Here is a 57,671-nt window from a genome sequence, read left to right as displayed (position 1 = left end):
ATTAGTCGAAGGTGTGAAGGAAGCTTATGGCAAAAAGATATAAAGTTGCCACGATTGCAGGCGATGGCATTGGTTTAGAAGTTCTACCAGAAGGCATTAAGGTTGTAAAGGCAGCAGCAGAAAAGCATGGCATTGAGCTTCAGTTAGATGCTTTCGATTGGGCAAGCTGCGATTACTATCTTGAGCACGGCAAAATGATGCCAGATGACTGGTTTGAAACTTTGCAGGGCTACGATGCAATTTATTTTGGGGCTGTAGGCTGGCCAGATAAAGTGCCTGACCATATTTCGCTTTGGGGTTCGCTGCTCCAGTTCCGTCGTGGTTTTGACCAATATGTGAATTTACGTCCAGTGCGCTTAATGCCAGGTGTGAAATGTCCATTAGTAGGGAAAAAACCGGGCGATATTGATTTCTACGTGGTTCGTGAAAACAGTGAAGGTGAGTACTCAGCCATTGGCGGTAAAGCTTTTGAAGGAACAGACCGAGAGTTTGTTTTACAAGAGGCTGTATTTACACGTCATGGTGTAGATCGCATTTTGCGTTATGCATTTGAGTTTGCAAATCAGCGTGATGCGAAAAAAATTACCGCAGCGACCAAGTCAAATGGTATTGCAGTGAGCATGCCGTATTGGGATGAGCGCGTTGATGCGATGGCAAAACAATATCCAAAAATTCAGGCCGATAAGCAGCACGTTGATATTTTAGCGGCGCGTTTTGTTTTACAACCTGAACGTTTTGATGTGGTCGTAGCATCAAATTTATTTGGCGATATTCTTTCAGATTTAGGCCCGGCATGTACAGGAACTATTGGTTTAGCTGCTTCGGCAAATTTAAACCCAGAAAGAAAATTCCCATCACTGTTTGAACCTGTACATGGTTCAGCACCAGATATTTACGGTAAACAAATTGCCAATCCAATCGCTGCGATTTGGTCGGGTGCCATGATGTTCGAATTCTTTGGTGAAGAAGACGAGCGTTGCATTCAAGCAGGTCAGGACATTATGCAGGCGATTGAGAATGTATTAATTAATGGGCCCAAAACAGCCGATATCGGCGGTCAGGCAAAAACTTATGAGGTAGGAGATGCAATTGCATCGTGTGTAGCCCAAATTAAAATGGACGTGTTCGCTATGGAATAACGCCATCCAAAAATGGATGTATGGATATGGATAATCAAAACACAAAAATTTATACGGATAAAGTTCTTGCCGTAACCAGCTTACTGTTTGTATTTATTTCAGTTGCTGGTTTGGCGATTTATTCGCAAGAGTCGATCAAGATTGCTGCAACATGGATGCAGTGGACAACATCGATGTTTACAACACCGGTATTACTGTTTGCTTTTTTAGCTATCATTTTTACTTTTGGTCTGGCCTTTAGTAAATACGGAAAAATCAAACTCGGTGAAGGAAAGCCTCAATACACCACGATGTCATGGATTTTTATGTTCATCTTGTCTGGTATTGGATCTTCTACACTGTACTGGGGCTTTTTGGACTGGGCTTACTATTATCAAACTCCGGGTTTGAGCTTACCGCCTGAGTCAGCAGAAGCATTGAAATATAGCGTGGCTTACTCATTTTTTCACTCTGGCTTAAGTGCTTGGGCAATTTATGCTTTGGCATCAATTTCTTTGTGCTACAGCTATCATGTGAGAAAAAACAAAGGATTAAGTTTGGCTTCCGTGATTGAAGCGGTAACAGGCTTTAAATCAACTGGCGTGGTTGGGCGTTTAGTCGACCTTATGTTCTTGCTTTGCATGTTTGGTGCATTGACGATTTCATTAGTACTTACCGCAGTGACATTTACCAATATTTTGTCGCAGCTCACAGGTATCCCAAATACCTTTATGACTAAGGTCATCATTATTTTAGGTGTTTCGATTCTGTTCGCACTCAGTTCTTATGTGGGTATGGATAAAGGCATGCAACGTTTAAGCCACATGGTGTGCTTGGGCGTGGTGTTATTTGCGATTTATGTACTTTGCTTTGGTCCAACGCAATTCATTTTGAATAATTCACTAATGAGTTTTGGATTAATGGCAACCAACTTTGTTGATATGAGTTTGTTTACTGACCCAATGGGTGATGGCAAGTTTACTCGTGAATGGACTGTTTTCTACTGGTTATGGTGGATTTCATATGCACCGGGTGTGGCACTGTTTGTAACGCGTGTTTCTAAAGGCCGTACCATTAAAGAAGTGATCTTTGCCATGGTAATTGGTGGCAGTGTCGGTCTTTGGTTCATCTTTGGTGTGTTTGAAAACTACAGTGTTTATAGCTTTATTCATGGGGCTATAAATGTACCGCAAATCTTAAGCCAACAAGGTGGTGAGGTTGCGATTGGTCAATTACTCAGTCTGTTACCTGCTGGGAAGCTAATGATGTGGATTTTCCTCGGCATTATGGTGGTGTTCTTGGCAGCACACATGGATGCAGTAGGCTATGCGGTTTCAGCAACATGTACACGTGGTTTAAGTGAAGGACAAGATCCATCGCCAAATGCCCGTTTGTTCTGGTGTGTCATGCTGACTTTAGTTCCAATTGCCATGATCTTTAGTAAAGCACCCTTAGACACCATGAAAACGGCAACTATTGTGACTGCTTTACCATTCATTGTGATTATTCTGATTCAAACCTACGGCTTAGTGAAATGGCTGATTCAGGATTATGCCAAAGTCCCATCGCATTTAATTGAGCAACAAGGTTATGATGAAGCGGAAATTGGTTTAAACCAGTCTCAAGATGAACATGCAAAACGGATGCAGCTTGAGCTTGCAAGCTCAATCAAACTGGACAGAAAAACCAGCTAGAGGGAACGGTAATGACGACACATGAACAGACCACTTATGCCTTAAGTGAAGAAATGCAAAGCCTAGTGTACTGGAGCAGCATTTATTCACCAGCAGATGCAGATATTGACTCAGTCCGTGCGGCCTATGACGCGATGTGTCGACACTACACTTTGCCACGTGATGGCAAGATTGAAGTAGAAGATCGCATTGTTGCAAGTGATGAGTATCAAGTTCCTGTTCGTGTGTATTTACCAAAAACCGATCGACCTGAGTCAGGTTGGCCGTGTGTATTGTATTTACATGGCGGCGGTTGGATGGTCGGTGGGCTCGATTCACATGAGTTTATTACCAGCTATTTGTGTCAGGACTTAAATGCAGTTGTCATTAGCGTAGATTACCGTATGGCACCAGAGCATCGCTTTCCAGCAGCTTATGAAGATTGTTTAGCAGTTTATCAATGGCTTAAAAAGCATGGTTCAACTTGGCAGATCGATAGCGAAAATATCGTTCTAGCAGGGGATAGTGCTGGGGGTAATTTAGCAGCAGCCCTTGCAGTGCATCTACAGCATAGTGGTATGCAAGCTCAAGGACTGGCTTTGGTTTATCCATGTTTAAACACAGCATTTGACACATCCTCTGCACAAAAGCATGCCTATGCACCGTTATTAACAACCGAAGATATGCATTTTTATTTAAAGGAATATGCACCTAACTCACAAGATTGGCAGGATTTACGTCTAGCGCCTTTATTGGCAACTGATTTTTCAGATATGCCTATGAGTTTCGTAGCGGTTGCAGAGTATGACCCTTTAAGTGATGACGGCTATTTCTTTATCCAAAAATTGGAACAAACAGGCATTCCGAGCGAGTTTCATTTAGGCAAAGGTTTATTACATGGCAGTTTACGTCTGATGCGTGACTGCCCAGAAGTTCAACAGTTATATCAAAACATGCTGAGTGCGATACGCCGCATGTCGAGCAGTGTCGAAAAAACATCAATTTAATATCGAGTCATTTGGACGAAAAGAATTTAATGGAGTAATAACATGAATGCAGTTGAAAAATTACCTGAAGATTTTTGTGCAAACCCAGATGTCGCATGGACTTTTCCTAAAGTTTTCTATACTTCATCTCAAGTTTTTGAGCATGAGAAAGAATCAATCTTTGCTAAAAGCTGGATTTGTGTTGCACATGGCAGTGAATTAGCACAACCGAATGACTATATTACCCGTAAAGTAATTGGTGAAAATATTGTCATCATTCGCGGTAAAGATAGCATTTTACGTGCGTTTTATAATGTGTGTCCGCATCGTGGTCACGAGCTTTTAAGTGGCAGTGGTAAAGCAAAAAATGTAATTACCTGCCCATACCATGCTTGGACTTTTAAGCTAGACGGTAGCTTAGCTTTGGCACGTAACTGTGATCATGTTGAATCTTTCGATAAAGAAAACTCAAGTATGGTGCCTTTAAAAGTTGAGGAATATGCCGGCTTTGTTTTCATTAATATGGATGAAAATGCGACTTGTGTGGAAGATCAGCTTCCGGGCTTTGCAGAGCGTTTAAATCAAGCATGTAGTGTGATTAAAGATTTGAAACTGGCGGCACGTTTTGTGACAGAAACGCCAGCAAACTGGAAAGTGATTGTTGATAACTATCTAGAGTGCTATCACTGTGGGCCTGCACATCCTGGTTTTGCCGATTCGGTACAAGTTGATAAGTATTGGCATACCACACATCAAAACTGGACTTTACAGTATGGTTTTGCGCGTTCATCAGAAAAGTCGTTCAAGCTTGATCCATCAATAACAGATCCTGAGTTTCATGGTTTCTGGACTTGGCCTTGTACTATGTTCAATGTACCACCGGGCAGCAACTTCATGACTGTGATCTATGAGTTCCCAGTAGATGCAGAAACGACTTTGCAGCACTACGATATTTACTTTACGAACGAAGAACTCACTCAAGATCAGAAAGACTTAATTGAGTGGTATCGCAATGTATTCCGTCCTGAAGATTTGAACTTGGTCGAAAGCGTACAACGTGGTTTGAAATCACGTGGTTATCGTGGTCAAGGCCGTATTATGACTGACAAGCAACGTTCAGGAATTAGTGAACATGGTATTGCCTACTTCCAACATCTTGTAGCGCAGCATCACAAATAAAAAAATGGATTTATTCAGGTGTAAAGATAACTTACACCTGATTCTTCAGTTAGGAAGATGATATGTCGAGTTTACAAAGCACTGAATTATTTCAGCAACAAGCCTATATTAACGGGCAATGGCTAGCTGCACAGTCAAATGCAACAGTTCCAGTGACTAACCCAGCTACAGGCGAAGAAATTGGCACAATTCCAAATATGGGAGCGGCTGAGGCGACTCAAGCAGTGGAGGCTGCTTATACTGCATTACAGAGTTGGAAAGCTTTAACTGCTCAAAACCGTGCAGATATTTTATTAGCTTGGTACAAACTGGTTCTAGATCATACTGATGAACTTGCTCTCATTATGACTATTGAGCAGGGAAAACCGTTGGCAGAAGCGAAAGGTGAAGTGCGTTATGCTGCCTCATTTATTCAATGGTTTGCCGAAGAAGGTAAGCGCATTTATGGTGATGTGATTCCAACCGTAAATAACCAGCAGCGTTTTATTATTAGTAAAGAACCTGTGGGTGTGGTGGCTGCGATTACGCCGTGGAATTTCCCAATTGCGATGATTACCCGTAAAGCAGCACCAGCTTTAGCAGCTGGATGTACGGTCGTGATTAAGCCAGCGAATGAAACGCCTTATTGTGCTTTAGCGATTGCGAAGCTTGCAGAAAAAGCAGGTATTCCGGCTGGTGTGATTAACGTCGTTACAGGTAAATCACAAGAAATTGGTTCGGTATTTACTTCACATGAAAAAGTGAAAAAATTGACCTTCACTGGCTCAACTCCAGTGGGACGCCTACTGATGCAGCAGTGTTCAAGCACTATTAAAAAATTAGCGCTTGAGTTAGGCGGTAATGCACCTCTGATTGTGTTTGATGACGCTGATTTGGATAAGGCGGTACAAGGAGCGATTTTTGCCAAGTTCCGTAATGCAGGCCAGACCTGTGTTTGTGCTAACCGCATTTATGTACACGATAATATTTATCAAGCTTTTGCCGAGAAATTTGTTCAAGAAGTACAAAAGTTTAAAGTCGGTAATGGACTTGAAGATGGCGTGCAAATTGGCCCATTAATTAATGAAAAGGCAGTGTTAAAAGCACAACAGTTGATTGATGATGCAGTCAGTAAAGGTGCTAAGGTGGCTTGTGGCGGTAAACAGCATGCTTTAGGACAAACTTTTTATGAACCATCAGTTCTAACGAACGTTGACCGTACGATGGAAATTGTCCAAGAAGAAATTTTTGGTCCAGTTGCGCCGCTCATTCGCTTTACAGATGAAGCAGATGTTGTTGCTCAAGCAAATGACACTATCTTTGGTTTGGCTGCGTATGTTTATAGCGAAAATATTTCACGTTTATGGCGAGTGTCAGAACAGCTTGAATATGGAATGGTCGGTATGAATGCCACAGCAATTTCAAATGAGGTTGTACCATTTGGTGGCGTGAAGCAATCAGGCGTTGGACGTGAAGGTTCAAAGTATGGTCTTGAAGAGTTCATGACCATTAAATACATGTGTTTAGGGCTTTAAGGATAAGCCCTAGCAATAAGAAAATGCGGTAAAAGAAGGATTCTAATATGGCTAGTCATTATGAAATGTTCCCGGCAGTTGTTACTCATGTGGAGCAGTTAACCCCTTTAATCAAACGGTTTACGTTCAAACGTCAAGATGGGCAGAACTTTCCTCGATTTAGTGGGGGAAGCCATATTATTGTCAAAATGAATGAACAACTTTCAAATGCTTACTCATTGATGAGCTGTACGCAAGATCTATCTACTTACCAAGTCTGCGTTCGTAAAGATGCGGAAGGTAAGGGGGGATCGGTTTTCATGCATGATCAATGTAATGAAGGTTGTGAAATTCAGATTTCAGAACCAAAAAATTTATTTCCATTAGCTGAAACAGGCAATAAACATATTTTAATTGCAGGTGGTATTGGCATTACACCATTCTTGCCACAAATGGATGAGCTAGCCGCACGCGGTGCTGAGTTTGAGCTACATTATGCTTATCGCTCACCTGAACATGCGGCTTTGTTAGATGAGTTAAAGCAGAAACATGCTGAGCATGTGTTTAGTTATGTTGATTCAGAAGGTTGCGCATTAAATTTAGATCAACTCATTTCATCGCAGCCAAAAGGCACACATGTCTATGTATGTGGTCCTAAACCCATGATTGATGCAGTGATTGATTGCTGTAATAAACACCGTTACCGCGATGAGTACATTCACTGGGAACAATTTGCCTCAACAGTTCCTGAAGATGGTGAAGCTTTTACGGTAGTACTTGCTAAGTCTAATCAAGAAATTGAAGTACAAAGTAACCAGACTATTTTACAAGCTATTGAGACATTAAATATTGATGTGGAATGTCTATGCCGAGAAGGGGTTTGTGGTACATGTGAAACGGCTATTTTAGAAGGTGAAGCAGAGCATTTCGATCAATACTTAAGTGATGCCGAAAAGGCTTCACAAAAGAGCATGATGATTTGTGTATCAAGAGCAAAAGGTAAAAAACTGGTATTAGATCTTTAATATATTTCTGTGGCCGATCAATTGCTTAAAGTATGAATTTGCTAAAAAATGAACAAATAATGATGATCTGAATCATATTTGTTCATTTGGTGGGCATTAAGAGTTTTGAAGTATTGACCTGCTATACAGAACTATAGATAATGCGCACACAGTTTACGGCTATGTAGCTCAGTTGGTTAGAGCACCGCACTCATAATGCGGGGGTCACAAGTTCAAGTCTCGTCATAGCCACCATTTTAAAAACCACGCTCCTGCGTGGTTTCTTTTTATCTATTTTTTACTCATTAAAATGTTTTTCAATCATATCGAGTGTTTTTGAGCTTTGATAAAAAGGAGCTAAGAGCGCTTGAAGTAACGGTTCCAAAATACCATGCTCATTAAAGGCATCCATAACCTTCGGATAAAAACGTAAAGCTTCAGTTTGTAAATCGGTTTCGGTTAAACCAATCTCACTTAACACTTCAAATAGACTTTGGTCTTTATAAAAATCATAAAAAACTTCGACGCCATATAAAATAAGATCTTGCATAAATTGCGATTGACGTAATTCTTTCCAGTATTCATAAATTAAAACAAAGAACTCTTCCACATCGAGAGGAGTGAGCTGTTTCATAAACTCATACATTTTTTTATGCCTAATATCTTCCCAGATATGACGCACTAAGCTTTCTAAATCTTCAGCCGACAAAAGACTTAATTCTGTAAGTTGTTCATGAATAAAACTAGCAATCCAAGTTTCAAGTTTGTGCTCGAGGCGTTGTTGCTGCAAAAACGAGAATTTTTTAAGTTTATGTTGCCATTCAAAATGGTAGTCATTCACTTTAGTGGCAGTTAAAAATTTTGGTAATTTTTGTTCTAAGGTTGAAGTAGCAATATATTGGCAAAGTTGTTGAACAGAAGGGCTGGTTCTTAAAAACTCATTCAGATATTGAGGAATATGCTCCATTTCCAAAAACTTGGAAAGCCACATTTCAAACTGGTGATCGGATACCAAGTCTTGTAGCTGAATTGGAGATTTCATGGCAGATAAATAAATACGCTGTGCAATTTCCCCAATAAACTCAAGTAAGCCTGCACCCAGCTGCATTTCAAAAGCATAGCGTTTCACAACGGCTTGTAATTGTTCTAAATCTACAACTTCATAAAGTTTAATTTCGTCAGCATGTTGCATAAACAGTTGAATGAACTGCTGGAAATAAATAGGTGAGTTTTCTATCGATAATTGTTTTTTGAAAAATTCCACTTGCTCAAGCAAAAGTGCTTGAGCAAGTGCTGTGGTTTTTGATGAGTTTTTCTGCTCAGTCATTCGCTGTCCAACCGTTGACAATCGGATAACGTCGTTCGCGACTAAATGCACGAGAAGTAATTCTCGGGCCAATCGCACCTTGACGACGTTTGTATTCATTACGATCAACTAAACGGATGACTTTTTCAACAACTTCTTTATCAAAACCTTTGGCAATAATGTCTGCCTGACCTAAATCTTCTTCAATGTATGCATATAGGATAGCATCCAATACATCATACGCTGGTAAAGAATCTTGGTCTTTTTGATCTGGACGAAGTTCTGCTGAAGGTGGGCGAGTAATCACACGCTCAGGAATAACCGGAGTTTCACTTAAGCTATTACGGTATTTTGCTAATTCAAACACGATTGTTTTATAAACATCTTTGAGAACAGCAAAGCCGCCTACCATGTCACCATAAAGTGTGCAATAGCCAACTGAAAGTTCAGATTTATTACCTGTAGAAAGCACCAAATTACCAAACTTGTTAGATAAGCCCATAAGCAATGTACCACGAGCGCGCGCTTGTAAATTTTCTTCAGTCGCATCGGCTGGTGAATTACCAAAGAATGGATATAGCGTTTGCATGAAGCTATTTACGATTGAGTGGATTTCAGCAATACCGAAAGTCACGCCCATACGGCGAGCTTGTTCAGCTGCATCTTCCACACTAATTTGAGAGGTGTAGGTATAAGGCATCATCACAGCTTGAACTCTTTCAGCACCGATTGCATCAACTGCAATAGCGAGCGTAAGGGCAGAGTCAATACCGCCAGAAAGACCTAAAATGACTCCAGGAAAACCTGAGCGCTCTACATAGTCATGTGTTGCTATGACTAAGCCTTGATAGATCTCTGCAAAAGTTTCCAATGCAGGAGCAGACTCGGTGACCTTATATAATTTTGTATCGCGGTCAAATTCAGCTATATACAGGTCTTCTTTAAAGCTTGGCGCTTGTAAAGCAATTTCACCATTTTGGTTGCTGACAAAACTTGTACCATCAAAAATTAAATCATCTTGTCCACCGACTTGGTTGACATAAACAATGTTTAAATGAAGCTGCTTTGCAAGCTCACTTAATGTCTGTTTACGATGCTGTGGTTTACCCACTTCATATGGAGATGCATTAAGTACAAGTACAGTATCAACATTTAATTGGCTTAATTGTTTTACTGTATTGATTGACCAGATATCTTCACAAATGAGTACACCAAACTTATGACCTAAGTATTCAAACACCAAGTGCTGATGACCTTTTTCGAAATAGCGCTTTTCATCAAAAACGCTATAGTTTGGCAAGTTGTGTTTATTGAAAACACCTAAAACCTGACCATCTTTCATGACAGCAGCTGAATTATAACGTTGGCCATCTTCAGTCTGGTTCACGAAGCCGAAAACCATCACAATATCTTTAACTTCGCTAAGTTGAGCAAAAGCCTTTTGCATACGTTTGTTTAAATTTGGACGTAGCAATAAGTCTTCAGCTGGATAACCAATCACAGAAAGCTCAGGAAAAATAATCAGGTCAGCGTCTTGTTTTTTCGCCTGATTTGCTTGCTCAATCATCTTTTGGGTGTTTGAGTCAATATTGCCAATATGCGGAGAAAACTGAGCAAGGGCAACTTTAAAACTTTTCATTCAAACCTAATCCTAGATCATAACGAATATAAATACACATAGTGTTGATTTTTATGAATATAATTTTTCAACGATGTGTATGATACGATAATAAACAAGTAAAATAGTAAACAAAAATGTCAAGATCAATAATATATACCAATCACATATTTTCTGCGTAAAAATAACGAGATTTTCTGTATAGAATAGAAACAAGCTTCATTATTTTTATTGTTTGTATACTGCCTTAACACTCCAAAATTTGGAATAAGTTTTTATACTTATTTTCAATAATTTGACAGTAATAAACTCAAATCTCAACTTTATTTTCATATTTTTTTGTTTATAAAATTTGCGTTGAGTAAGTTGGTAAAAATGTTACGTTGCAGTCAAACTCAATTATTTGCTTACAAATCCAGTTGAGGTAAACAAATAATATTGGGTAGCTTCCCTGAACAGATATCTCTCGCAATCTCTCCTTGCTGTTCAATATTGTAAGAACTAAATGCTTTTTGCGGATGATATGTGTATTTGTAAGGATTGTAATATTTAAAGGTGAGGTAATAGGCAGATTGTAAAAATGCGCCTTTTAGTAATACATGAATACCTCGCTGATATTGCATAACATGGGTGAGTTCATGAATAAAAATACCTTGTATGAACTTAGACTCTAAAGCGTAATTGTTACTATAGTCAGAAAAATTTACATAGATATTTCCATTTGGAGCCATCAAAATTCCATGAGCTTGCCAAGGTAAGTAATGAGTAGCAATAATTTTAGGGCGTTCACAATCTAGCAGATCTCCAAAAACCCTTTGCGCTAAAGCTTTTTCTTCAGGCGTAAGAAATCGAATTGGATAGCTTTTTAAGTGACGAAGAATAAAAAGAGTAAAAATAATAAATTGTCGATCTAGGGTGAATTTAAAAGCGCTGAGAGTGAACATAGTTTTGCTATTAAATAAGTTCATCTATTTGTTTAGCAGCATAACATACATCAACTATGTTGAAAGATAGACACAATGAACGATATTTATTTCTTACTTGATGATTTGAGTACCTTATTTGACAAAATATCCGCTTTGAATCTGATCAGAGGCTTGTAGAATCTCATTCTAATTATTGATTATAAAGGCGTCGTGACCATTAATAAGTTTAATTGAAAACAGGTTAACTGACTGAAATGAATTAAAAATTTAAATGAGAAGTCTTAGACAATAAAAAACCCCAGTTAAAACTGAGGTTTTACGACAACTAAAATCACAACCGCAAATAAAATTAAGGTTGGCATTTCATTGAAGAAACGCCAGAACTTATGTGATTTATAGTGAGCATTTCCGATAAGCTTTTTGCGATAGTAACCACACACTAAATGGTAAACCACTAATAAAGCCACTAGTCCAACTTTTAAGTAAAACCATGTGGCTTCATGGTAGTGTCGAGTTGCATCACCCCACTCAACGAGAAAGTGTGCAGTAATTAATGTGGCAATCATAGAAGGCCACATAATTCCTCGATACAACTTACGTTCCATTACCTCAAAGCGTTGATGACTTGCAGCATCTTCACTCATAGCATGATAAACATATAAACGTGGTAAGTAGAACAAAGCAGCGAACCAACAAACCACGGCAATAATATGTAATGCTTTTACCCACAAAAAAGCATCAGAAGGTGCATCCATCGTTAATCCTAGGTGGGATTATGCATCCCACTTCTTGAAAATTAGGCAAGCGTTTACACCGCCAAAGCCAAAACTGTTACTCATTACAGTATTCAATTTTGCATCACGTTTTTCAAGTACGATATCAAAAGGTTTTGCGCCTTCATCAAGTTCAGTTACGTTGATGTTTGGTGCAATAAAGTCATTTTGCATCATAAGAACAGAGTAGATAGCTTCTTGAACGCCAGCTGCTCCTAAGCTATGACCAGTCATAGATTTAGTTGAGCTTAACGGTGGTACTTTACCTTCACCAAAAGCACGCTCCATTGCTTTAAGTTCAGTAACATCACCCGCTGGAGTAGAAGTACCATGTGTATTTACATAGTCAATTGTTTCTACGCCATGCTGTTTAGCTTCTTCAAGTGCCATTAAAATACAGCGTGTAGCGCCTTCACCACTTGGAGCAACCATATCTGCACCGTCACTGTTTGCTGCATAACCGACAACTTCAGCTAAAATGTTCGCACCACGTGCTTGTGCATGCTCAAGCGATTCAAGCACTACGAAACCACCACCGCCAGCAATTACGAAACCGTCACGGTCTGCTGAATAAGGGCGAGATGCTGTTTCAGGAGTATCGTTATATTTTGAGCAAAGTGCGCCCATTGCATCAAACAATAAACTTTGAGACCAATGATCTTCTTCACCACCACCAGCAAGCATAAGATCTTGTTTGCCAAGTTGAATAAGGTTATATGCATAACCAATTGCATCTGCAGAAGTTGCGCAAGCACTTGTAATAGTATGAGCAATACCTTGTAGTTTAAATGCAACACCTACGTTTGCCGTAATGGTATTTGACATATTACGTGGTACAAAGAAAGGACCTACTTTACGTGCACCTTTAGTTTCTAATAACTCAGTCATTTCAACAACAGATGCAGTTGAACCACCACCTGAACCACCTGCAATACCATAACGTGGGTTGCCGCCAATTTGTTCAGGTGTGAGTCCTGCATGTTCAACTGCAGCTACAGCAGCGTTGTAAGCATACATCGCACAAACGCCCATAAAGCGTTTTAATTTACGGTCGATATGATCAAAATCTTGTTCTGCAGCAGCGCTGACATGGCTTTTAAAATTAAGTTCAGCGTAAGTTGGGTTAAAACGTGTCCCCGAGATTCCATTTTGAAGTGAGTGAGTAACTGCTTCTAAAGAGTTACCGATACATGAGTTAATACCCATACCAGTGATTACGACACGTTTCATCTACAGGTCCCTTTATGGTGATATTTAAAGTCTATGAACATCAGCAGCTATTAAATGATAGGAGAAGATAGCTGGAAGAACATTAGACATATGTTTTCGTTGCTACCATGATAGCAGAAAGGTTTTTTATTTCTTATGGCAAATCTTTATGTCAATTTTGCATTTAAAAAAATAACCAAATACATAGTATGTTTCATTTAGGGTTAACTAAAATACACACATTCAAGTTGAGATAAATCTACATTCCACCTAGTATTTATCTCTAATTAGATAAATTAAAAAATCGAGGTACTGGATGACAAAATTTAATAATAATCAATCTGACAATTTGTTTTCTCAGGTCTTCGGAGTGGCTAAAAAGCTCAGTTCTACTGGGTTAAACATCTTGCAGCAAAGCCAAATAGGTGAGGTCAGTAAGTTGGTCGAGCCACTTGCGAGTGGTAAAACAGTAGAGGGTAATGCTAGAAACAAAAGCCCATTTGAAGTGGAACAATATGAAAGTCCACAACAAATGTTACGTGAACATTTACCTAAAGTTACTCGACAAGTTTTTGGTCGTCATTTCAGAAAGGTCAATGGTATTGCCACATTTATTTCACCTGACTGGAATGAGAAAATATCAAGCTATTTATTTGATGCGCTGAATGACTTTAGTTCAAAAAGTACCCTTACTGAAAAAATATTAGAAGAGGCGGGCGCAAAAGACCTATTTGAGTTAACTAAGGATACCTCACGCTCTCAACGTTTAAGTCAGGCGCTGATTGAACAAAATAAATTGATTGCAACAATACAAGGGGCGATTACAGGTGTATCTGGTATGGCCGGAGCGGCTGTAGATATTCCTGTATCTTTAGTTCTGGTTTTAAGAACAATTTATCAAACTGGAAGATCACATGGTTTCGATTTAAATGATGGAAGTGATCAAGATGTTGTTGAGTTTATTTTTAAAGAAGTCGATATCAGTCTGATTGCTGAAAAGCAGACGGTACTTTTGGCATTAAAAGCGTTACGTAATATGTTAGAGACACAAGATGTTCAACAGTTTCAGCAATTACTGGGGTCTTCAAATGATATTGAAACCTTGAAAAAATGGTTAGTTGATGAAAATGGCGAGTTTAAATGGAACTGGTTAAATAAAGTTCCGCAACTTGCTTCTGTTGGTAAATTTACTCCAGCAGTAGGTGCAGTACTCAGTGCTGTTTACAGTTGGAAGTTACAAGAAGATGTAGGCCACAAGGCACAAGCCATTTTTGGTGCTGCACGACACTATTTAAATGAACATCCGAATGAGCATTTATCACCACTTCAAGCTTATTATGCTGCCGTGACTCTTATTCAAAAGGCAAGTCCTCGTCTTTTGAACGTTGGAGAAAATGGCAGTATTCACGCGGCACAACATCATAAAATAGAAAATCATGATGTAATTTCAAAAGTGGCAGTTGTGGTTAAATCGAATACTTCTGAAAAAAGTGAAGAAAAAGTGCAAGAAAATGTTCATCAAGGTATTGAGCAGCTTGCAGAAAAACATGTGGTCGAGCACGAGCATAGTGAACAAAAACCAGCATTAGAAATTGAAAATGATGATGTTATAGAAGATCAAAAGTACTCTTAACAATACAATTACAAAGATAGGGTTTCAAAACGAAATTTCACCCCTATTTAGTTTTGTAAGTCATCCTGTCAAACATTGATATGGTCAACATTTGGTAATTATTGCCGTGTTGACCATTTTTGCATCTTAGCTTACAATTATGTGCCCTTAAAAAGAGGTATTTTCTTTTTAAGGTTTTTTAATAACGGGAGAATTGCCATATGGCAACAACGAATCAGTTGATCCGTAAGGGTCGTACGACTTTGGTTGAAAAATCCAAAGTTCCTGCGTTGAAGGCTTGTCCACAACGTCGTGGTGTTTGTACACGTGTTTATACAACTACACCTAAAAAACCTAACTCAGCTATGCGTAAGGTTTGCCGTGTTCGCTTAACTTCAGGTTTTGAAGTATCTAGCTACATCGGTGGTGAAGGTCATAACTTACAAGAGCACAGTGTTGTTCTTATCCGTGGTGGTCGTGTTAAAGACTTACCAGGTGTACGTTACCATACCGTTCGTGGTTCTTTAGACTGTGCCGGCGTTAAAGATCGTAATCAATCACGTTCTAAATACGGTACTAAGCGTCCTAAGAAGTAATTCTAGGAAACTAGTCCAGAAGCCCTTTAGCGTTTCGCTTGTTTGAATTCTTCATAGATTTGTAATTCAAGCGACGTATAGTAAGGCCAGCGTCGTGTACATGACACTTGTACAAACTGCTGGATTATCCTGAAGTGTCATATTATTAGGTGTATTAAAATGCCAAGACGTCGCGTAGTCGCTGCTCGTGAGATCCTTCCAGATCCAAAATTTAGCAGCCAAACAATCGCTAAATTCATGAACCACGTAATGCAAGATGGTAAAAAATCTATTGCTGAAAGTATCGTTTACGGTGCTTTAGAACGCGTTCAAGAAAAAAACAAAGTAGACCCAGTTGAATTTTTCGAGACTACTCTTGAGAAAGTTCGTCCTATGGTCGAAGTAAAAGCACGCCGTGTTGGTGGTGCTACTTATCAAGTACCTATGGAAGTACGCCCATCCCGTCGTACTGCCTTAGCTATGCGTTGGTTAGTAGATGCTGCTGCTAAGCGTTCTGAAAAAACGATGGCTTTACGTCTTGCTGGTGAGTTGCTTGATGCAGCTGAAGGTAAAGGTGCAGCAATCAAAAAACGTGAAGATGTGCACCGTATGGCTGAAGCTAACAAAGCCTTCTCTCACTACCGTTTCTAAGCGGATAAAACAGGCCTTATTCAGGAGAATATTCATGCGTACAGCAGCTCGATTCAACATTGCTCTCTATCAAAGTGGGGGCTTTGCAGGTATTTAAGTTGCCTGTTTGGATATTCGCGCGCATCAATTTAATTGGTGCGTCCTGTTTTAAATATAACATTTAGGAATGTAGACATCATGGCTCGCCAAACCCCAATTACTCGTTACCGTAACATCGGTATTTCTGCGCACATTGACGCAGGTAAAACAACTACAACTGAACGTATTTTGTTCTACACAGGTGTATCTCACAAAATTGGTGAAGTACACGACGGTGCAGCAACAATGGACTGGATGGAACAAGAACAAGAGCGTGGTATTACAATTACCTCTGCTGCTACGACTTGTTTCTGGTCTGGTATGGGTAACCAATTTGAACAACACCGTATCAACGTAATTGACACCCCGGGACACGTAGACTTCACAATCGAAGTTGAACGTTCTATGCGTGTTCTTGACGGTGCGTGTATGGTTTACTGTGCTGTAGGTGGTGTACAACCTCAGTCTGAAACTGTATGGCGTCAAGCGAACAAATATAAAGTGCCTCGTTTAGCATTCGTGAACAAGATGGACCGTACTGGTGCAAACTTCTTCCGTGCTGTTGAGCAAGTTAAAACTCGTTTAGGTGGTAATCCTGTTCCTATCGTTGTGCCAATTGGTGCTGAAGATACATTCCAGGGTGTTGTTGACCTTATCGAAATGAAAGCGATTATCTGGGATGAAGCATCTCAAGGTATGAAGTTTGAATATGCTGATATCCCAGCTGACCTAGTTGATACGTCTAACGAATGGCGTACAAAAATGGTTGAAGCTGCGGCTGAAGCTTCTGAAGAATTAATGGACAAGTACCTTGAAGAAGGTGATCTTTCTAAAGAAGAGATCATTGCAGGTTTACGTGCTCGTACATTAGCTTCTGAAATTCAAGTAATGCTTTGTGGTTCTGCGTTCAAAAACAAAGGTGTTCAACGTATGTTGGACGCTGTAATTGAATTCTTACCATCACCTACAGAAGTTAAAGCGATCGAAGGTATCCTTGACGACAAAGACGAAACTAAAGCGTCTCGTGAAGCATCTGACGAAGCTCCGTTCTCTGCGCTTGCGTTCAAAATCATGAACGACAAATTCGTAGGTAACTTAACATTCGTACGTGTTTACTCTGGTGTTCTTAAACAAGGTGATCCGGTTTATAACCCAGTTAAAGCTAAGCGTGAACGTATCGGTCGTATCGTGCAAATGCATGCGAACGAACGTCAAGATCTTGATGAAATCCGTGCAGGTGATATCGCAGCGTGTGTAGGTCTTAAAGACGTTACAACTGGTGATACATTATGTGATGAGAAAAACATCATTACTCTTGAGCGTATGGAATTCCCAGAGCCAGTAATTTCATTGGCTGTGGAACCAAAAACTAAAGCAGACCAAGAAAAAATGTCTATCGCTTTAGGTCGTTTGGCTAAAGAAGATCCATCGTTCCGTGTTCGTACAGATGAAGAATCTGGTCAAACAATTATTGCTGGTATGGGTGAACTTCACCTTGACATCATTGTTGACCGTATGAAGCGTGAATTCGGTGTTGAAGCTAACATTGGTAAACCAATGGTTGCTTACCGTGAAACGATCAAAAAGTCTGTTGAACAAGAAGGTAAGTTCGTACGTCAAACTGGTGGTAAAGGTAAGTTTGGTCACGTATATGTACGTCTTGAACCGCTTGATGTTGAAGAAGCTGGTAAAGAATACCAATTCGTTGAAGAAGTTGTTGGTGGTGTAGTACCTAAAGAATTCTTTGGCGCGGTTGACAAAGGTATTCAAGAACGTATGAAGAATGGTGTATTGGCTGGTTACCCTGTTGTTGGTATTAAAGCGACATTATTCGACGGTTCTTACCATGACGTCGACTCTGACGAATTATCGTTCAAAATGGCAGGTTCTTATGCCTTCCGTGATGGTTTCATGAAAGCGGATCCTATCCTTCTTGAACCTATCATGAAAGTTGAAGTAGAAACTCCAGAAGACTACATGGGCGATATCATGGGTGACTTAAACCGTCGTCGTGGTATGGTTCAAGGTATGGACGATCTTCCTGGTGGAACAAAAGCAATTCGTGCAGAAGTTCCTCTTGCTGAGATGTTTGGTTACGCGACTCAAATGCGTTCTATGTCTCAAGGTCGTGCGACTTACTCTATGGAATTTGCTAAATATGCTGAAACTCCACGTAACGTGGCTGAAGGCATCATCGCTAAATTCCAAGCTGGCGGTAAAAAAGGTGACGACGAGTAATCTTTCGATTACTATAAGCCCTAACTAATTCTTAGTTGAAAACCAAGTGCTCATGGGGTGACCCTCCATGAGTAGTTAATAAAGGAAGATCATCATGGCTAAAGCCAAGTTTGAACGTAATAAGCCACACGTAAACGTGGGCACAATCGGTCACGTTGACCATGGTAAAACAACTTTAACTGCTGCGATTGCAACTATTTGTGCAAAAACTTACGGCGGTGAAGCGAAAGATTACTCACAAATCGACTCAGCACCTGAAGAAAAAGCACGTGGTATTACAATTAATACTTCACACGTAGAATACGATTCTCCAATTCGTCACTACGCACACGTTGACTGCCCGGGCCACGCCGATTACGTTAAAAACATGATCACTGGTGCTGCTCAGATGGACGGCGCGATCCTTGTATGTGCTGCGACTGATGGTCCAATGCCACAAACTCGTGAACACATCCTTCTTTCTCGTCAGGTTGGTGTACCTTACATCATCGTATTCTTAAACAAATGCGACCTTGTTGATGACGAAGAATTACTTGAATTAGTAGAAATGGAAGTTCGTGAACTTCTTTCTACTTATGACTTCCCAGGTGATGACACTCCAGTAATCCGTGGTTCAGCTCTTGCTGCTCTTAACGGTGAAGCAGGTCCTTACGGTGAAGAATCAGTTCTTGCTCTTGTAGCAGCTCTTGACTCTTACATCCCAGAACCAGAACGTGCTATCGACAAAGCATTCTTAATGCCAATCGAAGACGTATTCTCAATTTCTGGTCGTGGTACTGTAGTAACAGGCCGTGTAGAATCAGGTATTGTTAAAGTTGGTGAAGAAGTAGAGATCGTTGGTATTAAAGATACAGTTAAAACAACTGTAACTGGCGTAGAAATGTTCCGTAAACTTCTTGACGAAGGCCGTGCAGGCGAGAACTGTGGTGTATTACTTCGTGGTACTAAGCGTGAAGACGTACAACGTGGTCAAGTACTTGCTAAACCAGGTACAATCAAGCCGCACACTAAATTCGACGCAGAAGTATACGTACTTTCTAAAGAAGAAGGTGGTCGTCACACTCCATTCTTAAATGGTTACCGTCCACAGTTCTACTTCCGTACAACTGACGTAACTGGTGCGATCCAGTTGAAAGAAGGCGTTGAAATGGTTATGCCAGGTGACAACGTTGAAATGTCAGTAGAATTAATCCACCCAATCGCAATGGACCCAGGTCTACGTTTTGCGATCCGTGAAGGTGGTCGTACTGTAGGTGCTGGTGTTGTTGCGAAAGTAACTGCATAATCACTTTTCAGTGAAAAAAAGCGCTCCTTTGGGAGCGTTTTTTTATGCTTATTGTTTGACAATTCAATTTAAAGCTGGCCTTAACTGATACTTCAATGTCCTTATTTGCACTTAAGCCTTTTTATTAAATTTGTATGATAAGAATCAAGAAAATGAACAATAAAGTTTATGTAACTTAGGTTACTAGTAAGGAGCTTTCGATATGAACGCTAAAGTGAATATTACGAATCGTGCAGGAGCGAGCTTTCCAGTACGTCGTATGAATTTTGACTTTAATGATGTACCAGAATATTGGATGAATGGTTCTGCTGGACTCACACATTTTATGACTGCATTATCAGCATTGTTTCCTGCTGGTGAGAAATTCTTCATCGATAGTGTACGTGCTGTACGTTATCATCCAGCTATTAAAGATGATGAACTGCTACAAAAAGAGATTAGTGCTTTCATTGGCCAAGAAGCAATGCACACTCAAGAGCATGTAAATTTTAATGCTTCTGCTCAAAAGTTTGGTCATGATGTAGAAACGTTAGAGAAATTCACTGATACAGCGATTCAAACAGCTATTAAAACTTTTGTAAAAATTGTTAAACCTTTTGGCATGACAAAAGAAATGGTGGATCTGACTGCTACTACTGCACTTGAGCATTTTACAGCTACTATCGCCTCACAATTATTAGTAAATAAGAACATTCAAGAGCTGATGACTGATGAGACCATGTCAACTATGTGGTATTGGCATGCAGTTGAAGAAAATGAGCATAAAGCTGTAGCTTTTGATGTATACGAGGGTGTATTTGGTAAAGGTGTAAAGGCTTATGCTTTACGTACGAGCTCTTTAGTATTTGCTATGACTTTAATCTTTTTGATTCAATCATCGTTTGTACTTCGTCTTTTAAAACAAGATAATAAATTAAACTTAGCTGAGCTGTCTGTAATTTATAAATATGGTTATAGCCCATCGAAAGGTATTATTACAGGTATGGCGAAAGAAATGCTTGCTTATTTTAAACCAGGTTTTCATCCTAACGATTTAGATACAGTTAGCTTGTTAAAAACATGGAAAGCTAAACTTGGACTTTAACCAAAAAATAAAGTGAAAAGGGCTGTGAATAGCCCTTTTTTGTTGCCTTAAAAGTGCTACTCATTTTTAAAATTATAGAGTTTTATTTTGATTCAGAAAGGGGCTTTTAATGACCTCATCTGATAATTCGCTGTCCTCATCTGCACTTAAATAGCATTTTTAAAAGCGTATTATTATAAATATTAAGAAAATAAATAAGGATATAAGTGAATTTTTGGTTCACTTAAAGGAGTCTAACATGAATGCTAAAGTAAATATTTCTAATCGTGCTGGAGCAAGCTTCCCTGTGCGTCGTATGGACTTTGAATTTGATCAAGTTCCACGCTATTGGGCAAATTACGATGCAGGATTAACTCACTTTATGACAGCATTATCGGCTCTTTTTCCTGAAGGTGAACAATTCTTTGTAAATAGTACGCGTGCTGTACGAAATGATCCAAAACTTGCTGACCCAGCTCTTCAAAAGGAAATTAGCGCTTTTATTGGTCAGGAAGCCATGCATTCGAAAGAGCACTTAGCATTTAATGCTTCAGCGCAGGCTTATGGTTATGATGTTCGTCATATGGAAAAGCAAACAGGAACAGTCATTAAGATAGGTACGGCTGTTGTAACCAAATTAATGAAACCTTTTGGCTACACCAAAGAAATGATTGATTTGACGGGAACATGTGCTCTAGAACATTTTACTTCGACTATTGCCGCTGAACTTCTACAAAATCCTGAAATTCAGGCGATGTTCCAAGATAACACCATGTATCATTTGTGGATGTGGCATGCGGTTGAAGAAAATGAACATAAAGCCGTAGCTTTTGATGTTTATACAAGTATGTATGGGCAAGGTCCGAAAGCTTATTTTATGCGTTCAACTGCTTTAATTATTGCCATGGCTTTAATCTTCGCAACTCAATCATACTTTACGGCTAAGTTACTCAAGACTGATGAAAAGTTAACTTGGAAAGATACCAAATACATGCTTAAGTTTATGTATGGTCGTAAAGGATTTATGACACGTCAAATTCCAGAATTGCTGGACTTTTTAAGACCAAAATTTCATCCAAATGATTCGGATACCACGGCTTTATTAGCAACTTGGCGTGAAAAGTTAGGCTTCTAATAAATCACATAGAAAAAGAGCAATTTAATTGCTCTTTTTTTTGCTCGTTTTTTCTATTTAAGTTTCTATAATACGTTTAACTAGAAATCTGTAAATGTGTTGAAATTCATGATTCGTACTATGCAAGCCTCCGATGTGGATAGTGTTGCTCAAATTGAAAAGCTTGTTCAGACACACCCATGGTCAAGACAGCAATTTATTGAATCTTTGAATTCTTATCAATGCACAGTGATTGAGTTAAATAGCAAAGTAGTTGGATTTTGTATTTTACAACCCGTTTTAGATGAAGCAAATTTATTACTCATGGCAGTTGATCCTAAAATGCAAGGGCAGGGTTTAGGATATGAATTATTAAGTGCTTCAATTGATCAATTAAAAAATGAGCCAGTACAAATCTTTTTAGAAGTCCGTGAAAGTAATAAAGCAGCTATTGGTTTATATGAAAAAACAGGCTTTCACCAAATTGATCTGCGTCGCAATTATTATCCTACTCAAGAAGGTGGGCGTGAAAATGCGGTGATTATGGTAAAAACCTGTACTGATGATTTCGCATCATTATTTTAATCACTTATCTCTTTGCATTTGATAAGAATAGATTAAAACTATTTAATAATTAAGTTGTTCCATTCGGAAGGTAAGGTTGTCATAAGAGACGTACCTAACTGTTGGATCTCTTCTGGTGACAATGATCTATTTAAACGGCGCCATTGCCCATCTAGTAAAAGTTCTAAAGGTGTATATTGCGATTTGTAGTTCATTTTGGCAGAGTGAGGTACCCAATAGCCTAAATAAAGATATTCTAAGCCAAGTGATTTTACATATTCGATTTGATTCAAAATCGAATAAACACCTAAAGATCTACGGTGCTCATCTGGATCAAAGAATGTATAGACCGCTGATAAACCATCATCCATAAGATCACATGTAGAAACACTGATCAGACGGTTATCTTTCCATAATTCCAAGAAGAAACTATCTGTGCAGCTATGAACTAGAAATTTTTCAAACTGATCTAAACTCGGCGGAAACATATCGCCATCGGCATGGCGCTCATTAATGTAACGTTCATATAAATCATAATGAATTTGTGCAGCTTGCCGTGTTGGTAGAACAGTCATAGTAAGATCTTGATTTCGTTTCCACGCTTTTTTTTGCATGCTGTTCATTTGGAAATCGGCTACAGGAACACGACAAGACAAACATTGTCTACATAAATGGCATTCAGGACGGTATACAAAGTCGCCACTACGACGAAACCCTAAACGAGAAAGTTCAGAAAGAGTCACTACATCAATTCGATGAATCGGGTCTAAAAAGACCATACGTGCTGATTTATTTTCTAAATAGCTGCAATCGTGAGGTGGAGTAATATAATACTGCAGATCATTTAAAAGGGACTTCGGGTGATATGATTTCATGATTGGTCCCTCCTGTTATCATTCCATTAATTTTGCATTTAATGCTATTGTTTTACTTGAAAATACACGTTCTTGATACTTTTTCCAATTGATAGAGGGGTGAATAATTACATCTTGTAACGATTTAAGATATTCCTGCCGAGAAAGTGTACAAGCCCCAAGGCTAATTAAGTGACTATTTACCAGTTGGCAGTCGACCCAAGGAAGCTGATTTTCTTGACCGATTAACATTAAAGTATAAAAAGCCATTTTAGAAACATCGGTTTGGGTACTAAACATCGACTCGCCAAAACAACCTTTCCCGATCGTTACCCCATATAAACCACCTACCAACTGTTCATCTTGCCAGACTTCTATGCTATAGCCATAACCTGCATTAAACATTGCGAAATAGCCCTGAATAATATCTTCACTAATCCAAGTTTCATTGGCATAACTTCGAGGTAGTGAACATGAACGTATGACCTGTTCAAAAGCACGGTTTACCGTAATGGTGTAATCATACTTTTTCATATTCCGAATGAGCGATTTACTTGGTTTATAGTTTTGAGGATAAATCACACAGCGTGGTTCAGGACTCCACCAACAAATAGGCTCATCTTCATTAAACCATGGAAACAAACCATGGGTGTAAGCTTCATATAAAGTAGAAGGGGAGAGGTCCGCTCCGATACAAATTAAACCATGACCATCTGGATCAGCTTCCTCTGGATCTGGAAAAATATATTGAGATAGAGGTAGTTTATTCATAAGTCTAAAATAATGTGCGTTTAAAGGTTATGCTATAAAAATTAATATGAGGCAGCCAGTAATTATTATAAATGATAAAAAAACAGCCGTTATAAAACGGCTGTTTGTAATATCTAAACTTAAAGGTTGTCTAGATATTTCTCTGCGTCTAGTGCTGCCATACAGCCTGAACCAGCTGATGTAATCGCTTGACGGTAGATACTGTCAGCTACATCACCTGCAGCGAAAACACCCGCTACAGAAGTTGCTGTTGCATTACCTGAAGTACCACTTTGTACTTGGATGTAGCCATCACGTAAGTTTAATTGACCATCAAACATTCCTGTATTTGGTTTATGGCCAATTGCTACGAATAAACCATGAACTTCTACATCTTGCTTAGTGTCATCTTTGGTTGATTTAAGGCGAACACTTGTTACGCCAGTATTATCACCCAAGACTTCTTCAACTTCATGATTCCAAACGATGCTGATTTTGCCTTCTTTTTCTTTAGCAAATAAATGATCTTGTAAAATCTTCTCAGAGCGTAAAGAATCACGACGGTGTACTAGGGTTACATGTGAAGCAATATTTGATAGATAAAGCGCTTCTTCAACAGCAGTATTACCACCACCAACAACCATTACTTTTTGGTTTTTATAGAAGAAACCGTCACATGTTGCACAAGCACTCACGCCTTGGCCCATAAATTTTTGTTCAGACTCTAAACCAAGGTATTGAGCTGTTGCACCTGTCGCAATAATTAATGCATCACAAGTGTACTCTTCCATATCACCTTTAAGAACGAAAGGACGTACATTTAAGTCCACTTCGTTAATATGGTCATAGACAAGTTCGGTACCGAAGCGTTCAGCATGCGCTTGCATACGTTCCATTAAAGCAGGACCAGTCAAACCTTCAGGATCGCCCGGCCAGTTATCAACTTCGGTTGTTGTTGTAAGTTGGCCACCAAGCTGTAAACCAGCAATAAGTGTTGGTTTGAGGTTTGCACGTGCTGCATAGACAGCCGCACTATAACCTGCAGGGCCTGAACCGAGAATAATTAACCGAGAATGACGAGCACTCATTGAGGGTATCCTTATTTATTTCGAGAATTTTGAAAATTATACGTGAAATTGCGGACCAATAGCGTGAAATCGATGTGGATAATATTGATCAGGTCAATCGAATTAAGTTATATAACAATATAGAAGAGCCTTATGTTAACAACAACTGTAAAGAATCATGCACCTTTTTTGTAAGAACAGGTGCATAATATAAAGTTCATTCGTTGAAGATCTGAAATGTTGGTCTTCACATCTCTAAACCAATAATTAAATGGGTTACAGGACAGTATATGACTGCGGTGTCAAGTGTTTATGCACAGCGCTTATTGATGACATTATTCTTGGTCTCTTTTGGTATTTATATGTTTCTGGCGACAGTAACGTATACGCCATTTGATCCGGGCTGGATGCATATTTCAAGTGATACTCAGCAAGTATCTAATGCAAGTGGTATTGCTGGTGCATGGATTGCAGATTTGCTGTTTGGCTTTTTAGGCTGGGCAAGTTTGCTTATTCCAATTTTCTTGTTTGTTGAAGCCATTCAAGTCTGGTGGCCGCATAGTTTTCTAAACCGCCCATTTCGTTATGCTGCTCAATTCTTCTTAATTCTTGTTGTATCGAGCTTACTCTATTTACACTGGAATGTACCGGCAGATACTTTGGATAATGCCGCAGGTGGAATTATTGGTTATGAATTGGGACAGAGCTTATCTCAACTATTAACAATTTATGGTGCGACACTCTTTTTATTGGTTTTTGGGGTGGTTTTGTTCACTTTGGCATTTGGGGTGCAGTGGAGCAAAACTTGGGTTACGCTCAAAGCGATGCCAAGTTATTTACAAGACTTATTCTATAAGAACGTATCGCCAAATGAATCTGCTTATGATTTAACTACACAGCCTGCAAATAAAACAGCAAAGGTAAAAGTTGCAGAGATGCCTAAGGCCGAAGTTGCTTATGAGGCAGAGTTAAATATTCAACCAGAAAAAACACAAACAAAAGTTAGCTCTACACGACACGATGAAATGGCAGAGCGTTTATTTGCCGATGTTTTAGCAAAAGAGCAAAGTCAGCCTGAAGCTGTGGAAGAAAAGCAAACTCCTCAACCAGAAAACTTTGAACATACACTTGAACAAGCGCATCAGCTTAAAAAAGATAGTGAGCGTCTGGTTGCTACCGGTGAAGTTTGGCGCGCTTTGCAACGTGATGATGCAAGTCATAAGCAAGAAATTGACGCCTTATTAAGAGCAGCTGATGATTCAAATGAACATCCAAGTCATGAGCAGTTCCAAGAGGTAGCTTATCAGGCTAAACAAACTCAGCCTCAAGTCTCGAATACTCATCAAGGTTTAGATTGGAACGACGATGAGATTTTTGATGAGTTACTTGCCGCAGTTCCAAATAGTAAAACTGCCACTGATGTGCATACACCATTCATTCAAGATCATCATGTTGAACCAGTTGTAACGCCACAAACATCTCATGCATCAGTTGAAACATCTGTAGCTCCATCGAATTTAAATCAGTCACCTAAAAATTTATCAAATGAACAGGTGTTTGATGATTTTGATGACTTGTTAATCGATGAAGATATTGCTCCAGCAACTCAACCGGTCAAAGCAAGTAGTTATGCTCAATCTTCAGCATTTGTACAAGCACCAATTCAAACTGTGATTGGTGCAGAGAAGCTTTCAAAAGAAGAATTTATTGAAGCTTGGCAAGAAACTGCTGGAAAACCTGAGGACGATTTTGAAGATGAGTTCGATTTTGATGCACCATTAACTGATGCATCTGGTCGACCAATGTCTCGTGCAATGCAGGTAGCTAAGAAGCGCTTAGATTTACCAACATTACCGGGCTTTGAACTGCTTGATAAGGTTGATCCAAATAAGAAAGTTAACTTTACCGAAGAGCAGCTTTCTCGTTTGTCTGAATTGCTTGAGATTAAATTACAAGAGTTTAATGTTAAGGCTCAGGTGGTTGAAGCTCAGCCAGGTCCAGTTGTTACGCGTTTTGAATTAGATTTAGCACCGGGTGTTAAAGCATCTAAAGTGACTAATATTTCCCGTGACTTGGCGCGTTCAATGTCTATGGCTTCGGTACGTGTTGTAGAGGTTATTCCGGGTAAACCGTATATTGGTATTGAAGTACCTAATAGTGCCCGTGAGATGGTACGTTTGATCGAGTTATTGGAAACGCCAACATATCGAGATCCAAGCGCACTGATTAGCATGGCGATGGGTAAAGACATTTCTGGTAATCCGGTATTAACCGATTTAGCAAAAGCACCGCATATGTTAGTTGCGGGTACCACCGGTTCTGGTAAATCTGTTGCGGTTAACTCGATGATTTTATCGATGTTACTTAAATATACGCCAGATCAGCTACGTTTAATTTTAATCGATCCAAAACAGCTTGAACTTGCAAACTATAATGATATTCCGCATTTATTAACGCCTGTAGTGACTGACATGAAAGATGCAGTTAGTGCATTAAACTGGTGTGTAAATGAAATGGAGCGTCGTTATAAGCTTATGTCATTCCTTAAAATTCGTAAGTTAAGTGACTACAACCGAAAAGTTGAAGAAGCAATTGCAAATGGGGAAGACTTGATTGATCCAACATGGAAGCCAAGTGACTCAGCGACACAAGAACGTGCACCTCGTTTAACGCCGTTACCATCAATTGTAATTGTGGCAGATGAGTTTGCCGACATGATCATGCAAGTAGGTAAGAAAGCTGAAGAAATGATTACGCGTTTGGCGCAAAAATCTCGTGCTGCTGGTATTCACCTTTTACTTGCAACTCAGCGTCCATCAGTAGATGTTATTACGGGTTTGATTAAAGCCAATATTCCAACGCGTGTAGCTTTACGTGTAAACAGTAAAATCGACTCACGTACTATTTTGGATGCAGGTGGTGCAGAAGACTTGTTAGGTCATGGTGATATGCTGTTCTTAGGGCCAGGTAAGATTGAGCCAGAACGTGTACATGGCGCATTTATTAGTGATGATGAAGTGAACCGTATCTGTGATGCATGGCGTGAACGCGGTGAACCTGACTATGTAGATGAGATCTTGACGCCATTTGATGAAGAGCCTACTTCTCGTGGCTTTGAAGAGGGTGATGGTGCTTCAGACCGTGATGCACTTTATGACCAATGCGTATCGTTTGTTCTAGAAACTCGAAAGGCATCTACATCATCATTACAGCGTAAGTTTAGCTTAGGTTATAACCGTGCTGCCCGTATTATCGACCAAATGGAAGAGAACGGTATTGTGAGTGCTATGGGTGCCAATGGTAAGCGAGATATTTTAGTTTAATATCTTCACTTGAAATTAAGCCTCTTCGGAGGCTTTTTTTATGGTTAAAAATAATAGCCCTGAACTGAAAGGTTAAGATTTTATCAAATAGTAAAAAATGCTAATGTGTGCTTCTAAATAAAAAACAATGAAACAAATCAGGAGGACAACATGCTAGTCGCGTTAATTACGTTAGCTTTTATTCATTTTTGTGCGCTTATTACTCCAGGGCCTGATTTCTTTCTAGTATCGCAGACCGCGGTAAGCCGATCTCGGAAAGAAGCAATGCTGGTTGTGGCAGGAATAACAGCAGGCGTTATGTTTTGGGCATCTTTAGCACTGATGGGCTTAAATATTATTTTCGAGAAAATGGCCTGGTTAAAGCAAGGTTTGCTTATAGCTGGTGGTTTGTACCTGTGCTGGTTAGGCTATCAAATGTTGCGTTCGGCATTTTCAAAAAATCAGCAGGAAGAGGTTACAGAAGTTGAGTTACCTAAAGCACCTTACTTATTTTTTATGAAGGGATTACTCACCAATTTATCGAATCCGAAAGCTGTGATTTATTTTGGTAGTGTGTTCTCTTTATTTTTAGCTAACCCTCAGCTTGATCAAGTTCATTGGTTGCTTTTTATTATTGTGTCGGTTGAAACGATTTTATGGTTCTGCTTTGTGACATTTATTTTCTCGTTACCGAGTTTCAGAGTGGCTTACCGTAATTTTTCAAAATGGATTGATGGGATTTCAGGTGGTATTTTCACTGTATTTGGTATTTTCCTCATTGGAAACCGGTAAATCCAGACAATAAAAAAGCCTCTTAAAGAGGCTTTTTTATGTTTAAGCTTAAGCAAATTTTGCTAAAACTTCTAAAAATGGCGCCGATTGACGTGGAAACTTAGCAATCACGTCATGGATGCGTTCACCTTCAGGATCTGTTGCATTGATATCTCGTCCATCTGCAACAAATTTAGTCAAAAGACGTTCATAGTCATTTGGACGCATATGTTTGAAAGCATGGTAGAGCACATGAAAATCTGCGTTCACACCATTTGGAGGAAGTTGGTTGAGGTAGGCAAAAACACGCTCATCGGACCATTCTTCATTGAAAGTTGCTGGCTGTGATAATGCCATGACAATCTCCTCATTTTAAAAAAGGCAAAATAACTTGCGTTATTTTGCCTTGATTCTGATGTGTTGAATAGTCAGAAATAGAATTATCGTTCTTCAGGTAAATTGATATTCATTTCTAACATTTCGATATTTGCTTCAGAACGAACTTGCATTTGGATATGCTGTTCGCCTACACCGCTGACATAACGACTCACCACCTGCATGATTTCTTTCTTCATTTGGTCAATCTTGTCTTGGCTTAAGCGACGTCCTAAACCTTGTTCTGATGCAACAATAACTTTTAAACGATCTTTAGCAGTTTGAGCACTTGATGGCTTTTCGTCACTGCTAAATAATTTACTCCAGAATCCTGCCATATCTACGCTCCAAATAGTCGTGCTAACCAGCCTTTAGGTTGAGCTGTGATGTGTCGATAAGGGCGTTCTTCGCCAAGAAAGCGAGCAACCAAGTCATCATACGCTTGGCCAGCTTTAGTTTCTGAATACAGAATAACTGGCTTACCTTCGTTTGATGCTTGTAATACGCTTGGACATTCAGGAATAACACCTAATGTCGGTACGCGTAAAATATCTTTAGAAATATCATCAATCGTCAGCATTTCCTGACGGTCAGCACGTTCAGGGTTAAAACGTGTAATACATAAATGCTTACGTATACGTCCTTCGTTGTGTTCAACTTTTTTAGTTTTACTGTCTAACATTCCGATGATGCGGTCAGAGTCACGTACTGAAGAAATTTCAGGGTTTGTCACAATGATTGCTTCATCTGCATGGTACATTGCTAAAATTGCACCACGCTCAATTCCAGCAGGTGAGTCACAAATAATGTAATCAAATTCTTGAGCAAGTTCATCAATCACACGAGCAACACCTTCGTCGCTCAAAGCATCTTTATCACGGGTTTGTGAAGCCGGTAAAATGTAAAGGTTTTCGATATCTTTATCGCGAATAAGGGCTTGTTGCAGACGTGCTTCATTGTTAATTACATTGACAAAATCATAAACAACACGACGCTCACACCCCATAATTAAATCAAGGTTACGTAAGCCTACATCAAAGTCAATCACAACAGTTTTATGACCACGAAGGGCTAAACCTGTTGCAAAAGATGCACTCGTTGTAGTTTTACCTACACCACCTTTGCCTGATGTTACGACAACAATTTTGGCCACCGAATCCACTCCTATTATGGTCATACATACACCCTTAAAAGGGCTGTTTTTTGGTGATTTGCTTAATAAACTAAAGTTCTAGAGCTTCAAATTCAAGCTCTTGCTTTTCATTTAAATAAATATGTACTGGCTTTTTTACCACATGTTTAGGGATATCATCTGCGACACAATATGTTCCGGCAATGGAAACGAGTTCAGCCTCTAAAGATTGGCAAAAAATACGTGCAGCAGCGTGCCCACCCGCACCAGCAATGACTCTACCACGAACTGTGCCATAAATATGTATATTTCCTGAAGCAATCACTTCAGATCCACTATTCATGCCAGCTTTTAAAATAATATCGCCTTGGTCTTGTACAAGAGATTGGCCTGTACGCAAAATTTCATCATGATAAGAGGTAATATGGGCAACTGCATTATTATTTAGTGGTTTTTTTGTTTCTGCTGAAGCTTGTGCAGGTGCTGGTTTCTCTACAATTGCGACTTGTTCGGCAGTTGCTTTAATGCGTTGTAATGGCTGATCTGCTGGTAATACAGGGAACTGAATAGCGCGTGCTTCATCACCCAAAATACCATCAATAACTGCCATTGGTTGCAAACCTAAGCTGACTAACAGCTGAATTAAAGCAATCAACTCTTGTTCAACAGTACTATCTATAATAACGAGAGTTCCCTGATAGGACCCTTCATTTAACATGTTTGATAATTGCTGGCGGATCACATCATGATCATTCGTATCGAAGGTTATCCTGCTAAAGTTAACCATTCTGCCGGTAATCCGGATATCAGCCATAAGTCTTCCTTCAAGGCGTTAAAACGAGCTGTAATATCGTTAAGTTTATTGTAAATAGAGCAAATGCTAGAACAAATCGTGCCAATTCTCTAGCGTGTTTCATAAAAAATTAAGTAAATGCTTATTCTTTGATTCGATCACGCTCCGCAAGGGTTTGTTGCCACTGTTTGACCTTAACTTGTTTGCGAATTGCTTCTAGGCTTTCAAACACCACAGACTCTACAAGTTGCTCAAGCTCACGGTTATTAATATTCACGTTACTTATTTTTTCTGAAATTAATTGATAAGTTGCATTTGGGTGCTCTTTTGATCCTTCAACTAATGGTTCAATTAAACCTGCACTGATATTTTCACCGAGCCGTTGTCCAATACTTTGGATTTGCTGTTCGATACGACCACCCACTAAAGGAATTAAGCGTAATAATTGAGTTAACTCAGGCGTATCCTCTATTGCCTGATCAACAATCTGCCCAACGCCTTTTGTGATTGCTGGCTTTTGTTCTTTTAAAGCAGTCGCTAATGATTCTTGCAATATAGAGGTCAGGGTAATTGTAAATTGTTCACGATGATGATTAACCAAGTCGTGAATAATTTGTTTATGTGTTGAGCTGGTCTGTAGCTCATTTCGAATGCCATCAATAACCGTAATAACAACACGGTCAGACAGTTCTTCCATAACGACGCGATAATAAAATAGCCCGTTTTTTCTCCAACCTTCAGGAATAATAGGATAGCCTAATTCATATAAACGATAGGCAATAATGCCAGCACGAAACAAACGTAAAAAACGCAATTGAGGAATGATGGCTAAAATTTCATACCAGTGAATAAATGGGAAGAAGAACCAACGTTTATGGTGTTTATAAACAATAGAAATGCCCCAACGGACAAGAAATTCAGTAATTAAAAAGCCAATAAACCAAGCTTCTGTTGTAATTACCCATGGGTGTAAATAGGTTTTATAAAAGCTGAGTACTTGGGGCAAGTGAATATGTTCAAAAAACCATGCCCCAATACTGCTCATTAAAAAGAAATTTGCTGCAAGACAGAACAGATTGAAAATAATAATAAACACCATAAAGATGTCATAAACCAAAAACAGCTTAAATGAAATGCTGTTTGGGTCCATATGGTAATATTTTGCTTGTTTTCTGGAACTGTTTTGCATAGCTATAAATGCTTTTAATGAGTTGAGGTAGTATATCGAGCTTTCATTTGTTCGATAAGTTGATCTTTTTCAGTCCAAAGCTCGTGTACCCATTGTTGAAAACGTTCACGATAAACTGGGTCATCTTCATAGTTACCATCGAGTACCCAAGCTGGTATTTCAATTTTACGAAGATTTACCGCAATTTTTGAAACATCACCTAACCAGAAGTCGCCATAGCCTGGTACACCATCAGGGTAGACAATCGTCATATCAACCAAAGCATCAATTTTGTCGCCCAAAATATTTAGAGCCAACGCCAAACCACCTGCTTTAGGTTTTAACAAATGTTTATATGGCGAATTTTGTTGATCATGTTTTTCTTGAGTAAAACGTGTACCTTCTAAATAGTTTAATAACGTAAAAGGTTGGCTCAAGAGTTGCTCGCACGCTTTACGTGCTTCCATCATATCGCGGTCTTTGAGCTCAGGGTTTTTCGCAATTTGCTCTTTAGTATGACGCTTCATCATTGGGAAGCCTAAAATTTTAAAGGCTTGACCAACGAACGGAATAAAGATGAGTTCCCATTTGGTAAAAAAACGGGTAAGGGGCATACGTGTTAAACCGAAATACTGATTTACTGTCGTATCAACCCAACTTTGATGATTACAGGTCATTACATAACGGCCTTGCATACTCAAATCAAGACCTTCATCGATTGTAATATCCCATTTTAAATTAGGTAAAACATGATCAATGAGCCAGTTATTTACACCAAGCCAGCTATTTGTAATTTGAATATTGGTTTCATCAACTTTAGAAGATTTTTTTAACAGCTTAGTCAAACCTAAAGCCAATACAGGTGGTCCATGAAAAAAAGTACTACCTGTGATGACTGTACCTACAGTGAGTCCACGTGTAATTTTTTTTAGCGCAGATTGTTTATTGGGTGCAGTTGACATATAAATGACCCCGAATATCTAAAATCCATGGAAAGTTGTTCAACTATAACTATCGTGAAATGAAATACAACGATATCTTAGATAACAATGAAGAAATTGTGATGAGTGCGCATCTTAAAGTGCATCAAAATATTACAAAAAAATAACTAAACTGTTTATTATTAACAAAATATCAATGTTTTATACTTCCTTTTTGTTTCATTATTCATCCAGACAACAAAACACACAAAGTGAGGAGGCATGCAATGCGTGCACTAGTTATTTCAACAGTCGTAGGGGCAGCAGTAGTATTATCTGGTTGTCAGACAACAGGTAACAACCTAGGTGGAATTGAATACGATAAAGCCGCATTAGGTACTTTAATTGGCGCAGCAGCAGGTTATGGTATTTCTAAATCAAGTGCAAACTCTAGCCGTCAAAACAACCGTGCTGCGGCAATCGGTGCAGTTCTTGGTGCAGCTGGTGGTTTATATCTTGATAACAAAGAGAAAAAATTACGTGAGCAAATGGCGGGTACTGGTGTAGAAGTAGGCCGTAACCCAGATGGTTCTGTTCAATTGATTATGCCAGGTAGCATTACTTTTGATACGAACAAATCAAACATCAAACCAAACTTCTATGCAACTTTGGATAAAGTAGCTCAAACATTAGCTGAAGATAACAAGAGTGCGATTTTAGTTACTGGTTATACAGATAACACTGGTAATGACTCTATCAACATTCCATTATCTCAAGCACGTGCTCAATCAGTTAAAATGTATTTAGCTGGTAAAGGTGTATCTTCTACTCGTATTGATGCACAAGGTTATGGTTCTTCTAACCCAATCGCAGACAACTCAACTGCTTCTGGTCGTGAACAAAACCGTCGCGTAGAAATCAGCATTTATGCTAAACAATAAGATTTAATTTATTGTTTCGAAAACCACCTTCGGGTGGTTTTTTTATGGGTGCAGTACAAGAAATAATCACGACATTCTACGGCGCATAAATTGCATTATTAGACATCATTTATACATATCCGCAGATTTATTATTGGGATTCTAAAAAAGAGATGACTATAATCATGCTCGAAAAATTAAGAGGTAATACACGATGTCAGCTGCCAGTCAATTGAACGACAAGCAAGAAGAAGCCATGAAATATACTCAAGGCCCTTTATTGGTGCTTGCTGGCGCTGGTTCAGGTAAAACATCGGTAATTACCCGTAAAATTGCCTATTTAGTGCAGCATTGTCGTATTCCTGCACATCGTATTACAGCGATGACCTTTACCAATAAAGCCGCACGTGAAATGAAGGAGCGTGTAACCAAACTTTTATCACGTGAAGAAGCAAAAGGCTTATCTGTTTCGACTTTCCATACGTTTGGCTTAAATCTTTTACGTTTAGAACTTAAAAATTTACCTTTAAAAGCTAATTTTTCGATTTTGGATGCAGATGACTGTAAACGTATTTTGATGGATTTGATGCATCGCGATAATTTGTCTGGTGCAGAAAGCAAAGAATTAATTGCTAAAGCAATGAAGAAAATTTCAGATTGGAAAAATGATCTGATTTTACCTGAACAAGCACATTCGACGTGTGAAACTCCTGAAGATGTGCAGTTTGCGCATCTTTATCAACTTTATGAACGTAATTTACGTGCCTACAATGCTGTCGATTTTGATGACCTGATTGTTATGCCAACACGTTTATTGCAAGAAAATGCCGAAGTGCGTGATAAATGGCAAAACCGCGTTCGTTATTTATTGGTCGATGAATATCAAGATACCAACACCGCGCAATATATTTTAGTGAAACTGTTGGTTGGTGTAATGGGGCAGTTCACCGCGGTAGGTGATGACGACCAGTCGATTTATGCATGGCGTGGAGCGAAGCCTGAAAACATGGCTTTGCTTAAACAGGATTTCCCAAATTTACATATTATTAAGCTTGAGCAGAATTACCGCTCGACCAGCCGTATTTTGAAAGCTGCGAACTGCGTAATTCAAAATAACCCGCATATTTTTGATAAGAAATTGTGGAGTGATAAAGGCCATGGTGAGGTCATCAGAATTATTACCTGCCGTAATGATGACGATGAAGCTGAACGTGTAGTCAAAGACTTACTGACTCATAAGCTGATGAACGGTAAGAACTGGAAAGATTACGCTGTATTGTACCGTGGTAACTTTCAGGCGCGTGTATTAGAAACCCAGCTTCGCCAAATGCAAATTCCTTATAAACTCTCTGGTGGTACATCATTCTTCGCTCGTGCAGAAATTAAAGACGTGATGAGCTACTTACGTCTTATTATTAACCCTGAAGATGACAGTGCTTTCTTGCGTATTATTAATACGCCTAAACGTGCGATTGGACCAGTTACTCTTGAGAAGCTAGGTTTATTTGCGCAAGAAAATAATTTGTCTTTACTTGGCGCTTCTTCGGACCAACGTTTAAGTATGGTTCTTCCTAAAAAAGCAGAAACTCAATTGCATGAGTTTGCCGACTTTATTGCGACATTTACGCGTGAGTTGCTAGAAGATGATGAGCCTGTGCCTAAAGTTCGTCAAATGATGAATGAAGCGGGTTATATCGATTATATTCGTGAACAGTCAGCAACACCTGCTCAAGAGAAAAGTAAACTCGATAACATCGAGAATTTATTTACCAGTATTCAAAATCTGATTAATCGTGCAGAAGATGTTGATGAAAAGAACATTGAAAGCGTTATTCGAAAACTGGTCTTGCTCGATTTGTTAGAACAGCAGCAAGAAGAAGAGGACACTGACAAAGTAAACCTACTTACTTTGCATGCAGCAAAAGGTTTGGAGTTCCCATATGTGTACATTATGGGACTTGAAGAAGAGCTTTTACCGCATAAAAACTCGATTGCAGCTGAAACCATTGAAGAAGAACGCCGTCTTATGTACGTGGGTATTACCCGTGCACGTCAAGGCTTAACTTTAACTTTGGCAGAACAGCGTAAAAATGGTGGTCAAATGAAACAAATGACCCCAAGCCGTTTCCTTGATGAGCTTCCGCAAGACGAGCTCGAATGGTTAGGGCGTAAAAAGAAAATTGCAGCAAATGTTGACCCTAAAGAACAGGCTCAACAATATTTGGCAAATTTAAAAGCTTTATTAAAGCGTTAATTTTTTTTAATTTTTTAGGAAATCCCATGAAAGTTCAAGTTAAATTGCTCGATCCGCGTTTAGGTAAAGAATGGCCTTTACCTTCATATGCAACAGCAGGATCAGCAGGTCTAGATTTACGTGCCTGTTTAGATGAAGCAATTCAAATTGAACCAGGCCAAACTGTATTGGTTAAAACAGGTATGGCAATTTATATTCATGATGTGAATTTTGCTGGTTTAATTTTACCGCGTTCAGGTTTAGGTCATAAACACGGTATTGTTCTTGGTAACTTGGTTGGATTAATTGACTCGGATTATCAAGGTGAATTGATGGTTTCAGTTTGGAACCGTGGTCAAACGACTTTCCGTTTAGAACCGGGTGAGCGTTTAGCACAGTATGTTTTAGTTCCGGTGGTTCAGGCTGAGTTTGAACAAGTAGAGGAATTTGAAGAAACTTTACGCGGTGCGGGCGGCTTTGGTCACACGGGTAAACAATAATTAGCTTATAAAAAATTATTGAAAGAAACGCCTGTTTTACAGGTGTTTCTTTTTATGTCTTGAATGTTACAATGAATTATATTACAAAACGCTTTACTCATACTCTTTTAACTTTTTTAGCAAATACCCTTTCAAATTTTGAATACTCTATGTTTTTGCGATAGATCAGATTGATCTTTAAATAGAAGATACGTTATGAATGTAAGACACTCATTTCCAAAAAATATTTTCCGTGCTTACGATATCAGAGGCAAACTTTCTTATTTAACTACAGACGTCGTCCGTTCAATTGCCTATGGATTGGCACAACAATATAAACAAGCAGCACAAACTCAATTAGTAATTGGCTATGATGCCCGTCTCACAAGTCCATCTTACGCTCATTTAATTGAAGAGATGTTAATAGAGCAGGGTTTAACAGTGACAAACATTGGTTGTTGCTCGACCCCGATGATGTATTACATTGCACGTGAGTTTGGCGGCAATGGTATTATGGTAACCGCTAGCCATAATCCTAAATCAGATAATGGTATTAAATGGATATTAAAAGGGGAACCCCCATCCCCAGAAATGATTCAGCAAGTCGGTGAGTTTGCGCAAACTTATGTTCCTGTTCATCCAATATCATTATTAGAATTATCGACTCCTCAATTTAAATCAGAATTTTGCAAAAAATACCAACAGGCTCTTTTTAACGATATTCAACTCAGACGCCCATTAAAAATCGTATTAGATGGTTTACATGGTTCGGCAGGACATTGTGCGAAACTGGTACTTGAAAAAATGGGATGTGAAGTCCTTGCTTTACGTACTACCCCAAATGGCGAGTTTCCTGACCATGCGCCAGACCCTTCACATGCTGCGCATTTAAAAGAACTGCGTAAAACGATTATTGAGCAAGATGCAGATATTGGTATTGCGCTTGATGGTGATGGCGATCGTGTCGTATTACTCGATGAAAAAGCAAATATTCTGACAGCGGATCGTCTTTTATCACTCTTTGCACAAATGTGCCTAGAACAGCAACCAGATAAAGAAATTGTATTTGATGTGAAATGTTCGCTTATGGTTCAAAGAACTGTAGAGCAACTACGCGGTAAACCGAAAATGATTCGTACTGGAAGTAGCTTCCTTCGTTCATATTTATCCAAGTCTAAAGGGCAAGCCATTTTTGGTGGTGAATACGCGGGTCATTATGTGTTTAATGATGGTCGTGGTTTTGGATATGACGATGGAATATATGCTGCACTGCGTGTAATGGAATATTTTACCAAATCTAAAGCAAAAACTATTTCTGAGTTATTTTCTATTTATCCTGAGAGATGCTGTACCGAGGATACTTACATCAGTACTCACCATTCAGACCCTAAACATGTACTACAAGACATTGAAATTTTGAGCCATCGTCTAGGCGCACATATTAGTAAAATTGATGGTGTACGTCTTGATTTTGAGGATGGTTTTGGCATTATTCGAGCATCAAATACAGGTGAGTATTTTACCGTAAGATTTGATGCTGATAGTCCTTTACGTTTAAAGGAAATCCAGCAAAAATTTATTGATATGTTGCAAGAGCGTTACCCGCAAATTGCACAAGAACTTTCTGAAGCCTAAGTAAGGAGAGGCGCAATGCCACAACATCAGCACCTTGGCGTCGACAAAGCAAAAATCTTAATTGAAGCTTTGCCATATATTCAACGTTTTTCCGGTAAGACGCTGGTGGTGAAATACGGTGGTAATGCGATGACTGATCCAGAGTTAGAAAGTTCATTTGCCCGAGATATCGTTTTACTTAAAACAGTGGGTTTAAACCCGATTGTTGTGCATGGTGGTGGCCCACAAGTTGACTCTTTCCTAAAACAATTAGGTCGTGAGTCTGATCGTATTGACGGTATGCGTGTGACCGATGAAGCCACTATGGAAGTGGTCGAAATGGTATTGGGCGGTAGCGTAAATAAATCGATTGTTAATTTAATTAATAAGCATGGTGGACGTGCGATTGGTTTAACTGGTCAAGATGGCAACCTATTACGTGCCCGTAAATTATTAATGGAAAAACAAGAAGAAGACGGTTCGATCAGACATATTGACTTAGGTATGGTCGGTGAAGTTACTGGGGTAAAAACAGATGTATTAGAGATGTTTACTCAAAGTGATTTTATTCCTGTTATTGCACCATTAGGTGTTGATGAAAAAGGCAATACCTACAACATTAATGCTGACTTAGTTGCTGGTAAAGTTGCTGAGGCATTAGGTGCGGAAAAATTAATTCTGCTGACTAATATTACTGGCGTGCTTGATGAAAACAAAAATCTGTTAACAGGTTTAAGCACCCAAGAAGTTGACCGTTTAATTGAAACCGGCGTGATTTATGGTGGAATGATTCCTAAAGTCGGTTGTGCGCTTGATGCAGTCAAAGGCGGTGTTGTCAGTGCTCATATTGTAGATGGTCGTGTACCACACGCGACATTACTTGAGATTTTTACAGATCACGGTGTGGGTACGCTTATTTCTAATCGTACAAATGCTTCTCACTAAAGTGAGTATTTTTATGAAAAGATCACGCTAAGTGGTCTTTTTTTATGTCATTTAATTTTGGTCATTTTTTTGTCATGAGCTTTGACTAGTGTAAGGGGTGTCACTAGGAGCGTTCATTATGCTGGAAAAATTTAATCAATATCGCCAAACCTGGACTTTACCTCTAAATCGCCATAAGACTACTAATCAAACACAATTTCGCTTTGAATGGGTTGATAATTTAAAAGAATTACAAGATGTACAACGGTTCCGTGCACAACAGTTTAGTAAACAATTTGGCATTCATTTTGAAGATAATTTAGATCAAGATATTTACGATTTTAGTTGTGAGCATGCAGTATTACGTGAGAAATGGACGGGAGAGATTGTGGCTTATACACGACTTAAACTCTTCCAAGGCCATGAAATTGGACAAAGCTATAGTGCCCATGAGTTTGATATTGTTCCTCAGTTATCACACTTGCCAAACGTATTGGAAATAGGGCGTACCTGTGTGCATCCGCGCTTTCGTAATGGTAAGGCACTTTCTACGCTTTGGATGAACCTTGCACCTAAAGTGTTGTGGTCAATGCGTGCTAAATACTTGATGGGCTGTGTGAGTATTCACCTTCAGGATAATTTGGCTAGAGCGTACTATACGCACCGCCAGATTCAGCAATTACCAGATGCTAAAACTATCGATATTCGTTCTAAAAAGATTTATGAACCTGAATATCCAGAGTTTAGTTTTCCTCAAGATGAGCGCATGCCGAAACTGTTCCAAATGTATTTAAGCATGCAATCTAAACTGTCTAAAGAAGCTTTTTTCGATGATAAATTTAATTGTCTGGATTACTTTGTATTCTTAGAAGTGAATAAAATTGCCACTTCATTTGTAATGAACAAAATGGCTCAACGATAAAGATATCTTATATTTTGTAATAGCGAGCGCATATTGGGATTTACAAGCTATTTTACTCTCATGCACAATAGTGCGTATGGGGTAATGAAGCGAAAAGTTTAGAACAATATGTGCCAGCTATTAGGAATGAATTGTGCAACACCAACGGATATCACTTTTTCTTTCCGTGGTTTTTCACAGCGCGCAGGAATTACCTCTGACCATAGTGATGGCTTTGGTATCGCTTTTTTTGAAGACAAGGCATGCCGTTTATTTGTAGATAACCAGTCTGCTGTTGAATCGCCAATTGCCGACCTTATTCGTAATTATCCCATCAAATCACGCAATGTGATTGCGCATATTCGTAAGGCGACCCAAGGTAAAATTACACTGGAAAACTCACATCCATTTATTCGGGAATTATGGGGACGTCATTGGATTTTTGCTCATAATGGCGATTTACATGATTTTGATCCACCTTTGAGTGGACGTTTTACACCTGTAGGTAATACAGATAGTGAAAGAGCATTTTGTTATTTATTAGATCAACTGGTAGAAGTATTTGGTTATGAAGAGCCAAGTCTTGAGCAAATATTTGAAGTATTAGAAAAGATTTCTCCGCAAATTGCAGAATATGGCACCTTTAATTTCTGTTTATCTAATGGTAAAGCTTTATTTAGTTATGCAATTACTAAATTGCATTGGTTAGTCCGAGAATATCCATTTAACAATGCACATTTAATTGATTTAGATGTTGAAGTTGATTTTAGTCAAGTAACTACTCCAGAAGACCGAGTGGCAGTCATTACCACTGAGCCTTTAACCCATAATGAAAACTGGACAGCTTATCAACCGGGGGAAATGATTTTATTCCAAAATGGAATGCCTATAAAAAAAGCAATAACACATGTTGAAAGATTAATACGTGAAGAGAAAAATCCGGAACTTAAACGTATTACCCGAGCAGATCAATATTAATTTTAACTAAAATAAATATAATTCTTTTAAAAACATATATTTTTATTTACTTAGTGATAAAGTATTTTGATTAAAAAATACTTTATCGTTTTAGTTGGTTAATATTAATTAATTTTATGTAAATCAATGCTTTGGGTTTTAATTCATTTTTATTATATAAAGCCGACAAAATAGGTTTGTTTTTATTTATCCCCTTTAACTATAAAATGCGACTTATGCAACAGTCATTGAACATCATTGGGGGTGGTGTATGAAAATGAAATGGGCTTTAGAATATAATACCGGTATTGAAGTTATTGATGAGCAACATAAACGAATACTTGATTATATTAATCAGATTGATGATGTAAAAGATGATGAAGATAGACGTCGTATTAAAGATGTTTTAGATAATATTATCGATTATACGCAGTCTCATTTTACTTTTGAAGAAAGTTTACAAGAAGAAGCCGATTATAAATATAGAGTACCTCATAAACGTGTACATGACTTATTTATTAAAAAAATTGAGCTATATCGTGAACGTTTTGAAATGGGTCATACCATTGAAGCCGAATTACAAGAAATTTTGGCTAAATGGCTCATTAATCATATTCAACATGATGATGCCGATTATGTAGGAGCAGTAAAAGAAAATATGATGGGAATCATTAGAGAAAAGGAAAAGAAGAAAGGAAAAAACTGGTTCGCTCGTTTTTTCTCATAACTTTAACTAGAAAAACTCTAAATTATCGTTAGCGCGGCAAACTATCGTTTCGGTGGTTTGCTTTTTTTATGGCGCAAACTTTGATTTTCATGCATGAGACGGGCAAAATATCTATAGACTTTTTCAAGGAATGCATAATGCAGGACATACCTATGTCACGTTGGTTACCGCCTCTTATGGCGTTTTGCTTATCTTTTGTCATCATGGCTACTTTGGCCCCAACTATGGGCATCCAGATTGATCGTCAGCTCGATTTCTGGTTATTGTGGTTTGGTACAATGTTGTTATTGGCATTACCAGTTTGTTATTTGGAAATTGCTTTAGCAAAACGATCTAAAACGACCGCTTTAAATGCGCTATCGAGTCTAACTCGTGAAGCAGATAGTTCATCTAAATGGCGTGTGGTTGGCTGGCTTGCTGTTGTTTTTATTCCTTTCTTAGCTGGTAATGTTTTGAGCACTGCAAGCAATATATTAGTTGCACAATTTGCTCCAAGTATTTCTGGGCAAATTATTTTTGCAGGCCTTGCGGTTGCTGCCTTAGTACTATCTTTTATTCCACGTCAAATTCTTATTTTATTAATGACTGTTGGAGTAATTGCTTCTATTGTGTTGGCAAACATGATGGGAACGACTTTACAACCTTGGCATTGGACCAATGTTGAGTTCAAAGAGTGGGGTAATGCAACTGTACTTGCTCTTGTAGCGAGCGGTTTGGGTTTAGGACTTTACTGGCAAAATACAGTGGGTACAGTTAAAGCAGAAGAAGGTGCAACTAAAACTGTGCTGCCAATTTGGTTGGCCCAGCTCATTGCTGTAATTGCTTTTGGCTTCTTTTCGCTTCAAGCTCAATTACCTGTTTTGACGTGGATATTTACAGGTGTGATGACATCTGCGCTATTTGTGCAATTGGCTCGAGAACAATTAGCTCAGCGTCAGCTCATGATTGTTTTACAGTGGGTAATTATTGTTGTTGCAATTGCAGTTTGGGCAGTGCCTGAACTTCATCACTTATTTACGCTAATTCTTATGCTTTGGGGCTTACTCATTAGTTTGATCTATGCCATTTTTGCTGGCTGGATTATGAAAATTAGCCATTTGCGTAAATCAATGAATTTCAGCAACGAGCTTTTCTATAATTTATGGCGTATTGCTGTACGAATTGTTTTGCCACTTTCAATTGTTCTGGCAATGGTTGCCGTAATTGGACAAAGTATTTAATGGAACGTACTCAGCAAGTTTGGGTGGCTTTTGCCGCACCAGAACAACAGTTTCTCATTTCTATTCCATTTGTAGAGGGCATGAGTGCTTTGCAGGCAGTACAAGCTAGTGGCTTGTTAAATCAAGTTGAATTGCAAGAACCTCTTCAGCTCGGTGTTTTTGGAATGAAAGTAGAAGCGGATACAGCATTAAATGCGGGTGATCGAGTTGAGGTTTATAGACCTTTAACAATTAATCCAAAAGACATCCGCCGTAATCGTGCTGCGAAGAACCCTGTAGGTCGCTACATTAAAAGTAATCGCTTTAAGCAATCAGCTCAATGAGCAAAACCCCTCAAGTTTTTTCACTTGAGGGGTTTCTTTTTATTAGAAAAAACGATTATAGTGGCGGGGCAGTTAAAATCGCTTCTTTCGAAGCTGGTAAACCTGGTTGCGATTCTGGAATAGTCTCTAAACCTTCAATTTTAGTTACAGTTCCAGTACTATCAAAGTAAATTTTTAAATGCTGACCATGTGCTGCGGGGATTTTCGCTTTTTTAGCATATGTTCCCGGGATATAGTTGTAGATATAGTCCCAACGTTGTGGATTGAGAGGATCAGTCACTGTTGGGCTACCAAGCAAAAAGCGCACTTGCTGGAAATTCATGCCGACTTGTACTTGAGAGGCTTGAGCTTTAGTCAATGGAGTCCCTTGAGGAATATCAACCTTATATACACCAAAGATTGAACAACCAGCTAGGAGTGAAGTGACGAATAACGTCAGCACGAGTTTTTGCATTTTGCTACACTATCCCAATAAATTATGATGCATTTGATCAAAGGATAGATCATACTTCATCTAAATTCTATTGCCTATTCCAACTTGAGATTTGTTGAGAGACCTTTTTTCATGCCTATTTCCAATCAAGATTTGCGCAAAGCTGGACTTAAAGTTACCCTTCCACGAATTAAGATTTTGGAATTATTAGAAAATTCAAAACAACATCATCTTAGCGCTGAAGATATTTACAAGACTTTGTTAGAGCAAGGGGAAGATGTCGGCCTTGCGACAGTTTACCGTGTGTTAACACAATTTGAAGCTGCGGGCATTATTCAACGTCATCATTTTGAAAATAACCATTCTGTTTTCGAAATTATGCAAGAAGATCACCACGATCACTTAGTTTGCCAAAACTGTAACAAAGTTATTGAATTTACTAATGATGTTATCGAGAAAGAACAGCATGCTGTAGCAGACCAACATGGGTTTACCTTAACAGGTCACTCATTAAATCTTTATGGTTACTGTAATGAACCTGAATGTCAGGATGCATTGCGCAAGAAATAATCGTTTTCACATAAAGAAAACAAATAAAAAAGGAAGGTTACGTTTAACCTTCCTTTTTTTATGAAGAAATTACTGGCGGTCAAAAGTCAAATGCTGTTTTTCTTCTGCAATTTGATCTGGACCTTCATTTGCAAGCTTAATCGTCAAACGTAAATCGTTTGGTGAGTCGGCATGTTTAAGCGCATCTTTATAAGTAATTTGACCTGTTTTATATAAGTCAAATAAAGCCTGATCAAAGGTTTGCATACCGAGTTCACGTGAGCGTTTCATTAAATCCTTAATTTCATGAATTTCACCTTTACGGATGTAGTCTGAAATTAATGGTGAGTTAATTAAAATCTCAATCGCCGCACGGCGTGAATTTCCATCTGGCGTTGGAATAAGCTGCTGTGCAATCATAGCTTTTAAATTAAGTGATAAGTCCATGTAGAGCTGGCTATGACGGTCACTTTCAAAGAAGTGAATAATACGGTCGAGTGCTTGGTTAGCGTTGTTGGCGTGCATTGTGGCTAATACAAGGTGACCTGTTTCAGCAAAGCCAATCGCGTAGTCCATTACTTCACGAGAGCGGATCTCACCAATTAAGATGACATCGGGTGCTTGTCGTAAAGTATTTTTCAAAGCAATTTCGAACGAGTCAGTATCAATACCGACCTCACGCTGAGTAATAATACAGCCCGCATGTTCGTGAATAAACTCAATCGGGTCTTCAATAGTAATGATATGACCTTTAGAGTTATGGTTACGATGGCTGATCATTGAAGCCAACGAAGTCGATTTACCAGTACCTGTTGCGCCTACAAAAATAATAATGCCGCGTTTGGTCATTGATAAATCTTTAAGCACAGAGGGTAACTGTAAGTCATCAATCGAAGGAATTTTAGTTTCAATTCGACGTAGAACCATGCCTGGCATATCGCGTTGCTGAAAAGCACTCACACGAAAACGTGCCGTTTTGTCACGATTCATAATGGCAAAGTTACATTCACGAGTATCCGCAAATTCTTTACGCTGCTTCTCACTCATAATCGAATGTAAGAGCTGTCCAATCACTTCGCCAGAAAGGCTATTCTTTGAAATGGGAACAATTTGGCCATTAATTTTCATAGATGGTGCAACGCCATCTGTAATAAAAAGATCCGATGATTTTTTTTCAACCATCAGGTTGAGCAAGTCATTAAAATCCATAATTGTATTCTCGCTATTTTGTTATTTTTATAGGAATGATTCAGGTTGTTTTGCCGCAGTACGTGCAGTTTGTGGGCTAATTACACCACGTGATACTAAAGCTTTTAAGCTTTGGTCAAGCGTTGTCATGCCATAGTTAGCACCAGTTTGAATAGCTGAATACATTTGTGCGACTTTGTTTTCACGGATTAAGTTACGAATGGCAGGAATACCAATCATGATTTCATGTGCTGCCACACGACCGCCGCCGTTCTTTTTAAGCAGAGTTTGCGAAATAACGGCTTGCAAAGATTCAGACAGCATGGCACGTACCATGTCTTTTTCTTCGGCAGGGAATACGTCAATCACACGGTCAATGGTTTTAGCGGCAGATGTGGTATGAAGCGTACCAAATACTAAGTGACCTGTTTCGGCAGCTGTAAGGGCCAAACGAATCGTTTCAAGGTCACGCATCTCACCGACCAAAATAATATCAGGGTCTTCACGCAGTGCTGAGCGAAGTGCTTCATTAAAGCCATGTGTATCACGATGGACTTCACGCTGGTTAATGAGGCATTTTTTTGACTGGTGTACAAATTCGATGGGGTCTTCAACCGTTAAAATATGGTCATAACGATTTTCATTAATATAGTCCATCATTGCCGCAAGCGTGGTTGATTTACCCGAACCTGTTGGCCCTGTCACCAGTACAATCCCGCGAGGATAGTCGCAAATATCTTTAAAGATTTGACCTAAGCCTAAATCTTCCATGGTCAGTACTTTAGATGGAATGGTACGAAATACTGCGCCAGCACCACGATTTTGGTTAAATGCGTTCACACGGAAACGTGCAACATTTGGTACTTCAAAAGAAAAGTCTGTTTCGAGTTTTTCTTCATAGTCACGGCGCTGTTTATCGTTCATGATGTCGTACACAAGGCGGTGGACATCTTTATGTTCTAAGGCTGGTAAGTTAATACGGCGAACTTCACCATCGACACGAATCATTGGTGGCATGCCAGCAGATAAATGCAAATCGGAAGCGCCATTTTTCACAGAGAAGGCGAGTAGCTCTGTAATATCCATAATTTCCCCAAGTAAATCAAAATATGTCATTATTTTGTAGAATAATATACGGCTTTCACTGAGGCTTACCAACACCTCACTTTAGGTGAAAAGCAAAAAAGTTTTTTGAAAATGAGAACCTTGTCAATGAATTACCTGCAAGATGCGCGGCAGCACGTATTACAGCAAATTAAAACTGCTTGTGAGCATGCTCAGCGTGCGCCTGAAACTGTGCAACTTTTAGCCGTATCAAAAACACATCCAAGTGAAAGATTGCGTGAAATGTATGCAGCAGGGCAAAGGGCATTCGGCGAAAACTATTTACAAGAAGCTTTAGATAAAATTGAAGCTCTGCATGACTTAGATATTGAATGGCATTTTATTGGTCATGTTCAACGCAACAAAACTAAGCATTTGGCTGAAAAGTTTGATTGGGTGCATGGTGTAGATCGTTTGATTATTGCGGAGCGTTTGTCTAACCAGCGTGGTGATGAGCAAACTGCACTTAATATTTGTTTGCAAGTGAATATTGATGGGCAAGACAGTAAAGATGGCTGTGCACCAGAAGAAGTTGCTGAATTGGTTGCTCAAATTAGCCAATTACCAAAAATCAAATTACGTGGCTTAATGGTCATTCCGGCACCGAACAATACCGCTGCTTTTGCAGATGCTAAAAAGCTATTTGATGAGGTGAAAGAGCAACATGCTCATGCGCAAGACTGGGATACATTAAGCATGGGAATGTCGGGCGATTTAGATGCCGCAATTGCAGCAGGTTCAACCATGGTTCGTGTAGGAACGGCATTGTTTGGTAAGCGTGATGCGATTGAGAAAAAATAACTTTTACGGTTTAGCTAAATATTTTGTGGTGGAACTGTAATCAATTAATTTAAATTTAATTTTCCTCGCTTATAACCCAAATATTTTATATTTGAGTGTGTAATGTATGGATTTGTTGCATGTTTTCATTCTGGCAATTATTCAGGGCTTTGCTGAATTATTGCCGGTTTCTAGTTCCGCACACGTTATTTTAGCTGAAAAGTTAATGGGGTATGATCCATCTGCACCTGACATGACATTCTTACTTGTGATGTTGCATACAGGTACAATGTTTGCAGTGATCGTTTACTTTTGGAAATCTTGGCGTAAGACCTATTTTTCTTCTTGGGAAAGTTTTAAAAAACAAGCCTTCTATATTATTTTGGCAACGCTCATTACAGGCGTGCTTGGTTTAGCGCTCCAATCTATGATTAAACATGTGTTCTTCGGCGGCGCGAGTAGTTTCGAAATTGAGCACTTGTTTAGTAACTCTAAACTCATGGGGGCTGCGCTGATTTCGGCAGGTGTTCTGATTATTTTATCTTCGCGTTTAGATCGCGGCCAGCAAGGTGAAATTAGTTTGCGTAGTGCTTCTATTATTGGGGCAGTGCAGGCGTTATGTTTACCTTTCCGTGGCTTTTCACGTTCTGGTGCAACCATTTCTACAGGGCTATTTTTAGGTGTATCTCGCCAAAAGGCTGAAGAGTTCAGTTTTGCGTTGGCTGTGGTATTAACACCAGCAGTAATTTTAAAAGAATTATATCGTTTAGTTCACGCTCAAGGCTTACAAACTGTAGCTCATGGACAAGTGTTCCATTCGATGGTTCCAAGCTTGTTGGGTATGTGCTTTAGCTTTGGTGCTGGTCTTTTAGCGCTAAAATGGTTGTCTTCATGGTTAGAACATGGCCGTTGGCATTTGTTCGGTTTGTACTGTATTGGTTTTGCAGTTGTCGTGCTCTGCGTTAATTAATTTTTTGATGTTTTAAAAATAAAAAATTAGTGCAAGACCATACAAGAAAGAAAGGGGCGTAAATAATACGCCCCTTTGTTATATAAGATTCAATCAAATTTAAGATAAATACCTAGATTAAATTAACCTACGACTTCAATGGTGCTCGCACCAGCACCTAGTGGTTTCACTTGTATTTGTACTGGAATACGTTCATGCATTTCTTGAATGTGTGAAATGAGAATGACCTGACGACCCTGATTTTGTAATTGGTCTAAAGCATTCATGACCATGTGCAAAGATGAGGCATCCAAAGTACCAAAACCTTCATCAATAAACAGTGATTCAATTTTCATTGAACCCGATGCCATATTGGCGATCGCCAATGATAAGGCCAGTGCAGTTAAGAATGACTCACCACCAGATAAAGAGGCAACTGAGCGAGTTTCCCCATCCATGTCGTGATCAATAATCGCAAGGCTTAAAGACTGATCTAGACGTTTAAGTGTATAGCGTTGAGAGAGCATGGACAGTTGCTGGTTGGCATGTTCAACTAAAATATCTAGGTGATATTGCTGAGCGTAGTCGCGGAACTCTTTACCTTTGGCATCACCGATCAAGCCTGAAATTTTGCTCCAGCGATGTTCTTCTTGCTGAATATTTTGAATTTGCTCGGCGTATTGTTGCTGTTTTGCAAGGTTTTGCTGATGGACTTCAAGCTTAAGCTTAAGCCGATCACGTACTTCAAGTTGGGCTTTAAGCTCTGCAATATTGTCTTGAATGAGGCTAACAAGCTTTTCATATTCAATATCTGGCTGAGTTTGTAAGTGCTCGCTTAGTTGCTCTTGCATGGTTTTTAGGGCAGAAGAAGCTTCACTTAATAGACGCTCGGCATGATTAAGGCGGTTACGAATGTCTTGCTCTTGGGTTGAATTAATCTGCATGAGCGCCGTAAGATCAGATGCTTGAAAATCAGTGTGGGCTTTTAACCAGTTTTGAATTTGCTCATCAACCTGCTGCTGATGCCCCGCAGTGTGTTGATGTTGATGTTTAAGTTGATCGAGAGCTTGTTTTTGCTGCTCAAAGTGCTGTCTAGTTTGTTCGAAGCGTTGTTTAGCTTCATGATACGTCGTTTGTTGCTGCTGACGTTTAGCGTCGTGCTCAATTAACCATTCGTGCGGTTTAATATCACCATGGCCTGTCATTTGTTGAATGAGTGACACCGCTTTTTCATTATTTTGTTGACCTTTAAGTGTAATCTCTTTGAGATTTTGATCGATCTCATCAATTTGCTTGGTTAATTGCTCAAGATTGGCAACTAACATTTTAAGGTCTTGTTGCTGTTGTTCAAAACGCTGTGCAAGCTGTTCTTGTTGTTCAAGTTGCTTGGCGCGTGCATCAAGAATAGTCCAAGTCTGCTTAGCCGTTTGGCTACTCGACTGCTGCCATGCGTGTTGTTCAGCTTCCGATAAACAATCAACAATATGCTGAACTTGTTGTTGCCATTGCTGCGCCGTATTAAGCAAACTTTCATTACGTTGAATCGTTTGAACGAGCTGATTATGTTGTTTAATGGCTTGGGTTAAACGTACGTTTTCTGAGTCAAATGAATTGATAGTAGTTTGCGCGGCTTGTCTGAGTTCATTAAGCGTTTGCAAGATTTGTTCAGGAGCTTGATTAAGCTCAATGTGTAATTGATTGAGGTTAAATGCTTGCTCAAGCTCTTGCTGCAAGCTTGATTGTTTGGCTGTAAGTTGAGTTAAGTACTTCTGAACTTGTTCAAGCTCGGCACTACACTGGGTCAGTGTTTGTTGTTGGGTTTGCCATGTATTAAATTTAGTTTGCTCTAACGCTACTGCCTGTTGCTCTTGTTGTTGTTGCAAGTCGAATAAAGCTTTAGAGACTGCACTGTCATCAACACGATAGGGATGCTGTGTGCTTCCACACACTAAGCAAGCTTCGCCGTCTTTAAGATCGGCCCGTAACTTTTCGATATTTTCTGTGTGTAATAAACGCTGCTGTTGTAAAACGTGCTGTAACTTTTCACGTTCAGTTTTTGCTGTTTGGTAGTCTTGTTCAGCTAACTGGCAAACGGTTTTAAGTTGCTCTTCTTGCGTAGAGGCTTGAGTTTGTTTTTCAGTGAATTGCTCAAGCTCAGCATAGAGCTCATGATAAATTTTTATTTTCTGTTGTATCAGATCTAACTGCGTGACTTGAGCAAGTTTCTGATCTTTATCTTTACGTTGTTGTTCAAGCTTTAACTCAATTTGTTCAACTGTGCCTAGTAAAGCTGTGAGTTGTTCAAGTTCACTTTTAGCTTCCGATAGCTTTTGGCGAGCAAGGGTAGGGTTGCCGAGCTGCTGTTCAATCGCTTCGTAATTTTGAATAAATTGCCCGAGCTGATGTAGATGTGCTGAAAGGCCTTTGTCTAATACAGCATATTGCTGAGTCTGAGTAAGCTGCTGCTGTAGATGAATTTGGTTTTGCTCAAGCTGTGTAATATGCTGTTGCACAGTATTTTGCTGTTGGTGTAGTGGACTCAGTTTTTGTTCAAGAGTATGTCTTTTTTCTTTGCACTTTTTATATTCATCGGCAATAAAAGCACGTTCTTGAATGGACTGTCGAACTTGATTTAAAGCCTGTTGATGCTGTTGCTCAAAATCCAGCGTTTGTTTGAGCTGTTGTTCTGCAAGTTGATATTGTTTTTGTCCTGTTTCAAAAATTTGCACTAACTCATTAAACTTGGTTTGAGCTTGCTGAATTTGCGGCTCAAGTTGTTGTAGGGTTTGTAAATTTTGAGATTGCTGAAAAACTTGTGGGCGTATTTCAGAGAAAACTTCGAGTCGTTTTAATTGCTCACGTTCACCAGCCATTTGTTGATGATGATTTTGTTGAGTTTGAAACTGTTGCTGTTTAGCTTGAACTTCTTGCTCAAGTTTTGCTTTGCGTTCAAACCATTGTTGCTGTTTGTCTAAGACATGTTTTTGTTGTTCTAACTGTTGATAGTTTTGTTCAGCTTGCTGGTATTGTGCGGTAAATGCAGCAATTTCTTCATCAGACAAAATTTCAATGTGACCTAAAAACTCTTCCAGCTGTTTACGCTGTTTTGCAATATCTGCTGTTTTACGAAAAGCCAGTTCACCAATTTTAGCAAAAATACTGGAGTTGGTTAGGTACTCAAGTAATTCACCACGTTCGCTGTCTCGTGCTTTTAAAAATGCAGTGACTTCGGACTGCGCGAGTAATACGGCACGAGTAAACTGTTCAAATGAAAGTTGGGTAATTTGTTTAACTTTTTCATCAACCGCTTTGGCTTTATCGGCAAGCACCACACCATCGGTTAGGCATTTTAAGTGACGCTGTACACTTTGTAATTTACCATTTGGGTTTTCACGCGCACGTTTAATTTCCCAGCGCGCCAAATAGCGTTTTTGATCTTGTGCAATAAAGCAAAGCTCAGCAAAACCATGTCCTGTACCACGGCGTAAGACAGTTAAAGGAGAGTTAGTGAGTAACTCTGAACCATCGACATCTTTTAATTTGCCATCACTGTCTTTCAAGCGAGGCACCCGATTAAACAAAGCCAGACACATCGCATCTAAAATGGTCGACTTACCTGCGCCTGTTTTCCCTACAATTGCAATCAGACCTGCATGGGCGAGAGGCGCGCTTTCAAAATCAATAAAGTGTTCATCAGAAAGAGATGCCAGATTTTTTATTCGAATGGATAAAATTTTCATGACATATCCTTAGGGGGTTGCATCATTTTCAAGATTTTTTTGTGCTTCTTGTACCAGACTCAGAAAATCTTTTAAGACTGCATCATCTGCGCTGTAACCTTGTTTTTCCCAAATATTTTGAAAGAGTTTTTCGGGTGTAGGTGGTTCAAGGGCGATTTGCTGAGTGGTATTTGAATCGGTCGCGTCTTTATTCACATATTGACGTGAAATACGCACTAAACGGTAGCGGTCGGGCGGCAGGGCTGCTTCAAACTGCTGACGTAAATTAGGTTGCGGCGGCGTTAAACTATAATATTCAATATCGACATATTCACGGTGGTCAATATTCTCAATTACGCCGTTTGGCAATGCTTTGAGTTGTTGCAAGACCTCATTTAATTCACCACGAATGCGGTGCAATTGTATGCAACGCGGAATTTCGACAGCGTCAAATTGCAAACGGTTGTTTGTCTCTTGAGTTGGGTCAATTTTGACGTCAACCACTTGGTGCTTATAGTTAATTTCACTAAAGGAAAGCGGAATGGGTGAGCCACTATAACGAATGTGAGGCTGACCTACTTTTTGTGGTTTATGTAAGTGTCCTAAAGCCACGTAATCGACAGCATCTTCAAATAATGTCGTTGAAAGTGCCTCTTCATTACCAATAATAATTGGGCGTTCAGAGTCAGATGTTTCTCCACCTTGCATGTGTGCATGTGACATCAAAATAAGCGCTTGGTCTGGTGTCTTACGACATTTGGCTTCGGCAATGAGTTGCTGGTGCAAATAGGCAATCGCATTTTTGCTATTGGTGGTATGCTCGTTAAAGCCCGTAATTTCGGCTGAACGTAAAAAAGGCAGGGCAAGGCACCACGCCACAATATCCTGATTTTGATTATAAATAGGCAAAAGTAGTCGATCGAGATCTAGGGTTTTATCTTCATTCCAGCGAACCACGCCCACGGTTTTTGCATTGTATTTTTCTAGAAGCGGTTCGACCTGTTCAATACGGTAGCCTGAGTCATGGTTACCCGCAATCATGAGCGTTTGCATGTGCGGTGCAATGCGATGTGCATCTGCTAAAAATTGGTAGAGTTGTTTTTGTGCTTGAGAGCCCGGGTTAATGACATCAAAAATATCGCCGGCAATGAGCAGGGCATGCGGTTGTTTTTCTTGAATTTGAGTGAGTAACCAGCTTAAAAATTGTTGGTGTTCGTAGTGGCGTGAATGATTATAAAAAAACTGCCCCAAATGCCAGTCAGAAGTATGTAAAAAATGTACGGACATAGAAACAGACATCAAGCCAAAATAAACACAGATACGTTAGCATAAATTGGCAGGAGATTTTATCAAGACATTTTAAAGTGCTCGTTATTTAAGCCAGCCGTAAAACCTGAATTAAATTGTTCTTTTTAAACCCTGCTTTGTTACTATCAGGTCAAACCATGAACTTTGAGAACAAAATGACTATTCATAAATATGAAGTAAAAATACAGTGGGAAGGCAATACGGGCACAGGTACTTCATCTTATCGTTCATATAAACGAGACTTTAGTATTCAACATCCTCAGAAAACCACGATTCAAGGTTCATCAGACCCAGCCTATTTAGGTGATATGACCAGATGGAACCCAGAAGATTTATTGGTTGCTTCAGCTTCAGCCTGCCATAAACTTTGGTATTTACACTTATGTGCGGTCAACCATATTCACGTACTGAGTTATGTCGATAAAGCACTTGGTTTTATGGACGATGCAGATCCCGTTAAACGCGGTCACTTTACCCAAATTATTTTAAGACCAGAGATTGTTTTGGAAAAAGGTGCTGACCAAGAGCTTGCTGCAAAACTGCATGAAGAAGCACATCATGAATGTATGATCGCCAATTCGGTAAATTTCCCAATTACATGTGAAGCCACTTTTAGCTTTGCCGAATAATTAATATGAAATAGCCACCGATAAAAAAGCGGTGGTTATACATTAAAAATAAATAGAGTTGTTAAACAAGCTCTTTAAGCTGCATTTTCATCGGCTTGAAAAATGCCAAAAACGTTGTGATCTAAATCGACAAAATAGCCATGCCAAGCGCGACCGGGAATGGCGAATTTATCCATTGCGACAATACCGCCTTGCGCTAAAATTTTTGCAGCCACTTCATCGAAGTTTTCCACATGAACTGAACAGGTAAATGCATTGGTGCCATATTCCATTGGAGGTGTTTGAGCGGGACGTTTTAAAAGGCCGCCCATAATTGAAGGGGTTTCGATACGGTAGTATTCAATCGGTAAGTTTGGATCTAATTTAAATTGCCAGCCGAACACAGCTTGATAAAACTGCGCGTCGCGAGCAGGGCTTGAAGACTGGATTTCAAAATAGGCAATGTTGTTCATGTTTAGCTTTGTATTTTATTCCTTTAATAAATTGTATCCTAGAATATACTTAAGATTAAGCATATCTATGTATTTGGTTTAATTTAAATTTTATATAAAAAAACTTTATCATCATATAAAGAATACGACATTTTATGTCGCTTACTCTAATTGCTCTAGTATAGGTTTATTAAAAATTTAATTATTATAAAACATTATATTTATAACTAATGAAAATATATGAATATTCAGGGAGTACAGGCAACTTACCGCCGTTTATATCATGAAAGTTCAGTCTGGAAATTATTAAGGGCGGAAAATGCACCACTCATTCTAGCATTTATTGCAGATCTATTTGCGGAAAAAGCCGAAGTTCTGTATGGACATGCCAGAAACCTACTTGATGAATTTATCAAATATAGTCGTGAACAAGGACTGTGGCAAACTGAAAATAATGCAGCCTACTATTTAAATAGTTGGATTAAGGCTGGTTGGTTACGTGAAATGGATGACTTACTCAGCAAGACCGATACCAGTGAAACAGTATTACGTTTTTGTCGCAATCTGGATGAACGGCATAGCAGTACCACTGCGTCACATTTAAGAATTGTACAGGATGCTGTTCGGGATTTTGTAGTGGCTATCAGTGACAATATTGATGATCGGGTGGCCTTGTTAGAACAAAAGAAAGCACAGATTCAACAGGAAATTGATGATCTACATGCGGGGGTAGTTACGCAGCTCAATGAAACGGAGCAACGAGAACGAATTCGGGAGATTTATCATCTTGCTTCTATTTTAACAGGTGATTTTAGACGAGTTGAAGATGAAATTCGTCAGTTAGACAAAGAGTTAAGGGTTGAGATGATTGGGGGCAATGCTTCACGAGGTGAGGTGTTACTTGCATTGATGCAAAAAGAACAACTACTTGCCAAGAGCGATGCGGGCAGTGCTTTTGATGGTTTTTGTCAATTATTGCAGGATCAGGATCGTTCCACTGAATTTCGGGAACAGCTACGCAGTATTCTCAATCATCCTGTGGCACAACAGCTCAGTGAAGCACAAAAGAAATATTTAGGGCAACTTATGCGTGAATTGGCACGGGAAAGTAGTCGGGTCTTTCAGGTACGTTGTAGAACAGAAGAGGGCCTTCGGGCATATATTGAAAGCGGTGCCGCACTGGAAAATCGTATGATTGATTGCTTACTGTCTCAATTGGAAAAGCAGGCGGTGAATTTAACACTGGAACAGCAATTTGATTTAAAGACTGAAACACAGATGTATTTAGCCGTAGGTTCGGTTCAAGTTAGCTCACCAGAGAATTTTGCATTGAAAAGTCCTAATGAGCATATGGATACACGAGGCGTACAGCAGCAGCAAAATCGTAAAGAACCAAGTGCTCAGATGCTGCAATATTTGGACAGTGTACAGGTTCGGGTGGTTGCTGAAAAAATACACAATACTTTGCTAAAAAAAGGTGTGATGAGTATTGCCGATTTAACTCAAGAATATCCATTACAGGCAGGTCTAGAGGAGTTAGTGGCGTATTTGCGTATTGCCAAAGCCATTAAAGCGCCTCAATTGACAGAACAAAATGAGCAGATTCAGTTTAGGGACCAGCATGGCGTGAATCTGCAAGCCAGTATCCCGACCTATTATTTAAGTGCTGAATTATTTCCTGAAAATTTAGATGAACTGACATTATAAGAGTGTAGAGAGATGCAACCACAAAAAAGCAGTTTTTTTGACAGAGTACGTCGCCCATCATCTGATGAAAACCATGATATTCAATCGCAGTGCATCGCGGAAGTCAAAGATGAGTTTACAGGGGGTGAAGTGGATCAAGAGCTAGAAAATGATCCTCAGGCAAGCGATGAACTGTCTAGTATGTCGCATGAGGCCAGACGGGTTTTGGTCTATTTGATGCGGCAGGGAACAATTTTAGCAGCCGAAAACCTGAAACTTTTTGATGTGTTATGTCGTTATGAAACAGCGATTCGTCAACATCTTGCAGAAGTGTATATTCAACTGATTTTAGATGCCAGACAGGGCGTTGCCTATATTATTAATGTGGAAGGCATTGGTAATGAAAATGATAATAGTCCATTATCAGATGATTTTCCCACACTGATTCGTAAACGTACTTTGACTTTGTATGATACCTTGGTTCTGCTAATTTTACGTAAATATTATCAGGAACGAGAAACCGCAGGTGAGCAAAAAATTATTATTGATCTGGAGCGGATTCAGGGAAGTTTAATTCCTTTTATTCCGATTACCAATCATGAAAGTAAAGATATTAAAAAATTAAGCGGTACTTTGGATAAATTTAGTGAAAAGAAAATACTTAGTGTGATACGTGGTGAAGAGGGGCGTTATGAAATTACACCGATTATCCGTTATGTGGTCAATGCCGAATTTCTACAAAGTTTATTAAGCGAATATAAGCAATTGGCGGATAAAACAGCTCTGCATCAATCTGAACAAAATAAAGGAAAAGTATAATGCAAGAGATGACTTTGGATACCTTATTTGCTCAGGGACAAATTCGTTTGGCAGAAATTTCAGTGTTTAACTGGGGGTCATTTCACAATTTGCACACGGCTCGTATTGATCCTGAGGGAACATTAATTACAGGGGATAATGGAGCAGGAAAATCCACTTTTATTGATGGGTTGATGGCGTT

The 57,671-nt window shown here is 39.1% G+C and carries 53 protein-coding genes and 1 tRNA gene (1 of these 54 cut by a window edge); 34 read left to right on the top strand and 20 right to left on the bottom strand.

The features are described from left to right. Positions 1-26 precede the first annotated feature (26 nt). From F985_RS18000 to F985_RS17970, 7 genes are all read left to right on the top strand, one after another. The gene (locus F985_RS18000; RefSeq protein ID WP_004703363.1) at positions 27-1,139 is read left to right on the top strand and encodes a tartrate dehydrogenase; all 1,113 of its coding nucleotides are present in this window, start codon (positions 27-29) and stop codon (positions 1,137-1,139) included. Positions 1,140-1,159: 20 nt separating this feature from the next. Next, entirely contained in the window at positions 1,160-2,812 is a 1,653-nt protein-coding gene (locus F985_RS17995; protein WP_081401322.1) for a BCCT family carnitine transporter, read from the top strand. 11 nt (positions 2,813-2,823) lie between these two features. Next, a complete protein-coding gene (locus F985_RS17990) occupies positions 2,824-3,798 on the top strand; it encodes an alpha/beta hydrolase (protein ID WP_004703353.1) in 975 nt (324 codons plus the stop codon). 42 nt (positions 3,799-3,840) lie between these two features. Then, on the top strand, positions 3,841-4,956 hold the full coding sequence (gene cntA / locus F985_RS17985) for a carnitine monooxygenase subunit alpha (RefSeq protein WP_004703352.1): 1,116 nt from the start codon (positions 3,841-3,843) through the stop codon (positions 4,954-4,956). Between the two features lie 62 nt (positions 4,957-5,018). Continuing rightward, positions 5,019-6,470, top strand: a complete 1,452-nt coding sequence (locus tag F985_RS17980; RefSeq protein WP_004703351.1) for an NAD-dependent succinate-semialdehyde dehydrogenase — start codon at positions 5,019-5,021, stop codon at positions 6,468-6,470. Positions 6,471-6,517: 47 nt separating this feature from the next. Beyond that, a complete protein-coding gene (gene cntB / locus F985_RS17975; protein ID WP_004703350.1) occupies positions 6,518-7,474 on the top strand; it encodes a carnitine monooxygenase, reductase subunit CntB in 957 nt (318 codons plus the stop codon). Positions 7,475-7,631: 157 nt separating this feature from the next. Then, positions 7,632-7,708, top strand: a tRNA-Met gene (locus tag F985_RS17970). 43 nt (positions 7,709-7,751) lie between these two features. On the opposite strand, the gene F985_RS17965 is transcribed toward F985_RS17970, so the two are convergent. The 5 genes from F985_RS17965 to F985_RS17945 all read right to left on the bottom strand — a co-directional run bounded on the left by F985_RS17965 (position 7,752) and on the right by F985_RS17945 (position 13,306). Then, positions 7,752-8,780, bottom strand: coding sequence for a hypothetical protein (locus F985_RS17965; RefSeq protein WP_004703349.1), 1,029 nt, complete (start codon positions 8,778-8,780; stop codon positions 7,752-7,754). Beyond that, the gene (locus tag F985_RS17960) at positions 8,773-10,398 is read right to left on the bottom strand and encodes an NAD+ synthase (protein ID WP_004703338.1); all 1,626 of its coding nucleotides are present in this window, start codon (positions 10,396-10,398) and stop codon (positions 8,773-8,775) included. Before F985_RS17960 ends, F985_RS17965 begins: the two co-directional genes overlap by 8 nt. A gap of 386 nt (positions 10,399-10,784) precedes the next feature. After that, positions 10,785-11,345 carry a hypothetical protein gene (locus F985_RS17955; protein ID WP_031944536.1) on the bottom strand — a complete coding sequence of 187 codons (561 nt, stop codon included), beginning with the start codon at positions 11,343-11,345 and terminating at the stop codon, positions 10,785-10,787. Between the two features lie 260 nt (positions 11,346-11,605). Next, on the bottom strand, positions 11,606-12,058 hold the full coding sequence (gene hemJ / locus F985_RS17950; protein WP_004703336.1) for a protoporphyrinogen oxidase HemJ: 453 nt from the start codon (positions 12,056-12,058) through the stop codon (positions 11,606-11,608). A gap of 18 nt (positions 12,059-12,076) precedes the next feature. Then, complete coding sequence (locus F985_RS17945) at positions 12,077-13,306, bottom strand: beta-ketoacyl synthase N-terminal-like domain-containing protein (RefSeq protein WP_004703335.1); 1,230 nt, start codon at positions 13,304-13,306, stop codon at positions 12,077-12,079. A 295-nt stretch (positions 13,307-13,601) separates the two neighbouring features. Here F985_RS17945 and F985_RS17940 point away from each other — a divergent pair, with 295 nt between their 5' ends. The 8 genes from F985_RS17940 to rimI all read left to right on the top strand — a co-directional run bounded on the left by F985_RS17940 (position 13,602) and on the right by rimI (position 22,486). After that, positions 13,602-14,918, top strand: a complete 1,317-nt coding sequence (locus F985_RS17940; protein WP_004703334.1) for an EcsC family protein — start codon at positions 13,602-13,604, stop codon at positions 14,916-14,918. 200 nt (positions 14,919-15,118) lie between these two features. Continuing rightward, entirely contained in the window at positions 15,119-15,493 is a 375-nt protein-coding gene (gene rpsL, locus F985_RS17935) for a 30S ribosomal protein S12 (protein ID WP_002050319.1), read from the top strand. 159 nt (positions 15,494-15,652) lie between these two features. Next, positions 15,653-16,123, top strand: a complete 471-nt coding sequence (gene rpsG, locus F985_RS17930) for a 30S ribosomal protein S7 (protein WP_001138055.1) — start codon at positions 15,653-15,655, stop codon at positions 16,121-16,123. A 177-nt stretch (positions 16,124-16,300) separates the two neighbouring features. Then, a complete protein-coding gene (fusA, locus tag F985_RS17925; protein ID WP_004703333.1) occupies positions 16,301-18,439 on the top strand; it encodes an elongation factor G in 2,139 nt (712 codons plus the stop codon). A gap of 94 nt (positions 18,440-18,533) precedes the next feature. Beyond that, complete coding sequence (gene tuf / locus F985_RS17920) at positions 18,534-19,724, top strand: elongation factor Tu (RefSeq protein WP_002157016.1); 1,191 nt, start codon at positions 18,534-18,536, stop codon at positions 19,722-19,724. A 202-nt stretch (positions 19,725-19,926) separates the two neighbouring features. Next, positions 19,927-20,808 carry a metal-dependent hydrolase gene (locus F985_RS17915; RefSeq protein ID WP_004703331.1) on the top strand — a complete coding sequence of 294 codons (882 nt, stop codon included), beginning with the start codon at positions 19,927-19,929 and terminating at the stop codon, positions 20,806-20,808. A gap of 238 nt (positions 20,809-21,046) precedes the next feature. Beyond that, positions 21,047-21,922, top strand: a complete 876-nt coding sequence (locus F985_RS17910) for a metal-dependent hydrolase (protein ID WP_004703329.1) — start codon at positions 21,047-21,049, stop codon at positions 21,920-21,922. Positions 21,923-22,030: 108 nt separating this feature from the next. Next, the gene (rimI, locus tag F985_RS17905) at positions 22,031-22,486 is read left to right on the top strand and encodes a ribosomal protein S18-alanine N-acetyltransferase (protein WP_004703327.1); all 456 of its coding nucleotides are present in this window, start codon (positions 22,031-22,033) and stop codon (positions 22,484-22,486) included. 38 nt (positions 22,487-22,524) lie between these two features. On the opposite strand, the gene F985_RS17900 is transcribed toward rimI, so the two are convergent. The 3 genes from F985_RS17900 to trxB form a co-directional block, all read right to left on the bottom strand. Next, positions 22,525-23,340: an arginyltransferase gene (locus F985_RS17900; RefSeq protein WP_004703325.1), complete on the bottom strand. Its 816-nt coding sequence runs from the start codon at positions 23,338-23,340 to the stop codon at positions 22,525-22,527. An 18-nt stretch (positions 23,341-23,358) separates the two neighbouring features. Next, the gene (gene aat, locus F985_RS17895) at positions 23,359-24,090 is read right to left on the bottom strand and encodes a leucyl/phenylalanyl-tRNA--protein transferase (protein WP_004703324.1); all 732 of its coding nucleotides are present in this window, start codon (positions 24,088-24,090) and stop codon (positions 23,359-23,361) included. Between the two features lie 119 nt (positions 24,091-24,209). Beyond that, positions 24,210-25,157 carry a thioredoxin-disulfide reductase gene (trxB, locus tag F985_RS17890; protein ID WP_004703323.1) on the bottom strand — a complete coding sequence of 316 codons (948 nt, stop codon included), beginning with the start codon at positions 25,155-25,157 and terminating at the stop codon, positions 24,210-24,212. Between the two features lie 269 nt (positions 25,158-25,426). On the opposite strand from trxB, the gene F985_RS17885 reads away from it, so the two are divergent. Both F985_RS17885 and rhtC read left to right on the top strand, forming a co-directional pair. Continuing rightward, positions 25,427-28,459 carry a DNA translocase FtsK gene (locus tag F985_RS17885; protein ID WP_004703322.1) on the top strand — a complete coding sequence of 1,011 codons (3,033 nt, stop codon included), beginning with the start codon at positions 25,427-25,429 and terminating at the stop codon, positions 28,457-28,459. A gap of 150 nt (positions 28,460-28,609) precedes the next feature. Beyond that, the gene (rhtC, locus tag F985_RS17880) at positions 28,610-29,230 is read left to right on the top strand and encodes a threonine export protein RhtC (protein WP_004703321.1); all 621 of its coding nucleotides are present in this window, start codon (positions 28,610-28,612) and stop codon (positions 29,228-29,230) included. Positions 29,231-29,278: 48 nt separating this feature from the next. Here the strand turns inward: rhtC and F985_RS17875 are convergent, their stop codons facing one another. The 6 genes from F985_RS17875 to F985_RS17850 form a co-directional block, all read right to left on the bottom strand. Next, the gene (locus tag F985_RS17875; RefSeq protein WP_004703320.1) at positions 29,279-29,566 is read right to left on the bottom strand and encodes a PA4642 family protein; all 288 of its coding nucleotides are present in this window, start codon (positions 29,564-29,566) and stop codon (positions 29,279-29,281) included. Positions 29,567-29,649: 83 nt separating this feature from the next. Beyond that, positions 29,650-29,922, bottom strand: a complete 273-nt coding sequence (gene minE / locus F985_RS17870) for a cell division topological specificity factor MinE (RefSeq protein WP_003653273.1) — start codon at positions 29,920-29,922, stop codon at positions 29,650-29,652. Positions 29,923-29,924: 2 nt separating this feature from the next. Then, positions 29,925-30,737, bottom strand: a complete 813-nt coding sequence (gene minD, locus F985_RS17865; protein ID WP_019456834.1) for a septum site-determining protein MinD — start codon at positions 30,735-30,737, stop codon at positions 29,925-29,927. 70 nt (positions 30,738-30,807) lie between these two features. Beyond that, positions 30,808-31,530, bottom strand: coding sequence for a septum site-determining protein MinC (gene minC / locus F985_RS17860; protein WP_004703317.1), 723 nt, complete (start codon positions 31,528-31,530; stop codon positions 30,808-30,810). Between the two features lie 121 nt (positions 31,531-31,651). Beyond that, entirely contained in the window at positions 31,652-32,698 is a 1,047-nt protein-coding gene (locus tag F985_RS17855) for a hypothetical protein (RefSeq protein WP_004703314.1), read from the bottom strand. A 14-nt stretch (positions 32,699-32,712) separates the two neighbouring features. Beyond that, positions 32,713-33,639: an acyltransferase gene (locus tag F985_RS17850; protein ID WP_004703312.1), complete on the bottom strand. Its 927-nt coding sequence runs from the start codon at positions 33,637-33,639 to the stop codon at positions 32,713-32,715. A 245-nt stretch (positions 33,640-33,884) separates the two neighbouring features. On the opposite strand from F985_RS17850, the gene F985_RS17845 reads away from it, so the two are divergent. The 10 genes from F985_RS17845 to F985_RS17800 all read left to right on the top strand — a co-directional run bounded on the left by F985_RS17845 (position 33,885) and on the right by F985_RS17800 (position 43,895). Continuing rightward, a complete protein-coding gene (locus tag F985_RS17845; protein WP_004703310.1) occupies positions 33,885-34,538 on the top strand; it encodes a YiaD family glycine zipper/OmpA-like lipoprotein in 654 nt (217 codons plus the stop codon). A gap of 193 nt (positions 34,539-34,731) precedes the next feature. Then, on the top strand, positions 34,732-36,771 hold the full coding sequence (gene rep, locus F985_RS17840) for a DNA helicase Rep (protein WP_004703308.1): 2,040 nt from the start codon (positions 34,732-34,734) through the stop codon (positions 36,769-36,771). A gap of 26 nt (positions 36,772-36,797) precedes the next feature. Further along, the gene (dut, locus tag F985_RS17835) at positions 36,798-37,250 is read left to right on the top strand and encodes a dUTP diphosphatase (protein WP_004703306.1); all 453 of its coding nucleotides are present in this window, start codon (positions 36,798-36,800) and stop codon (positions 37,248-37,250) included. Between the two features lie 195 nt (positions 37,251-37,445). Beyond that, entirely contained in the window at positions 37,446-38,864 is a 1,419-nt protein-coding gene (locus F985_RS17830) for a phosphomannomutase/phosphoglucomutase (protein WP_004703303.1), read from the top strand. A 15-nt stretch (positions 38,865-38,879) separates the two neighbouring features. Then, positions 38,880-39,788 (top strand): acetylglutamate kinase, encoded by a 909-nt coding sequence (gene argB / locus F985_RS17825; RefSeq protein WP_004703301.1) that lies wholly within the window; start codon positions 38,880-38,882, stop codon positions 39,786-39,788. Between the two features lie 118 nt (positions 39,789-39,906). Next, on the top strand, positions 39,907-40,689 hold the full coding sequence (locus tag F985_RS17820) for a GNAT family N-acetyltransferase (protein WP_004703299.1): 783 nt from the start codon (positions 39,907-39,909) through the stop codon (positions 40,687-40,689). Positions 40,690-40,797: 108 nt separating this feature from the next. Next, positions 40,798-41,646, top strand: coding sequence for a class II glutamine amidotransferase (locus tag F985_RS17815; RefSeq protein WP_019456827.1), 849 nt, complete (start codon positions 40,798-40,800; stop codon positions 41,644-41,646). A gap of 250 nt (positions 41,647-41,896) precedes the next feature. Then, complete coding sequence (locus tag F985_RS17810; RefSeq protein WP_004703295.1) at positions 41,897-42,352, top strand: bacteriohemerythrin; 456 nt, start codon at positions 41,897-41,899, stop codon at positions 42,350-42,352. 152 nt (positions 42,353-42,504) lie between these two features. Next, positions 42,505-43,572 (top strand): SLC5/6 family protein, encoded by a 1,068-nt coding sequence (locus F985_RS17805; protein WP_004703293.1) that lies wholly within the window; start codon positions 42,505-42,507, stop codon positions 43,570-43,572. Then, a complete protein-coding gene (locus F985_RS17800; RefSeq protein ID WP_004703291.1) occupies positions 43,572-43,895 on the top strand; it encodes an RnfH family protein in 324 nt (107 codons plus the stop codon). Before F985_RS17805 ends, F985_RS17800 begins: the two co-directional genes overlap by 1 nt. A 55-nt stretch (positions 43,896-43,950) precedes the next feature. On the opposite strand, the gene F985_RS17795 is transcribed toward F985_RS17800, so the two are convergent. Further along, complete coding sequence (locus F985_RS17795; RefSeq protein ID WP_004703289.1) at positions 43,951-44,349, bottom strand: outer membrane protein assembly factor BamE; 399 nt, start codon at positions 44,347-44,349, stop codon at positions 43,951-43,953. A gap of 111 nt (positions 44,350-44,460) precedes the next feature. Here F985_RS17795 and fur point away from each other — a divergent pair, with 111 nt between their 5' ends. Continuing rightward, complete coding sequence (gene fur, locus F985_RS17790; RefSeq protein WP_004703287.1) at positions 44,461-44,898, top strand: ferric iron uptake transcriptional regulator; 438 nt, start codon at positions 44,461-44,463, stop codon at positions 44,896-44,898. Positions 44,899-44,967: 69 nt separating this feature from the next. On the opposite strand, the gene F985_RS17785 is transcribed toward fur, so the two are convergent. Both F985_RS17785 and F985_RS17780 read right to left on the bottom strand, forming a co-directional pair. Then, positions 44,968-46,086 carry a PilT/PilU family type 4a pilus ATPase gene (locus F985_RS17785; RefSeq protein WP_004703285.1) on the bottom strand — a complete coding sequence of 373 codons (1,119 nt, stop codon included), beginning with the start codon at positions 46,084-46,086 and terminating at the stop codon, positions 44,968-44,970. 27 nt (positions 46,087-46,113) lie between these two features. Further along, entirely contained in the window at positions 46,114-47,151 is a 1,038-nt protein-coding gene (locus F985_RS17780) for a type IV pilus twitching motility protein PilT (RefSeq protein ID WP_025469189.1), read from the bottom strand. 126 nt (positions 47,152-47,277) lie between these two features. Here F985_RS17780 and F985_RS17775 point away from each other — a divergent pair, with 126 nt between their 5' ends. Together F985_RS17775 and F985_RS17770 are read left to right on the top strand one after the other, a co-directional pair. Beyond that, a complete protein-coding gene (locus F985_RS17775; RefSeq protein WP_004703282.1) occupies positions 47,278-47,970 on the top strand; it encodes a YggS family pyridoxal phosphate-dependent enzyme in 693 nt (230 codons plus the stop codon). A 106-nt stretch (positions 47,971-48,076) separates the two neighbouring features. After that, entirely contained in the window at positions 48,077-48,919 is an 843-nt protein-coding gene (locus tag F985_RS17770; RefSeq protein ID WP_004703281.1) for an undecaprenyl-diphosphate phosphatase, read from the top strand. 122 nt (positions 48,920-49,041) lie between these two features. On the opposite strand, the gene F985_RS17765 is transcribed toward F985_RS17770, so the two are convergent. After that, positions 49,042-52,638, bottom strand: a complete 3,597-nt coding sequence (locus F985_RS17765; protein WP_004703280.1) for an AAA family ATPase — start codon at positions 52,636-52,638, stop codon at positions 49,042-49,044. Between the two features lie 9 nt (positions 52,639-52,647). Continuing rightward, positions 52,648-53,916 carry an exonuclease SbcCD subunit D gene (locus F985_RS17760; RefSeq protein WP_004703279.1) on the bottom strand — a complete coding sequence of 423 codons (1,269 nt, stop codon included), beginning with the start codon at positions 53,914-53,916 and terminating at the stop codon, positions 52,648-52,650. Positions 53,917-54,080: 164 nt separating this feature from the next. Between F985_RS17760 and F985_RS17755 the strand changes: the two genes are divergently transcribed. Next, positions 54,081-54,554: an OsmC family protein gene (locus F985_RS17755; protein ID WP_025469187.1), complete on the top strand. Its 474-nt coding sequence runs from the start codon at positions 54,081-54,083 to the stop codon at positions 54,552-54,554. 74 nt (positions 54,555-54,628) lie between these two features. Here F985_RS17755 and F985_RS17750 read toward each other — a convergent pair whose 3' ends face one another. Beyond that, on the bottom strand, positions 54,629-55,006 hold the full coding sequence (locus F985_RS17750; protein ID WP_004703277.1) for a VOC family protein: 378 nt from the start codon (positions 55,004-55,006) through the stop codon (positions 54,629-54,631). Positions 55,007-55,225: 219 nt separating this feature from the next. Between F985_RS17750 and F985_RS17745 the strand changes: the two genes are divergently transcribed. The 3 genes in view from F985_RS17745 to F985_RS17735 are tightly spaced (at most 12 nt apart) and all read left to right on the top strand, a layout consistent with a single transcriptional unit that may run on beyond the window. Beyond that, complete coding sequence (locus F985_RS17745; RefSeq protein WP_004703276.1) at positions 55,226-56,692, top strand: DUF3375 domain-containing protein; 1,467 nt, start codon at positions 55,226-55,228, stop codon at positions 56,690-56,692. A 12-nt stretch (positions 56,693-56,704) separates the two neighbouring features. After that, positions 56,705-57,490: a DUF4194 domain-containing protein gene (locus F985_RS17740; protein ID WP_004703275.1), complete on the top strand. Its 786-nt coding sequence runs from the start codon at positions 56,705-56,707 to the stop codon at positions 57,488-57,490. Next, positions 57,490-57,671 carry the beginning of an ATP-binding protein gene (locus tag F985_RS17735; protein WP_004703274.1) on the top strand. 2,905 nt of this gene lie beyond the right edge of the window, so the window shows 182 of its 3,087 coding nt (coding positions 1-182); its start codon is at positions 57,490-57,492; the stop codon falls past the right edge of the window. The genes F985_RS17740 and F985_RS17735 overlap by 1 nt, the downstream gene beginning before the upstream one ends.

It is taken from the genome of Acinetobacter seifertii (genome assembly GCF_000368065.1).
Lineage (GTDB): Bacteria > Pseudomonadota > Gammaproteobacteria > Pseudomonadales > Moraxellaceae > Acinetobacter > Acinetobacter seifertii.
This window is presented reverse-complemented; position numbering and strand designations above follow the sequence as displayed.

Coding starts and splice junctions, on each gene's coding strand:
- F985_RS17770 (WP_004703281.1), top strand. CDS start 48,077: ATGGATTTGTTGCATGTTTTCATTCTGGCAATTATTCAGGGCTTTGCT.
- F985_RS17900 (WP_004703325.1), bottom strand. CDS start 23,340: ATGAAATCATATCACCCGAAGTCCCTTTTAAATGATCTGCAGTATTAT.
- F985_RS17845 (WP_004703310.1), top strand. CDS start 33,885: ATGCGTGCACTAGTTATTTCAACAGTCGTAGGGGCAGCAGTAGTATTA.
- F985_RS17940 (WP_004703334.1), top strand. CDS start 13,602: ATGACAAAATTTAATAATAATCAATCTGACAATTTGTTTTCTCAGGTC.
- F985_RS17955 (WP_031944536.1), bottom strand. CDS start 11,345: ATGAACTTATTTAATAGCAAAACTATGTTCACTCTCAGCGCTTTTAAA.
- F985_RS17800 (WP_004703291.1), top strand. CDS start 43,572: ATGGAACGTACTCAGCAAGTTTGGGTGGCTTTTGCCGCACCAGAACAA.
- minE (WP_003653273.1), bottom strand. CDS start 29,922: ATGGCAGGATTCTGGAGTAAATTATTTAGCAGTGACGAAAAGCCATCA.
- F985_RS17960 (WP_004703338.1), bottom strand. CDS start 10,398: ATGAAAAGTTTTAAAGTTGCCCTTGCTCAGTTTTCTCCGCATATTGGC.
- F985_RS17810 (WP_004703295.1), top strand. CDS start 41,897: ATGAAAATGAAATGGGCTTTAGAATATAATACCGGTATTGAAGTTATT.
- F985_RS17875 (WP_004703320.1), bottom strand. CDS start 29,566: ATGGCATTATCACAGCCAGCAACTTTCAATGAAGAATGGTCCGATGAG.
- F985_RS17815 (WP_019456827.1), top strand. CDS start 40,798: ATGTGCCAGCTATTAGGAATGAATTGTGCAACACCAACGGATATCACT.
- fur (WP_004703287.1), top strand. CDS start 44,461: ATGCCTATTTCCAATCAAGATTTGCGCAAAGCTGGACTTAAAGTTACC.
- F985_RS17780 (WP_025469189.1), bottom strand. CDS start 47,151: ATGGATATTACAGAGCTACTCGCCTTCTCTGTGAAAAATGGCGCTTCC.
- dut (WP_004703306.1), top strand. CDS start 36,798: ATGAAAGTTCAAGTTAAATTGCTCGATCCGCGTTTAGGTAAAGAATGG.
- F985_RS17745 (WP_004703276.1), top strand. CDS start 55,226: ATGAATATTCAGGGAGTACAGGCAACTTACCGCCGTTTATATCATGAA.
- tuf (WP_002157016.1), top strand. CDS start 18,534: ATGGCTAAAGCCAAGTTTGAACGTAATAAGCCACACGTAAACGTGGGC.
- F985_RS17995 (WP_081401322.1), top strand. CDS start 1,160: ATGGATATGGATAATCAAAACACAAAAATTTATACGGATAAAGTTCTT.
- rpsL (WP_002050319.1), top strand. CDS start 15,119: ATGGCAACAACGAATCAGTTGATCCGTAAGGGTCGTACGACTTTGGTT.
- F985_RS17830 (WP_004703303.1), top strand. CDS start 37,446: ATGAATGTAAGACACTCATTTCCAAAAAATATTTTCCGTGCTTACGAT.
- F985_RS17945 (WP_004703335.1), bottom strand. CDS start 13,306: ATGAAACGTGTCGTAATCACTGGTATGGGTATTAACTCATGTATCGGT.
- F985_RS18000 (WP_004703363.1), top strand. CDS start 27: ATGGCAAAAAGATATAAAGTTGCCACGATTGCAGGCGATGGCATTGGT.
- F985_RS17795 (WP_004703289.1), bottom strand. CDS start 44,349: ATGCAAAAACTCGTGCTGACGTTATTCGTCACTTCACTCCTAGCTGGT.
- hemJ (WP_004703336.1), bottom strand. CDS start 12,058: ATGGATGCACCTTCTGATGCTTTTTTGTGGGTAAAAGCATTACATATT.
- F985_RS17805 (WP_004703293.1), top strand. CDS start 42,505: ATGTCACGTTGGTTACCGCCTCTTATGGCGTTTTGCTTATCTTTTGTC.
- aat (WP_004703324.1), bottom strand. CDS start 24,090: ATGAATAAACTACCTCTATCTCAATATATTTTTCCAGATCCAGAGGAA.
- rep (WP_004703308.1), top strand. CDS start 34,732: ATGTCAGCTGCCAGTCAATTGAACGACAAGCAAGAAGAAGCCATGAAA.
- F985_RS17740 (WP_004703275.1), top strand. CDS start 56,705: ATGCAACCACAAAAAAGCAGTTTTTTTGACAGAGTACGTCGCCCATCA.
- F985_RS17755 (WP_025469187.1), top strand. CDS start 54,081: ATGACTATTCATAAATATGAAGTAAAAATACAGTGGGAAGGCAATACG.
- F985_RS17750 (WP_004703277.1), bottom strand. CDS start 55,006: ATGAACAACATTGCCTATTTTGAAATCCAGTCTTCAAGCCCTGCTCGC.
- rimI (WP_004703327.1), top strand. CDS start 22,031: ATGATTCGTACTATGCAAGCCTCCGATGTGGATAGTGTTGCTCAAATT.
- F985_RS17965 (WP_004703349.1), bottom strand. CDS start 8,780: ATGACTGAGCAGAAAAACTCATCAAAAACCACAGCACTTGCTCAAGCA.
- F985_RS17980 (WP_004703351.1), top strand. CDS start 5,019: ATGTCGAGTTTACAAAGCACTGAATTATTTCAGCAACAAGCCTATATT.
- minC (WP_004703317.1), bottom strand. CDS start 31,530: ATGGCTGATATCCGGATTACCGGCAGAATGGTTAACTTTAGCAGGATA.
- F985_RS17765 (WP_004703280.1), bottom strand. CDS start 52,638: ATGAAAATTTTATCCATTCGAATAAAAAATCTGGCATCTCTTTCTGAT.
- rpsG (WP_001138055.1), top strand. CDS start 15,653: ATGCCAAGACGTCGCGTAGTCGCTGCTCGTGAGATCCTTCCAGATCCA.
- F985_RS17885 (WP_004703322.1), top strand. CDS start 25,427: ATGACTGCGGTGTCAAGTGTTTATGCACAGCGCTTATTGATGACATTA.
- F985_RS17915 (WP_004703331.1), top strand. CDS start 19,927: ATGAACGCTAAAGTGAATATTACGAATCGTGCAGGAGCGAGCTTTCCA.
- F985_RS17990 (WP_004703353.1), top strand. CDS start 2,824: ATGACGACACATGAACAGACCACTTATGCCTTAAGTGAAGAAATGCAA.
- trxB (WP_004703323.1), bottom strand. CDS start 25,157: ATGAGTGCTCGTCATTCTCGGTTAATTATTCTCGGTTCAGGCCCTGCA.
- F985_RS17785 (WP_004703285.1), bottom strand. CDS start 46,086: ATGGATTTTAATGACTTGCTCAACCTGATGGTTGAAAAAAAATCATCG.
- F985_RS17855 (WP_004703314.1), bottom strand. CDS start 32,698: ATGCAAAACAGTTCCAGAAAACAAGCAAAATATTACCATATGGACCCA.
- F985_RS17910 (WP_004703329.1), top strand. CDS start 21,047: ATGAATGCTAAAGTAAATATTTCTAATCGTGCTGGAGCAAGCTTCCCT.
- F985_RS17760 (WP_004703279.1), bottom strand. CDS start 53,916: ATGTCTGTTTCTATGTCCGTACATTTTTTACATACTTCTGACTGGCAT.
- F985_RS17850 (WP_004703312.1), bottom strand. CDS start 33,639: ATGTCAACTGCACCCAATAAACAATCTGCGCTAAAAAAAATTACACGT.
- fusA (WP_004703333.1), top strand. CDS start 16,301: ATGGCTCGCCAAACCCCAATTACTCGTTACCGTAACATCGGTATTTCT.
- argB (WP_004703301.1), top strand. CDS start 38,880: ATGCCACAACATCAGCACCTTGGCGTCGACAAAGCAAAAATCTTAATT.
- cntB (WP_004703350.1), top strand. CDS start 6,518: ATGGCTAGTCATTATGAAATGTTCCCGGCAGTTGTTACTCATGTGGAG.
- rhtC (WP_004703321.1), top strand. CDS start 28,610: ATGCTAGTCGCGTTAATTACGTTAGCTTTTATTCATTTTTGTGCGCTT.
- F985_RS17775 (WP_004703282.1), top strand. CDS start 47,278: ATGAATTACCTGCAAGATGCGCGGCAGCACGTATTACAGCAAATTAAA.
- F985_RS17820 (WP_004703299.1), top strand. CDS start 39,907: ATGCTGGAAAAATTTAATCAATATCGCCAAACCTGGACTTTACCTCTA.
- cntA (WP_004703352.1), top strand. CDS start 3,841: ATGAATGCAGTTGAAAAATTACCTGAAGATTTTTGTGCAAACCCAGAT.